The 46,309-nt window shown below is 64.6% G+C and carries 46 protein-coding genes (1 of these 46 only partly in view); 13 read left to right on the top strand and 33 right to left on the bottom strand.

Features of this window, described 5'->3' with window-relative positions; all coding sequences use genetic code 11:
* Positions 1-432, bottom strand: partial view of an NAD(P)-dependent oxidoreductase gene (locus tag ACFYTS_RS03355; protein ID WP_387300984.1) — the 5' portion only. The gene continues 207 nt to the left of window position 1, outside the view; the window shows 432 of its 639 coding nt (coding positions 1-432); it begins with the start codon at positions 430-432; its stop codon lies off the left edge, out of view.
* Positions 433-462: 30 nt separating this feature from the next.
* Positions 463-1,392 carry an EamA family transporter gene (locus ACFYTS_RS03360; protein ID WP_357275107.1) on the bottom strand — a complete coding sequence of 310 codons (930 nt, stop codon included), beginning with the start codon at positions 1,390-1,392 and terminating at the stop codon, positions 463-465.
* Between the two features lie 110 nt (positions 1,393-1,502).
* Between ACFYTS_RS03360 and ACFYTS_RS03365 the strand changes: the two genes are divergently transcribed.
* Both ACFYTS_RS03365 and ACFYTS_RS03370 read left to right on the top strand, forming a co-directional pair.
* Positions 1,503-2,003: a MarR family winged helix-turn-helix transcriptional regulator gene (locus tag ACFYTS_RS03365; protein WP_387300986.1), complete on the top strand. Its 501-nt coding sequence runs from the start codon at positions 1,503-1,505 to the stop codon at positions 2,001-2,003.
* A 532-nt stretch (positions 2,004-2,535) separates the two neighbouring features.
* A complete protein-coding gene (locus ACFYTS_RS03370; RefSeq protein ID WP_387300988.1) occupies positions 2,536-3,267 on the top strand; it encodes a helix-turn-helix domain-containing protein in 732 nt (243 codons plus the stop codon).
* A gap of 601 nt (positions 3,268-3,868) precedes the next feature.
* Here ACFYTS_RS03370 and ACFYTS_RS03375 read toward each other — a convergent pair.
* From ACFYTS_RS03375 to ACFYTS_RS03495, 25 genes are all read right to left on the bottom strand, one after another.
* Positions 3,869-4,219 carry a hypothetical protein gene (locus tag ACFYTS_RS03375; protein ID WP_387300990.1) on the bottom strand — a complete coding sequence of 117 codons (351 nt, stop codon included), beginning with the start codon at positions 4,217-4,219 and terminating at the stop codon, positions 3,869-3,871.
* 2 nt (positions 4,220-4,221) lie between these two features.
* Entirely contained in the window at positions 4,222-6,897 is a 2,676-nt protein-coding gene (locus ACFYTS_RS03380; RefSeq protein ID WP_387300992.1) for an EndoU domain-containing protein, read from the bottom strand.
* Positions 6,898-7,189: 292 nt separating this feature from the next.
* Positions 7,190-7,954 (bottom strand): N-acetylmuramoyl-L-alanine amidase, encoded by a 765-nt coding sequence (locus tag ACFYTS_RS03385; protein ID WP_387300994.1) that lies wholly within the window; start codon positions 7,952-7,954, stop codon positions 7,190-7,192.
* Positions 7,955-7,968: 14 nt separating this feature from the next.
* A complete protein-coding gene (locus ACFYTS_RS03390) occupies positions 7,969-8,418 on the bottom strand; it encodes a hypothetical protein (protein WP_387300996.1) in 450 nt (149 codons plus the stop codon).
* Positions 8,415-9,707 (bottom strand): hypothetical protein, encoded by a 1,293-nt coding sequence (locus ACFYTS_RS03395; protein ID WP_387300998.1) that lies wholly within the window; start codon positions 9,705-9,707, stop codon positions 8,415-8,417. Before ACFYTS_RS03395 ends, ACFYTS_RS03390 begins: the two co-directional genes overlap by 4 nt.
* A 59-nt stretch (positions 9,708-9,766) precedes the next feature.
* Positions 9,767-10,069, bottom strand: coding sequence for a hypothetical protein (locus tag ACFYTS_RS03400; RefSeq protein WP_387301000.1), 303 nt, complete (start codon positions 10,067-10,069; stop codon positions 9,767-9,769).
* The gene (locus ACFYTS_RS03405; protein ID WP_387301002.1) at positions 10,066-11,112 is read right to left on the bottom strand and encodes a hypothetical protein; all 1,047 of its coding nucleotides are present in this window, start codon (positions 11,110-11,112) and stop codon (positions 10,066-10,068) included. Before ACFYTS_RS03405 ends, ACFYTS_RS03400 begins: the two co-directional genes overlap by 4 nt.
* A gap of 14 nt (positions 11,113-11,126) precedes the next feature.
* Entirely contained in the window at positions 11,127-12,203 is a 1,077-nt protein-coding gene (locus ACFYTS_RS03410; RefSeq protein ID WP_379343249.1) for a hypothetical protein, read from the bottom strand.
* 10 nt (positions 12,204-12,213) lie between these two features.
* Positions 12,214-13,242: a hypothetical protein gene (locus ACFYTS_RS03415; protein ID WP_387301004.1), complete on the bottom strand. Its 1,029-nt coding sequence runs from the start codon at positions 13,240-13,242 to the stop codon at positions 12,214-12,216.
* 23 nt (positions 13,243-13,265) lie between these two features.
* Complete coding sequence (locus ACFYTS_RS03420) at positions 13,266-14,882, bottom strand: phage tail protein (protein WP_387301006.1); 1,617 nt, start codon at positions 14,880-14,882, stop codon at positions 13,266-13,268.
* Positions 14,882-15,775, bottom strand: coding sequence for a phage tail protein (locus ACFYTS_RS03425; protein WP_387301007.1), 894 nt, complete (start codon positions 15,773-15,775; stop codon positions 14,882-14,884). Before ACFYTS_RS03425 ends, ACFYTS_RS03420 begins: the two co-directional genes overlap by 1 nt.
* A complete protein-coding gene (locus tag ACFYTS_RS03430) occupies positions 15,772-18,177 on the bottom strand; it encodes a hypothetical protein (RefSeq protein ID WP_387301009.1) in 2,406 nt (801 codons plus the stop codon). The genes ACFYTS_RS03425 and ACFYTS_RS03430 overlap by 4 nt, the downstream gene beginning before the upstream one ends.
* A 103-nt stretch (positions 18,178-18,280) precedes the next feature.
* Positions 18,281-18,697: a DUF5361 domain-containing protein gene (locus ACFYTS_RS03435; RefSeq protein ID WP_387301010.1), complete on the bottom strand. Its 417-nt coding sequence runs from the start codon at positions 18,695-18,697 to the stop codon at positions 18,281-18,283.
* The gene (locus ACFYTS_RS03440; RefSeq protein WP_387301012.1) at positions 18,658-18,948 is read right to left on the bottom strand and encodes a hypothetical protein; all 291 of its coding nucleotides are present in this window, start codon (positions 18,946-18,948) and stop codon (positions 18,658-18,660) included. The genes ACFYTS_RS03435 and ACFYTS_RS03440 overlap by 40 nt, the downstream gene beginning before the upstream one ends.
* A 219-nt stretch (positions 18,949-19,167) precedes the next feature.
* Positions 19,168-19,686 (bottom strand): hypothetical protein, encoded by a 519-nt coding sequence (locus ACFYTS_RS03445; RefSeq protein WP_387301014.1) that lies wholly within the window; start codon positions 19,684-19,686, stop codon positions 19,168-19,170.
* A 143-nt stretch (positions 19,687-19,829) separates the two neighbouring features.
* Entirely contained in the window at positions 19,830-20,267 is a 438-nt protein-coding gene (locus ACFYTS_RS03450) for a hypothetical protein (protein WP_387301016.1), read from the bottom strand.
* Between the two features lie 49 nt (positions 20,268-20,316).
* Positions 20,317-21,207, bottom strand: coding sequence for a DUF6881 domain-containing protein (locus tag ACFYTS_RS03455; protein WP_387301018.1), 891 nt, complete (start codon positions 21,205-21,207; stop codon positions 20,317-20,319).
* A complete protein-coding gene (locus ACFYTS_RS03460) occupies positions 21,164-24,082 on the bottom strand; it encodes a hypothetical protein (RefSeq protein ID WP_387301020.1) in 2,919 nt (972 codons plus the stop codon). The genes ACFYTS_RS03455 and ACFYTS_RS03460 overlap by 44 nt, the downstream gene beginning before the upstream one ends.
* 2 nt (positions 24,083-24,084) lie before the next feature.
* A complete protein-coding gene (locus ACFYTS_RS03465) occupies positions 24,085-24,699 on the bottom strand; it encodes a hypothetical protein (RefSeq protein WP_387301022.1) in 615 nt (204 codons plus the stop codon).
* 211 nt (positions 24,700-24,910) lie between these two features.
* The gene (locus tag ACFYTS_RS03470; RefSeq protein WP_379343225.1) at positions 24,911-25,207 is read right to left on the bottom strand and encodes a hypothetical protein; all 297 of its coding nucleotides are present in this window, start codon (positions 25,205-25,207) and stop codon (positions 24,911-24,913) included.
* A gap of 1 nt (position 25,208) precedes the next feature.
* On the bottom strand, positions 25,209-25,418 hold the full coding sequence (locus tag ACFYTS_RS03475) for a hypothetical protein (RefSeq protein ID WP_387301024.1): 210 nt from the start codon (positions 25,416-25,418) through the stop codon (positions 25,209-25,211).
* Positions 25,419-25,546: 128 nt separating this feature from the next.
* Entirely contained in the window at positions 25,547-26,320 is a 774-nt protein-coding gene (locus ACFYTS_RS03480) for a PE-PPE domain-containing protein (protein ID WP_387301026.1), read from the bottom strand.
* A 434-nt stretch (positions 26,321-26,754) separates the two neighbouring features.
* The gene (locus tag ACFYTS_RS03485; protein ID WP_387301028.1) at positions 26,755-26,952 is read right to left on the bottom strand and encodes a hypothetical protein; all 198 of its coding nucleotides are present in this window, start codon (positions 26,950-26,952) and stop codon (positions 26,755-26,757) included.
* Between the two features lie 104 nt (positions 26,953-27,056).
* A complete protein-coding gene (locus ACFYTS_RS03490; protein ID WP_387301030.1) occupies positions 27,057-27,737 on the bottom strand; it encodes a hypothetical protein in 681 nt (226 codons plus the stop codon).
* Between the two features lie 2 nt (positions 27,738-27,739).
* A complete protein-coding gene (locus ACFYTS_RS03495; protein WP_387301031.1) occupies positions 27,740-27,976 on the bottom strand; it encodes a hypothetical protein in 237 nt (78 codons plus the stop codon).
* A gap of 140 nt (positions 27,977-28,116) precedes the next feature.
* Between ACFYTS_RS03495 and ACFYTS_RS03500 the strand changes: the two genes are divergently transcribed.
* Positions 28,117-28,371 carry a helix-turn-helix domain-containing protein gene (locus tag ACFYTS_RS03500; RefSeq protein WP_387301033.1) on the top strand — a complete coding sequence of 85 codons (255 nt, stop codon included), beginning with the start codon at positions 28,117-28,119 and terminating at the stop codon, positions 28,369-28,371.
* Positions 28,372-29,005: 634 nt separating this feature from the next.
* Here ACFYTS_RS03500 and ACFYTS_RS03505 read toward each other — a convergent pair.
* On the bottom strand, positions 29,006-30,406 hold the full coding sequence (locus ACFYTS_RS03505; RefSeq protein WP_387301035.1) for a SpoIID/LytB domain-containing protein: 1,401 nt from the start codon (positions 30,404-30,406) through the stop codon (positions 29,006-29,008).
* A gap of 319 nt (positions 30,407-30,725) precedes the next feature.
* Between ACFYTS_RS03505 and ACFYTS_RS03510 the strand changes: the two genes are divergently transcribed.
* On the top strand, positions 30,726-32,831 hold the full coding sequence (locus tag ACFYTS_RS03510) for an N-acetylmuramoyl-L-alanine amidase (RefSeq protein ID WP_387301037.1): 2,106 nt from the start codon (positions 30,726-30,728) through the stop codon (positions 32,829-32,831).
* Between the two features lies 1 nt (position 32,832).
* On the opposite strand, the gene ACFYTS_RS03515 is transcribed toward ACFYTS_RS03510, so the two are convergent.
* On the bottom strand, positions 32,833-33,633 hold the full coding sequence (locus ACFYTS_RS03515; protein ID WP_357275917.1) for an HAD family hydrolase: 801 nt from the start codon (positions 33,631-33,633) through the stop codon (positions 32,833-32,835).
* A gap of 226 nt (positions 33,634-33,859) precedes the next feature.
* Between ACFYTS_RS03515 and ACFYTS_RS03520 the strand changes: the two genes are divergently transcribed.
* The 5 genes from ACFYTS_RS03520 to ACFYTS_RS03540 all read left to right on the top strand — a co-directional run bounded on the left by ACFYTS_RS03520 (position 33,860) and on the right by ACFYTS_RS03540 (position 40,038).
* Positions 33,860-34,837, top strand: coding sequence for an ABC transporter permease (locus ACFYTS_RS03520; RefSeq protein ID WP_357275098.1), 978 nt, complete (start codon positions 33,860-33,862; stop codon positions 34,835-34,837).
* Positions 34,837-35,784: an ABC transporter permease gene (locus tag ACFYTS_RS03525; protein ID WP_357275096.1), complete on the top strand. Its 948-nt coding sequence runs from the start codon at positions 34,837-34,839 to the stop codon at positions 35,782-35,784. The genes ACFYTS_RS03520 and ACFYTS_RS03525 overlap by 1 nt, the downstream gene beginning before the upstream one ends.
* Positions 35,781-37,658, top strand: coding sequence for an ABC transporter ATP-binding protein (locus ACFYTS_RS03530; RefSeq protein WP_357275094.1), 1,878 nt, complete (start codon positions 35,781-35,783; stop codon positions 37,656-37,658). The genes ACFYTS_RS03525 and ACFYTS_RS03530 overlap by 4 nt, the downstream gene beginning before the upstream one ends.
* 44 nt (positions 37,659-37,702) lie before the next feature.
* Positions 37,703-39,391 carry an ABC transporter family substrate-binding protein gene (locus ACFYTS_RS03535; protein ID WP_357275091.1) on the top strand — a complete coding sequence of 563 codons (1,689 nt, stop codon included), beginning with the start codon at positions 37,703-37,705 and terminating at the stop codon, positions 39,389-39,391.
* Positions 39,392-39,687: 296 nt separating this feature from the next.
* Positions 39,688-40,038, top strand: a complete 351-nt coding sequence (locus tag ACFYTS_RS03540; protein WP_387301040.1) for a hypothetical protein — start codon at positions 39,688-39,690, stop codon at positions 40,036-40,038.
* On the opposite strand, the gene ACFYTS_RS03545 is transcribed toward ACFYTS_RS03540, so the two are convergent.
* Positions 40,035-40,787: a lysophospholipid acyltransferase family protein gene (locus ACFYTS_RS03545; RefSeq protein ID WP_357275087.1), complete on the bottom strand. Its 753-nt coding sequence runs from the start codon at positions 40,785-40,787 to the stop codon at positions 40,035-40,037. The genes ACFYTS_RS03540 and ACFYTS_RS03545 overlap by 4 nt on opposite strands.
* A 221-nt stretch (positions 40,788-41,008) precedes the next feature.
* Here ACFYTS_RS03545 and ACFYTS_RS03550 point away from each other — a divergent pair, with 221 nt between their 5' ends.
* Positions 41,009-42,553 (top strand): Rieske 2Fe-2S domain-containing protein, encoded by a 1,545-nt coding sequence (locus tag ACFYTS_RS03550; protein ID WP_387301087.1) that lies wholly within the window; start codon positions 41,009-41,011, stop codon positions 42,551-42,553.
* 75 nt (positions 42,554-42,628) lie between these two features.
* Here the strand turns inward: ACFYTS_RS03550 and ACFYTS_RS03555 are convergent, their stop codons facing one another.
* Positions 42,629-43,579: a DMT family transporter gene (locus ACFYTS_RS03555; RefSeq protein WP_357275912.1), complete on the bottom strand. Its 951-nt coding sequence runs from the start codon at positions 43,577-43,579 to the stop codon at positions 42,629-42,631.
* Positions 43,580-43,600: 21 nt separating this feature from the next.
* The gene (locus ACFYTS_RS03560) at positions 43,601-43,816 is read right to left on the bottom strand and encodes a hypothetical protein (RefSeq protein ID WP_387301042.1); all 216 of its coding nucleotides are present in this window, start codon (positions 43,814-43,816) and stop codon (positions 43,601-43,603) included.
* Between the two features lie 595 nt (positions 43,817-44,411).
* Between ACFYTS_RS03560 and ACFYTS_RS03565 the strand changes: the two genes are divergently transcribed.
* Genes ACFYTS_RS03565 through ACFYTS_RS03575 form a run of 3 tightly spaced genes read left to right on the top strand, consistent with a single transcriptional unit; the run spans position 44,412 to position 45,725 of the window.
* A complete protein-coding gene (locus ACFYTS_RS03565) occupies positions 44,412-45,296 on the top strand; it encodes a helix-turn-helix domain-containing protein (protein ID WP_387301044.1) in 885 nt (294 codons plus the stop codon).
* 2 nt (positions 45,297-45,298) lie between these two features.
* The gene (locus tag ACFYTS_RS03570; RefSeq protein ID WP_387301046.1) at positions 45,299-45,502 is read left to right on the top strand and encodes a DUF397 domain-containing protein; all 204 of its coding nucleotides are present in this window, start codon (positions 45,299-45,301) and stop codon (positions 45,500-45,502) included.
* Between the two features lie 16 nt (positions 45,503-45,518).
* Positions 45,519-45,725 carry a DUF397 domain-containing protein gene (locus tag ACFYTS_RS03575; protein ID WP_387301048.1) on the top strand — a complete coding sequence of 69 codons (207 nt, stop codon included), beginning with the start codon at positions 45,519-45,521 and terminating at the stop codon, positions 45,723-45,725.
* 110 nt (positions 45,726-45,835) lie between these two features.
* Here ACFYTS_RS03575 and ACFYTS_RS03580 read toward each other — a convergent pair whose 3' ends face one another.
* Positions 45,836-46,093 carry a hypothetical protein gene (locus ACFYTS_RS03580; protein ID WP_379103148.1) on the bottom strand — a complete coding sequence of 86 codons (258 nt, stop codon included), beginning with the start codon at positions 46,091-46,093 and terminating at the stop codon, positions 45,836-45,838.
* Positions 46,094-46,309 lie beyond the last annotated feature (216 nt).

Consider the following 46,309-nt stretch of genomic DNA (forward strand, 5'->3'; position numbering starts at 1 on the left):
GGTGGTCCGGAACACCTCGAGCTGACGGCGGCCGCCCTCGGCGATCGGGCCCAGTTCGGCCGGGAACTCCGGCTGCTCGGCCAGCGTCCTGCCGGTTCCGGCGACGGTCAGGGTGCCCGCGCCGCCGACCACCAGCAGCCGGATTCCGCTGTCCGCCAGCCCTTCCAGCAGGGCCGAAGCGACCTCGGCCAGCTCGTGCTCGCTGCCCGGGACCGGGCGGGTCGCGCTGACCACGACACCGCTACCGGCGCTGGCCTTCTCGACGGCGGCGGCATCGGCGGCATCACCCGCCCACACCTCGACCTGCTCGGGCAGATGCCGCAGCCGCTCGGCGTCGCGAGCGACCGCGCGCACCCGGTGACCCCGGCTCAGCGCCTCGGCCACGACCCGGCTCCCGGTGTCTCCGCTGGCTCCGAACACTGTGATCTGCATGATGTTTCGCTCCTTCGCAAGGTTTCCGGATCAGGCCGCGGTGCGGGCCGGTGCGGGCGTGTCGGTGACGGGTTCGGGCGCCTTGGGCGCGGTGCCGGTCTGGCCGAGCAGGGTGCCGCCCAGCGCGATCGCCATGCCCAGGATCTGCAGCGGGGCCAGCGCCTGGCCGAGCGCGGCCCAGCCGATGACGGCCGCCGACAGCGGGCTGAGCAGGCCGAGGAACGAGACCGAGGTGGCGGGGGCCTTGGCGATGCCGCGGAACCAGATGGCGTAGGCGGCGGCGGTGCCGATCAGGCCCAGGTAGAGGTAGCCGCCGATATTGCGGGCGTCCAGCGCGGGCGGTGCGCCCTCGATGATGGCGGCCAGCGGCAGCAGCATCAGGCCGCCGGCGGTGAGCTGCCAGCCGGTCATGGCCAAGGGGCTCACGCCTTCCGGGCGTCCCCAGCGCTTGGTCATCACGGTGCCGCCCGCCATGGACGCCGCGCCCAGCAGACCGGCGATGACGCCGACGGTGTCGAGAACCGCTGTGGCCCTCAGTACTACGAGCGCGACGCCGAAGAGTCCGATCACGCCCGCCAGCACCTTGCGGACGGTGAGCCGCTCGTTGAGCGCCACGGTCGCGATGCCCAGCGCGAAAAGCGGTGCGGCCGCGCCGAGTACGGCGGCGACGCCACCCGGGAGGCGGTAGGCGGCCAGGAACAGCAGCGGCATGAAGATGCCGATGTTCAGCGCGCCCAGCACGGCCGCGCGGCCGATCCACTGCCCGTGCGGCAGCTTGCGGGTGATGGCCAGCAGCAGCAGTCCGGCGGGCAGCGCGCGCATGAGCGCGGTGAACATGGGCCGGTCCGGCGGCAGGAACGTGGTGGTGATCGCGTACGTCGATCCGAAGACCAGCGGGGCGAGGGCGGTTACGGCGAGGGTTCCCGCGAGTCCTGCGGCTCCAGCGCGTGTGGTGGTCATCGATAGCTCCTCATTGATAATCTCAACGTTGAGATAACACCATCCCAGATACCTCAGCGTCAAGTATCTCAACGTTGAGATTATTTCGGGGACCGAAAGGAGCAGGTCACATGCCCGACGCAGTCGACCAGATCACCGCGGCCTGGCGTCAGCAGCGCCCCGACGTCGACAGCTCCCCCATGGAGATCTTCGGCCGCATCTCCCGCCTGGCCCACATCATCGAGCGCGAACTCACCGAATTCTTCCGCGCTCAGGGTCTGGAGTTCTGGGAGTTCGACGTCCTCGCCACCCTCCGCCGCTCCGGCAGCGAATCCGGCCTCACCGCGGGCGCCCTCAACAAGGCCGCCATGCGCACCTCCGGCGCCATCACCAACCGCATCGACCGCCTGGTCGCCAAGGACTTGGTCGAACGCGTCCCCGACCCCGCCGACCGCCGCGCCATCCGAGTCCGCCTCACCGACACCGGCCGCACCCTCGTCGACAATGTCCTCCCCTTGCACATGGAAAACGAACAACGCCTCCTGGCCGACCTGACCCCCGCCGACCGAGAAGCCCTCATCCCCCTCCTCCGCAAGTTCTCCGAATCCCTCGGCGACCTCTCCCTGGACTGAAACACGAAAAGGGCGGCACCCTCATTTCGAGGGTGCCGCCCTTTGATGAGCCGAATTACTCGGCCACAGTTCACGTTTCATTCCTGCACATCCAGCAGCCATCATTCGGCAAGCAGTCCCCGGCGGGCAACAGATCGTGGACATCACACCCGAGCGCCGCGGCGACGAGGATCAACTCATCCACCCGGAACGACCCGGCCCGACCCCTCCGGCGCGCGAGCGAAGCCCCCGTCATCCCGACTCGTTCCCCCAGGTCAACATCACTCACCCCCGCCTCCTTCATGGCCCGCCCGAGCCGCGCCCCGACACACCTGTCCATCCAGCCCACAAGACCGCCTTCCGCCCCTTGCCCACTACCGCCACCGGCCCCGCCATCGCAGCCACCGGCAGCATTTGAGCTATCGTTCGAACATGTGTTCTATTATCCGGGAAACCAAGATCGGAGTTCAACGACCCCCGCCCGCACAATCCGTGGGACACCCCGGCCGTACATAGCTCAATACACAAATGTTCGGGAGATAGGTGAAACCAGTTGGCCGACAACCTTTTCGGTGACTACATCCGCCAACGCCGCCAGGCCGCCTGGCTCACCCGAACAGACCTCGCCAAGAAGGCGAACCTGTCTGTCTCCCTCATCGAAAAGATCGAACTGGGCACCCGCCAACCGACCCTCCACGCCCTGCAAATCCTCTTCGACACCCTCGACGTGGCCCCCATGTACCGCCGCCACATCCTCGACCTGAGCCTTCCGGGCCTCCTGGGTCCGCGCCCGCCCACCACGACCCAGGAACCCAAAGCCGACGACCTGGCAGCCCTATCCGGCATCGAAACCCCGGCCTGCTTCTATACGCTGCCAACCCTCACGATCGTCGCGGCAAACTCCGCCCACCAACAACTCTTCCCGGGCCTGGTCCCCGGCATGAGTTTCCCCGAGTGGCTGTTCCTGCATCCGGCCGCCCGAGACGTGATCGTGGACTGGCGTCAGGAAGCCCGCAGATGCCTCCACGGCATCCGCCAACTGTCGCCGAATGCCGCGACGGACGCCCGCGTATCCGCGATGGTGACGACATGCGGCCAGGCCCCGGAGTGGGATGAACTGTGGCACACCACGAGTACGGGCAAATTCGATCCCCACATCGTGGTCCGAGACCGGGGAAGCCGGCAGATCCGCGAACTCCGCATGCATGCATATTCACCCGAATACCCCCACCGCACATGGTGGCTCTGCCACTTGGTGCCCACTCCCCCACCACCTGCTTCGTGACCCGCGCTACCGATGTTTCCAATACAAGCGCTTCGACCACCACAGTCGACGCAGCCTCCACAACTGCTGCCACGCCGGCCTTCGACTCAGCCAGCGCTGCCAACCGTCCGGCGCTGGAACCGGATCCACGGATTCCTCGCCCCTCCACCAGACATCATGGCCGAAATAGATATCCGTGGCCCGGTACGCCTCGGACTGGTGGAAGAGAAGGCCATCGCCGGCAAAGCGCCGACCGATGAATCTCTCATTGATTCTGGCCACCGCCTCATCTGCATCGATTCCGGGCTCATGGGCCGTCGTCGGCGCGGACGGGTGGCCGGTCGATCTGGATACCCACGAAGCCGCGGCGGTTGAGCTCCAGAACCGCGAACTCGAAGGCAACCGAGGTGTCGCCAGCCCCCGAGAGAGACGTCCCGAGCCAGCGGTGTAGCCCCTTCCATAATCTCACCCGAGCAACGATCGACCGTCAAATAGGTTGACCGTTCCACAAGGTCCTGGTTATAGATACGGATCGAAATGAAATTCTTCGCTCTTGGATCATTGTTATTTGAATTACATTTCCACCAGGCAGCTTTTCTCGAGCGACCCAACTGGACCAGAATCATCCCCGACTTCGAAGAAAGACTTCGAACTCATCCAACGCGTGCAAAAAATCGGCTTCAGGAATCCTCACCGTTTCAAATTGTTCATAGAAGGACTTTATCTCAACCATTTTGCCGTCGACAAGATCCACCGCGGTTGCATTGATCGAAAACCCAGTTGGACCTTCTGGATAACGCAACTTGATTGCGTCCCACTCAAGTCGAACCCGCTTTAGAGTTCCAAGCCTGCGTACATCGTCCACGAAATCAGAGACCGCACGACAAACCTCATCTGTCATTCGCGGATTTTCTGCGATGATGAACTCGTCCTCATCGTAGAAGAATCTCCAACTATCTTTGATATCAATCACTACTACCCTCCGGGGAAGAAAGTCGACAATACCGACTTACTCAACATTCCTACAACCCTTACCCCTTTGAATGTGGCTTTTACCTTACCCCTATTCGGAGTAGCACCCGCGAGGAGGGCGGCCAACTCAACGATATCTCTGACCGTCCAGTCAGCGGGAAAGAAGGTGTGCCCGATACTTCCTTTCGTGAACCAGTATCCCTTCGAATCACTCATTGTTACGGTGGCGCTGATTGTGCCGTCGGCATTCAGTTCCTCGGAGCCTGGGATGATCTTTCGGTCAGGCATGTTCCTGTCGAGAGCATGCCATCCTTGAGATTCAACCCCCTTGACCTCGCCGAACAAGACGTGATTCAGGGTTTCGGCCGGAAGAGAATACCGTTCAGCTACCTCCTCCGATACCCGCTGGCGCAGCGTCGAGGGAACCGTGGAGAGGGGTCTGTCGCCGCTCAGAAGCTCGTCCGCAATGGTTCTGGGATGGTCATTGGCGGGACCACTCGGGGGTCGACCGCCACCGCCACTCTGGGGTCCTGAAGGGCGGCCCTGGCCATGTCCACGGACCGGACCCTGACTGTCAGGACCGCCGCTGCGGCCAGCTGTATCGCCTGCAGCGGCATTTCGTGGGCTTCGGTTTTGCGGTAACGCGCCGCCGTCATGGGGAACTCGGTTGACAACCTCTGAACCAACCCGGCTTCCGGCTCTTGCTGGCATTCCTTCGGCGGCCATAATGGCGGTCACTTCAGCTTCGAAGATGACCCTCTTCGCCTGCTCGGCTGTCCGGATTTCCGCCATCCGCAGTTGTAGCTGTTGGAGGTCGAGGCTTTGCTGGGCCGTGCTCTGTGTGAGATCGAATTTCTCCAAGCTCGGCTGGCGGTCCAGGACCACTTTGATCGGGATTGCCGGGGTTGCTGCGACGGGATTGGCCGTTCCTGCCCCGAGCGTCGCCGGTGGTTTCGGCAGCGGTTTCACCGGCGCGGGAAGGGACACTTCGGGAGCGCCTGGGCTTCCCTTAGTGCTGATCTTGCCTAGCCTGGCGAGGATTACCCAGACCAGGACCGAGTTGGGGTCGCGGAAGTCGGGGAGCAGCCCGGTGGCCATGCCCAGGTAGTTGAGGCCGCCGACGGTGTTGCCTTTGTCGAATTCCTTCTGGGCGGCTTTGACGTTGTCGCCCATCGCTTGCCCGATGGTGTCGATAGTCGGGAGGTTGGGGTGGTAGCCGAGTGCTTCTCCGACTGAGTTGAGCGGTTCGCCGAGGTCGGTTATTGCGAACAAGCCTGTAATCACGTGTCCGAATGAGCTGGCGGTGCCGTTGATGTTGAGCTTGTCGAACCAGGCTTTCCATGTCTTGCTGGGGTCCTCCAGAGACTCCCCGTTGGCGGCGGGCAGGTAGGCGCGTCCCATCGGGGTGAGCGAGCCGCCGCTGGCGGCCGATGTCAGGCCGGCGACGCCGCGAGTGACCTTCTGTTGGACAGCGCCGAGCGCCGCGGCGAGTCCGTCGGTGATCCAGCCCCCGGCGGCCAGGCGGGCGTCGTTGGCCTTCGACCAGAAGCCGCCGTCGGAGCCTGTTCTCGGCGCTGGCAGGTGGTTGACCACGTCGCCGTTGGCGTTGTATTCGGTGATCGCCCCGTTGTCGAATTTGGCTCGATAGCCACCGCCCGGCAGCGGTTCGGCCACTCCCCGTTCGCCTGTGCTGGGATTCTCGAACGGGCCGTCGGGTTGCCCATGGGCGTTGACCGTCATGGTCGTGCCGGTGGTGTTCGTGATGCGTAATCCGGTGTCGCTCATCGCGATACCAGCGATGCCCGTGGTCGGGTTGGCGATATCGATCCGGGTAGCTTGCTGGTTATCACCGAGTTTGGCGGTCCAGCTGGTGCCGCCGAGGAACGGATGCGGCTGGTTGACCGTGATTCTGGTGTCGACGACCTGAACCGGTTCGGCACGGCCGGGGAGCACCAGGACTGTAGTGGTGGCAGTGATTTCGCCGGGATACGTGGTGCCATTGACGTCGATGGCACCCGGATAGGTAGAGGGACTCCCTGGTATGACGGTGAGACCGGACGGCAGGGTCTTGGTTTCACCGGGAGCGGGCCAGTTGATGACGTCCAGCGCACCCAGCGGTGGTGGTGGCGGTGGTGTGTCCACTGCGTAGCCTTGTTCCGCGGTGCGGACGGTCCCGTCAGGGTTGATCAGTGTGGGGAAGAAGGGGGCGATGCTGGGATCGAACTTCTTAGGGGTGGCCGGGTCCGCCGGCGTGGGCTGACCGCTGGCATTCGGGGTCTGGCCACCTGTTGCCGGTTGTGGGGATGGTCGTGGCTGCTCGATCGTCGGCTGACCCGGATTTGGTTGTGCACCTGCGCCGTTGGGTTGATCATCGAATCTGTCCATCTGGTGCGGGTTTGGTCGTACCGGCATGATCGGCGCGGTCACCTCACGTAGAGGTGTCGACGGGACTGCCGCGGCGGCCGGATCCCCGGCTGTCGGCTGGGCGAGTTCCTTGGCGCGCATGATGCGGTCGAACTTGCGGACGGCGTCTTCGGGGGAGGTGACGGTGATGTTGTGGATCCGAGGGCCGGGCCCGGACGGGTCCGGGCGATAGTTCGCGGTCATCCGGTCCCACGCCGCAGCTCGTTCGGCCACCCAGGGCGGCGGTTCGGTCGACCCGAACAGGGAAATCGACATGAGATCTCCGGCCTTTCGTGTGGGCATGACAAAGGCCCAATCCCGGTCTCGGGATTGGGCCTTTGTACGGAGACTGAAGCGGCTACGACCTGCTTGTGCTGCGGGCGGATCGCTTCAGATCACGACCCAGGTTTTGCCGTTTGACCAGCGCGGCGGTCTGTGCCTGGCTCAAGTTGTTGAAGTTGAATACCCGGCCACCACGATCGCTGGCGGCGGATCCGCTTCTGCTCGGGTTGCCCGGTGTCCAGGCGGACAGCAGCGGTGTCGATGAGTGCGACATGTCTGTTGCCTCCTAGTGTTCGAGTCGCTGGAGGCGGGTGTAGATGTCAGCCAGGGCGTCGACCACCGTGCGGTTGCCCAGTTGCGGCCAGCCGTCGTACTGGCCGGCGTCGCGCTGGGACTGGCCGCACAGTTGTTCGCGGATGTCTTTGACGTCGCTGCTGATCGGGCCGCAGAAAGCGGTGATGAAGTCCTGGATCTGGTTGACTTCGGCTGCGCTCATGGGAGCATCCTCTCCGTCGATGAAAGCCTGGACATCGCGGCGGAATTCGTCCATGTCGATGCCGGCGGGGTCGATCTTTCCCTCGGTGCTGTATTCGCGGTGGGCTACGCAGTCGTCGGCGGTGCGGCCAATGCGGCGCAGGATGGCGGCGCAGCCGCGTTTGTAGGCGTCGAGTTGTGCTGGGGTCCAATCTGTTCCGTCACCGCGCGATACGGCCTCGATGCCGATGACGTGGTAGTTGGCGTTGTTGGTGGGCCAGCCGGGCCAGGAGCCGCGGCCGGCGTGCCAGCAGACGCCGGCGGCGATGACGCGGAAGGTGCCGTCGCGTTCGAGGACCAGCTGGGCCAGGGGGCCTTCCAGGTCGGGGCGGCCGTATTGGACGATGCGCCAGTCGTCGGTGCCGCCGCCGGCGGTGTGGTGGCAGAGCACGCCACGCAGGTCGGCGAAGTCGCCGTGGCCGCGGTCGCGCCAGCCGTCGTGTTCGATTACTCGTAACCCGGCTTCGCGCAGGACATCTGCGAGCCAGACCGGGTCGCCGGTCCATGACATGGTCATTCCGCCTTTCCGGATCAGACCAGGTCGAAGGAGACGTAGGTGTTCACGCCTCCCTGGACGGTGGCGTTGGCAGCCCAGATGCTCGACGTCGAGTTGGTGATCTGAACCCAGATACGATCACCCGCCGCCAGGCTGACCTGGGTGTCGGGCAGCGTCAGCGATGAGCTGTTGTTGGCGAAATCGGCCGACTTGACCTCGGCGCTGTTCCGCATGAGCATCACATGCAGGGCGCCCTGAGTGGAGGCCCAGTTCGCGGCCAGTTGGATGCGGCAGCGCACGTTCGCCGTGGCCGAACCGTTGGCGATCAGTTCGTCATTGGTGATATCCGAACTGCCGTAACCGCTTCGGGCCGTCCAGCCGGTCAGCTTCAGGTTGGTGGCTCCCGCGATCACCTGCTGATCGGCGTTTTTGTCCATGCCCATGGGCATGGTCGGTGCGGGCGCGATGATTGTGAAGGGCATCACGCTGTCACGCCTTTCAAGCTGACCTGCAAGCCCTTACCGGCCGGACTGTCCACGGTGGTGATGTTCACCGTCAGCCGATCACCGGTGGTCAAGGCCCACGGCCCGCCGGTGGTGATGGTGGTGTCGACGGCATGATTGGCGGCGGCGATCGTGGTGGAGGTGCCCGCGATGGCGGTGCCGTTCTTGCGGAGCTCGACGACCAGGTTTCCGGTGCCCGCGGTTTCACCGCGGAACGTGATCGAACTGATCGAGATGTTCCTTTCGATCCGCACGCCTTCGGGCATCACGGTCCCGGCTCCGGCCGCACGAGTTCCGGTGTGCGACTTGAACGCGATGTCGTATGCCTGGCCCGCCGAGGTCGGCGGGCGCGAGTCGGACAGACGCGCATCGGTCGTCGCCACCGCACTCAGCGCTGTGCGCGCGGCAGCGGCGTCAACGGCGGTGAGCACCGATCGGCCGACCGCCGTCGCATCGGACAGCTGAGCTGCCGGATGCGTATGCGCGGTCGGTGTACGCGCATTGGTGAGCCGCGGATCATCGCCTGCGACAGAGGTATTGGCCGTGGCGCCGATCGTGGGCGGGAAGGTCGACGGCTTGCCGGTGATACCGGCCCAATCGGTGGTTCCCGCAGGACCTCGGATCACAACGCCCTGGCCATTGGGCATCCACCCGCTCGCAGCCGCGTGGTACACGTACAGCAGCCCGTCCGCCTTCACCACGTACTGGGCGCCTTCCTGCGGCGCGGCGGGTAGCTGCGCATAGGTGGCAACCGATCCATCGATGTGGATGCCGGTTCCACGTTCACCTCGAACGACGGCGTTCCCCGGGCTGGCCGGAACCGGCGAAACAAGCGTCAGGTCGACGAGCCCCTGCGACCCCGTATCGGGGTTGGCCGCGTCGGGACCGGGGATGTACTCGGATACCGTGAAGTTGAACGGCTCCAGGGCGATCGGCTCGCCGTCATAGTTCACGTCGAACGACACTCGCCAGGTCCAATCACGCGGATTGGTGTCACCGCTCGGTGCGACGAGCCGGATTCCGCGCTGGCCTCGCCAGGTCAGATACCCGAATTCGTCCAGCTCGCAGACGTAATGGTTGGGAAGCTGCACATAGGTGGCGGGCGCGGGCTGCGCGCCCGCCACGAGGATCTTCGGCGCGTCGGCGGTGAAGGTGATGGTGCCGGCGAGCGGCGGGAACTCGGGCAGGTCACCGATGTCGGGACCGTCCGCGATATTCGCCAGGAGACGCCCGACGACCTTGCCGTATTTCAGTGGGGGCAGATCAGCCATGGATCAATGCCTTTCGAGCAGCGGGCAGCCTCGATGGGCATGCCGAGAGCGGATTGTGTCTATTCAGCGGGCTTCTTGCAGACCCAGAGCAGCGCGCCGTCCTGGATGTAGGCGACCGCGCCCGCGAGATCCGCGACACCGCGCACGGTGTTGTTCAGGTCCGCGCCCGGCGGCAGTGGAAGCGAATCGAAGCGCAGTAGGTGCGTCTCGTCGGCTGGCGCGGTCGGCTCGCCCGGGTGGCTCCAGAAGGTGACCAACTTTCCGAATTCCGTCTTCGTCCACAGCAGTTCGCTGCCTGCGGGAACGAGGGCCTCGCTCCATTCCGGGCCGACGTCGACCTGAAGCCGGAAGATGCTGGTCATCGCACCGGCTCCGCGTACACGATGAGCTGGGCGCCGGTGGTGTCGACGGTGAAGGAGTTGCCGCCCTTGACGCGCTGGGCGACGACATAGAGCGTGATGGACTGGTTCGGCTGGACCACGCCGAAGTCGCTGGTCGGCGTCGGCGGGAAGTCGAATCGCGGGCCGATCAGGACCCAGTCCCAATTCTGGATGTCGTAACCGAATCCGTAGCCGACGAGCTGGCCGTCGGGGCTGCCGATGCACACCTTCACATCGCAGCGGGTGCCGTAGCCATTGCCGTTCGCGGGATTGACACGGACCTGTCCCCGCACCTGAGGCCGCCATCGGGTGGCTTGGCCCGGAATCGTGATGGCGGCCAGCACTTTCGGCTCGTTGAGGTTGGTGCCACCGCTGAACTGGTTCTTCGCGATGGCCCAGGGCCCGCCGAGCCGAGGGCTGGGGACGGGCACGAACTTTCCCAGCGTCGCATCCCAGGACAGGATGTAATCCTGAGCGAGCGAATGATCGTCGTCGACGAGCACATCCGCCGCGTTCTGGATGTGCCCCGGTCCACCCGCATCTCCGGTATCTCCGGGCACACCACGAGGGAAGGTGATTTCGAGGTTCTGGCCAGGCGTCGTACCCGTGATCCGTGCGGCCGCGGACGACCCCGGCGCTGCGGCGACCGCGGTACCGGTCAGGACGTTGGCGGGACCCGCCTTCCCCGCTCGGCCGAAGGCCTGCCCGAGCGCCACGAATTCGAGTCCGGTCCAGTAGTAGACCGCGTTCTCGGAAACCACCCGCCAGGCCGAACGGGCATCAGCGGTGGTGAGATTCAAGGCACGCAGGGCGGCGACATCGGCGATATCGCCGCGCCACTGCCACGGCCACGCGGGATCACCGTCGCGACCCGCGGGTCCGACAGGACCCTCACGTAGCTCGATGAGCGCCTCCCGATCGACCAGCTCGAGCGGATTGACCGTGTACGGCAATCCGACCGAATCGGAGACGCCACGCATGGTGATCATGATGTTGTCGTCATAGACGACGCTGTTCTCGGTCATGTTCTGCTCCGGGATCACGACGCCGTCACCGGCTTGGCCCAGCACACGACCTGGGCGCTGTCCTGCTTGTAGGAATAGAGGGAATCGCCGTGGTTGCGGCGCAGCACCACGTACAGGGTTACCGCCTGGCCGGCAGGGACGACACCGATGGTGCTGTCGGGGGTCATCGCCCGCGCACCGTAATAGGGCTGGAAGTAGCAGTAGCCGTCGGCGCCGAAGGGAAAACCCGCCCCGAGAGCGACGATCTGGCCGACGGCGGAGCCCAGACGCACTTCGGCGTCGATACGGGTGTTGAAGCTGCCGATACCCTCGTCCGTGAAAACGAGCACACCGCCCGCGATGACGGGCCGCCAGTCCACGTCCTGGGCCGGAATGTTCAGCTGCGCGACCGTATTGGGTGTGGTTCCGACCTTGGACTGCGACGGGGCGAACCCCGGGCCGCCATCCCACGCCTGCGCGCCCATGATGGACCACGGTCCCCGCGAACCAGGAAAGGGCCGGCCCTGCCAGCGGTTGCTCGCCGCATTCCACAGCGGCACCGAACCATTCACGTGCGGGCCGTCCGCATAGTCGGGGGCGTTGCGGATGGGCCCCGGACCGCCGCGGTCTCCCTTGCGACCCTGGACGCCCTGGGGCACAGTCAGGTTCAGGATGCGGTTGGGAGCCGTGCCGGAAACAGCGACCTCCAGATCGGATCCGGCAGGCCCCGTCGCAACGGTGCCGATGGTGATGCCACACGGCTGTCCTTCCGGACCAGCGGCACCGAACGCATCGATGAACGACTCGAAACTTGTTCCGTTCCAATACATCAGGGTGTCATTTGCGAGCACCCGCCATGTCTTGCCGGCATGCGCGAGTCCCAGTTTCGAGGACAGTGCGGTGAGCGCGGACTGGTCGGCGATATCGCCTTCCCACCGGAAAGCCGCGCCAGGTTCGCCCTGCGGCCCCGCCGGTCCAGTCGTGCCTGTCATCAGTTCGAGGGCTCCGTCGCGTGGAGTGCCGTGCAGCGACTGCACGACACCCGCGGTTCCGATCCCCTCGTCGATGCCCCTGATCAGCGTCGATTCGAAATATTCGCCTACTGTGGACATGTCACCTCGTTCAGATGGGCTGGGCATGGACGACCAGGGACGCCTGGTTGCGCGAGAAGCCGATCTTGCCGCTGCCGTCGCCGACCCGGGCCACGCTGACGACCAGGTTCGCCGGTTGACCGGCGGGCAGCGTGGCGAAGGTCGAGCCGGGTGAGAGCGTCTTGACCGCTTGATCGTCTCGATAACTGGTGAACAGCGGAAGGTACAGATAGCCGCCGGTGCAGGAGCGGGTTGCCGCCAGGACCGCGCCGTCCCCGTTGCTCAGCCGTACGGTGGCCTCGACCGAGGCGCTGGCGCCGTACACGTACAGGTGCCCCTGCACTACCGGCCGCCACGCGAATGGCTGTGCGGGAATCGTGAAGTTGCCGACCGTGATCGACGCGGCATCGATCTCCTGGTCCGCGGCGAAGTCCTCCTGGAACCACGACCACGGCCCTGTCCCCATCGGCGGGGGCATCGGCCGGAACTTCTGGGAAGCCCGATGGTAGGCGAACACCGAACCGGGGCCGGGGCTGGTCGCTTTGTCGTAGTCGGGCGAATCGGCGATGGCTCCAGATGTTCCGGCCGGTCCCTTCGGGCCTTGCACACCGGCCGGTGCTGTCACGTTCACCTGCTGTTCCGCGCCCTTGCCGGTGAAGTCGACCGCCGGAACGGTCAAATTCCAGTTATGGATGGTCTCGGTCACGGTGATCGAGTTAGCCGGTGCGAGCGGGCCCCGCGGCCCGACAGCGTGCGGGGAATGCCGCCAACCGGCGCCATCCCAGACATCCATGCCGTCGTCGTCCATCCGATGCCACCAACAGCCGCGGTCATCCGCGCCGAGGCCGGTCGGGCGCGCGGCCGCATCGGGAATCGCACCCATCTTGCGGAAAGTGGTGCGAGGACGCCCGCGCCGGCCCCGCGGTCCAGCGGGACCGGCGGGCAGCGGCAAATCGGCTACGTCGTCGGCGACCGCGATATTCGCGGTCAGGATCGGCAACCCGTTGATGTCGAGCCCGCGATCCACGGTGAGTTGGGCGGGAAAGGTACTGTCCGCCATGGATTTTCTCCTCTACGGGTGATTCAGAAGATGAGCAGGTCTAGGTCGGCGCCGACATCGGTGGACAGGTCCTTGATGGCCGCGGCGAAGCGACCGAGGCGCTGCCAGGCCTTGACGACCGAATCCTCTTCATCGGAGCCGTCGCCCACGGTGATGTGCCAGATGCCCGGGGTCTCGCGGTTGTCGGTGAAGGTCAGCTCGGTGACGTAATCGGTGAAGACGTACTCGCCCACCGCGAAACCGATCTGATCGCCGAGACCGAAGTCCCTGCCCAGCAGATAGGGGGCGTTGTCCTCGATGGTCACCTTGTGGCTGGTGTAGCCCCGGGTCAGGTGCAGGCCCTGCCGGGCAGCGACCAGGCCGTCGAGGTTGAAGGCCTTGTCGCTGCCGGTGATGTACAGCTCGCGGAAGGCGTACGGTCCGGCGCGGCGCGCTCGCTCCATGTCGCGGTAGACCATCCAGGCGAGGAAGACGTCGTTGAGCTGGCCGCGATACAGCCAGCCCAGTCCGATCAGGGACAGCAGTCCCTTGATGACGACTTCGATGCCCGCATTCACCCAGCCGGGGGAACGGCCACCGATGATCACATCGGTGGCGGTCGGCTTGTGGAGGGCGATTTCGGATGCGCCGATGCCGGAATACTCGCCTTCGAAGTACCACACCCAGGGGAAGTTCTTCGTGGTGCCGAACTTGCCCGGCTCCCCGTAGACGGCCTCGTACTCGGTGGTCGAATCGGACTTCGGGTAGCGTTTCGGAGTGGTGCCGTCATCGGCGAATTCCTCTATCCACGACTTGATTCCGTCCAGCAGTGTGCCGGTGTTGCCGGTGACACCGGACTTGTCGACAGTCTCCAGCACCACCGTGGGCTTTTCCAGGAAGAAGTACTCCGGAGCAGGCTGCTCGTCTTCGTCGGGCAAGAAGAACCGGGCGGTGAGCATCACCCCGGAGTCCTCGAGCATGGGCTGGAACAGCTTGTCCGCCATGTCGAATCGAGCGGAGGCGGCGCTCCATCGGCTGGTGTCGTGCAGCGGATCGACCGGTACGACGGCCACCGGGAAGAGGGTGTTGCCCGCGTTCCATTTCGGGGAGTTCACGCCGTCTTCCGGAGCCCAGCCCGGCGCCTGCAACCGCATCAGGTTCATCGACAGATACGTGGTCACCAGCGTACGGACCGGCCCGAACAGGATGTGGTGACGGGGGAACTGCGCCAGCACCGGCGCGAACGGCGACGCCCAGCAGCAGATCGTGGCGATATGGTTCCAGCAGTGGATGGCCTCGATATCGACGGTCTCGACGCCGTTGTCATCGCGGACGATCGACGCCTTGGTGATGTAGCCGTCCCAGCGGAATCCCTTGGTGTTCACCGTGATCGGGATCGTGGCGTCCTCGCCGTCGGGATTGTTGAAGAGGTGATCGAAATGCACCATGTCGCGCGGGCAGATCATCTTCAGACCGCCGGCCGAGTTGCGCGGATAGGTGAACTCGAGGGAGAGGTAACTGTGCTCCTCCCCCACTTCTTCCATGAACTTGTTCCAATAGCGCACCAGCACATCGGGATTGCGCGCCTGTTCCTGGTCGGCCAGGAACTGTTCGTCCATCCGCCGTACTTCGTCGTGCGGATCCCAGGTCCCCGCGCTCATCAGAACGGCCTCGAGGAACGCGGCGTGGCCGTGGCGACGATGCTGGACGCGGTGGTGCCGCCCTCGACCTTCACGGTGATGTCGGTGGCGCTCCACGGAGCCATCGACTGCAACCAGCGGCGACCCGCCAACTGCGCCCACACGTTCGTCGGTCTCGAGCTTCCCATCGTGTACAGGCTGGCCGTGCGGTGACGCGGGTGGGTGTCGATCCGCAAGGTCTGTCCCGCTGTCAGGGTCGGCGTCTGCACCATGCGCAGCACGTCTCCACCGACCGGGTCCAGAATCGACCAGCGGCCCGGACCATTCATCGTGTATCGCGGCCAGACCGGCTGATCAGCGGCATTGCGCAGCCGTACGGTGCCCTCGCCGAGACCGGATGTGTTGGTCCACGCCGCACTCTCGTCGAAATGCCGTTGCAGCGGATCCATGGCGGTAGCCGACATCTTGTAGGCGGCCAGAGCATTTCGCGCCGGATCGACGTCGCCGACCGGTTCAGGTGCAGAGTCGAGCTGGGCCTGCTGGAACCGCCAGCCCTGGTGCCGCGTGTAATACCCGACCGTGACCGGCTTGTCTGTGGACCAGCCGCGCATCCACGCATCGTGCACGGCATGAAAATCCCGGATCGGATCCACTCCCGCGTCTTTCGACACACCGGAGATGACGACCAGGAAATCCCATTCCTTCTTCGACCGCACCGAGCGGACGAAGGTGGCGCCGTCCTGGCGCGCGCCCTCCGAAACCAGCAGTTGCACAGGCGCGAACATGAATCCGGTCTGCTGTGACAGCCGCACGCCCTCGCGTCCGGAGTTCACGCCGGACAGATGCCACACCCGGCCGTTGACATCCCACACGACCACCTTCGTGCCGTGGGCTTCCAAAAGTTGGTGGGTCATCGCCCGAAACCTCCTCCGCGTTGCTGGGCCACAGCCCGGCGTCGGCGGACCCGTTCGACCGCGATGGTCGCGCTCTTGGGGTCCGTGCCGTTGAAGTTGTAGATATCGCCACGGACGGTGTGCCCGCCCGGGCCTTCAGCCAGATCGGTGAGACCGAAACCGGTTCCGACCAATTCCTTGACCGCATTGCCCGCCCACTCGATGGGGCGGGTGAATTCCTCGGCGATCGAACCGCCGATCATCGAACCCAGGATCGAGCCGACGGCGGGACCGAGCGCGGCGGCCGGTCCGAGGAAGGGCGCGATCATGGTGCCGATCGCGGTGCCGACCGCGCTGCCCGCGGTCGAAGCCGCGCCCGAGATCGCTCCGGTGAGCCCGCCGAGTAGACCGTGCTGTTGCACGCCGGTGATCGCGGATGAGAAGGCCCTGACACCGATTTGCTGCGGATCGGTCAACTGAGTAGCGGACGGGGAACCGCTTGTTCCAGTAGGACTCCACTCGATACCGGTCAGGTTCTTGATCCAGTAACCGAGCGTGTTGGTCCAATTCTTGTCGGGATCGGCGGCACTGTATGCCTGACCGATCGGCGTCAGCAGCGACTGCGCCAGATCGGCGAATGTTCTCGGAGCCTGCGGGCCCAATACCGGCGCCAGCAGCGTGCCCAGATCGCCGCCCACCTTGTCGGCAGCCAAGGTGACGAGATCCGTGAAGTTGCCGCCGTGCGGGTTGTACTGGTGGATTTCCTCTTTGGGATCCTGCAAACCAGATTGACCCGTACGGCCGGTCAGCGCATCGATCCAGTTCAGGCCGGTAGGGTTCGGCACCATACGACGTGGCGCACCGTCCTCATCGGGGATGAAGTTGCCCGGCGAGAAACCCTCTGGCACCGCGTCGTTGGGCACCCCTCGCTTCGGCGTAAACAGCGCCCAACCCGCCGATGTGCCGAGTTCCGGGTTGGCGGCCACGTACTCCCACCGGCTGCCATCCGGATTCGTCTGCCCGATGATGTTGCCGCTGCCGCCGGTGGTGGCAGCCGGACCGGCTGCCTCCACAACGGTGCCACCGCCGCTGGTCGGTTCCGGAGCGGAACCACCGTCGCCGTAATCCGATCCCGCTCCACCGGGTGCGGCCCCGGCGGCGCCTCCGGTACCGGTCACGGAACTGGCCTGTCCGCCACCGAGCCCGGCCTGCACGGTGAGTGAGGTACTCAGCTGACTGCCGAACTGGGATCCGATCAATCGGCCCAGTTGTTCGCCGATGACGGGCGCGAGTTCACCGGCGGGTCCGAGGGCGGGTGCGATGGCCGAACCCAGCACCTCGCCCAGCCGACTGCCTGCCGCGGTGGCGGCACCGCTGATCCCAGAAGTGAGAGCAGCTGCGAGAGAACCCAATTCGCTGGTTCCGCCATCAGCCGAGTTCGGTCGGCCGGCGCCGAGAATCCCCAACGTCGCGGAGGGGGTGGCTTGCATGGATGCCGTCATCGGCACCGCGGCTCCGGAGTCGGTCAGGCCTTGATCACTCTGCACCGATGTGGAGGCGGCCGAACCCGGTCGGGCAGCGAGCAAGCCACCCGGTCCGAACAGAGGGGCCAGGGCCGATCCCAGCGCGGCACCGGCCCAGGATGCCGCGTCCACCGCGGCATTCCCCATCCCGCCCAGCGTGTCCGCGATTACGCCCTGGCCGAGCAGATCACGCCACTGGTTCGGATTACTCGGCGCGGCCGTACGGCTCGCATCGGTGCCCGCGAGACTTGGCAGCATTCCAGCCAGGAAATCGGCCGAGGGCACCCAGCCGGAATTGATCGCGTCGAGTAGCGATAGCGCCTGCGCGGCCGCGTCGGCATTGACCACGTACTCGCCCCGGGAGGCGGCGAGATGGACCAAATCGGAGGACGGGCCGCCGGAGCCCGCGACCAGGCCGCCATCGGCAACCGTATCGCCCGGCTTGAAGACCAGGCCGCCGCGCGCACGGCGAACCGGATTCTGCCTATCGAAGACCGAATCATCTCGGTCTTCTCCGTCTTCCGATCTCCCCGTGGATCGCGCTCCCCCCTTTGCGGGGTTGACCAACGTGGTCTTGGCACTGAATTTGACGATCCGGGTCTCGGTCTCGTCGCCCTTCGTATGGTCCCGAAACAGGTTCAGCGCCTGCGTCGCGACCCGGTCCGCGAAGAAGTTCGGGACGTGGCCGAGCACCTCTTCGAACGCGTGGGCCAGGGCGGCGAACGGGCCGGAACGGCCGACGAGGGAGTTCGGTGCGCTGGAACCGTTGTCGGAGACCAGAATCGGATCCTGGTCCGGAAGCGTGACGAGAGAGGTCCCGGGAGTGTGACCCCCTTCCCAGAGGGCGCCGCTGGGGAGCGTGATCCGCTTCCCGGGAGCCGGCTGCCCGCTGGTCGTCATCGCGAGAATGTCCGGCAATGTCATCGCCGGTGGGCGTTGCTTTTCCACAATTCACATCCACTTTCTGGGCCGAGTGCGCCCGAGCTCGCCCACCGGCGAGGAACTACTCACTCCAGCCGAGGAATTCGTTGATCCGGTCGACGCCCATCGCTGTTCCCACGCGTTCACGGTCGGACTCGAGTCCCGGCCGTGAGATCCGCTCGGGACGGTTGCGCCCGTTCCTGGCGTCGTCACTCTTGGACCACACCAGCCAGCGCAGGCAGTCGGTCATCTCCGCGAGCAGATGTTGCTCGAGCCGCCAGCGATGGTCTTCGGGGTGCATGGTGCGCATCAGTGCCGAGTCGGGTGGCAGAAATTTGACTATGGCCCACAGGTCGCGCCAGCTCAGCGCTTCATCGCTGAGTTGACGCAACCGCAGGCCGAGGGCAATCAGGTCGTATTCGATCGCCTCGGAATGCTCTTCGAGAAGGGCATCGAGGCTCAGGATTCCCCCAGGCTGATTCCCGAATGCGCGCGCCATGCCTCCAACATCTCGTGGTAGGCATCCGGATCCATATCATCCAAGGCCGCAAGCGCTTCGGGCGAGACCGCCAGCTCCATCAGGGTGTACATGGCGTCCACATCGCCCAGGCGGCGGATCCGGCGGACCAGACCCGGCTTGAGGTAGGTCAGGGAAGGCAGCTCGATGTCGATACCGTCGACCTGATAGTGGAAGTCGTCCTTCACCTTCGTCGGAGTGGTGATCGCGATGGGGGCTTTCGGGGAAGTCATTGGTACACAGACCCTTTCGTTGCATTGTTGTGGTTTGCGAGAATTGCGGGGCACTGCTGGAAGGCCCAACGGCGGCGGCGGGCCTGCGCGTAGGTTTGGAATGACCGCCGCCGTTGGGGGCTTTGCAGGACGGCCTGGGCCGTCGTCAGACAGGGTTCAACCCCGAGTTACACGGGGTTGTCACCCCGTCGTGGTGTTCGACGGTGAATACCGTCGGAATCAGGCGGCCTTGATGCCGTCGTCCAGGTAGCGGTACGCCTTCACACCGGCGTCGTCCTTGAAGGCCTCGACGCTGATGGTGAAGCCGGCCAGTGCATTCGACACGAACTTCTTCTCGGTGACCGAGGTGATCTTGGCGTTCGGCAGCACGATGCGCAGCTTCTTGTCCTCGGTGACCATGTCGAAGATCCACGAGCGACGCGGCAGCGGCGAACCGGTCTCCTTGACCTGGTACAGCGCACCGGAGTTGGAGGTGGCAGCGGTCGGAACGACATTGCCCGCGCCGAAGACCTCGCTCAGCACGTCCTTGTCCCACACCGCATACAGGGTCAGACCAAACCGCACCGAGTGCTCGGTCTGCAGCTGCGCGATGATATCGGCGTTCCAGTCCTTGACGGACTCGATCTTGCGCTCACCCATCGATTCGATACCGTCCTCGGACACATAGCCGAGCGCCTTGAACGCGGGATCGATGGTGCCGGCCGCACCGGTCGGCAGCGCGGTAGCCAGCGGCGCCACCAGAACACCGCCGGTAACAGCGATGTTCGGAGTGCCGGCGCCAATGTACTTGCTAGAGGGCAGAGCCATTTTCGTTATCTCCCTTGGGATTTGCGCAGGCCCTAGGGATTGGTTATTCAGTTTCGACTGCCACAAGCTCGCAGTCAGGCGAGAACTTTGCCCCGCACAATCAGGTCGGTGACAATCGTGTACCGCGGAGCGGCAGTCACCGGATCAGTATCGTTCTCTTCGCCGGCGTCCTCGACGTAATCGCACCAGACGGTACCGATATATCCGGGAGCGGCGGCATTGATGGTACTCCGAACCTTCGCAGCCAATTCTGCCGCACCGCCAGCATCGTCGGTGCATTCGAACACGACGCGAGGACGGTCCAGGATCAGGCGGACGCCCCTGCGCCCTTCCCGATCTTCCACATCCAAACGCGCCTTGCGATCGTCACGAGCAACCCGCACTGTCCGCATCGGTCGGGGATCAGGAATCTTGGTCACGACGATCGCCGATTCCGACATAGATGCTAGTTTGGCGGACAAAAAATCCACCAGGGCCTTTTCGATATCCGAAAATACAACTTTTTCAAACATTTATCACCTCCATTGGAGAAGATCGCCAATACGGTAGGGAGCTCCTATTTCACCAACCACCGGCAGCCAACCATTCGGTTTGAAACTCCTCCGCGCTGATCTCATCAGCAATAAAGGACGACGTGCTCGCGACATCTTTTGGCAGTGGCATCGCACCGACGTGAAGTCGAGTGCGTTCTGTCCGGCCGGACACCGCAGCAAGACCGGAGGAGCCATCCCGAAATAGTTCTACCCTACGCCACTCCTGCCCAGAATCAAGGACTTCGCTGAATACGAATACCGGGCCACCACTGTCCGACCTATCAATAACCTTCATGTAGCGAGCTCCTGGTATGGCAGAAACGAAACCGCGTGCCCGGACCGCGGCCGTGTCACGGTCTATGCCATCTGAATCATTGTGAGCATCGACAGCAGGCTGATTGCTTTCAGTAACAACCCCCGGTTTTTGGAGGTTATTGATATCACCCGAGAGATCACCCAGTTCCTCTTCCATCCAGCTGGGCAATACATCCAATGGATAGACTGCTAAGTCATCCTGCAATGCGGAGGCGAGATCTCCGTCCATACTCGGCTTACCATAGTCGAAGGAGGTACTAATGCCTCCGCTTGAATGAATCGAGATCTGCATTGTGAACCATGTTCCAACGCCACTCACATACATGAGCTCCCGCAACTCCGCAACGGCGTCGGGTAGGCTGAATTGAATCGGATTAGCGGTCGTAGAATCCGGGGAGTCGATAACAACCTCGACCTCCACCCTTCGGCCAATCAAACTGAATAGGACGTCGATATCAGTCCAATCATCTGGAGCCCAATTAACAATCTCGCGAGCAATCTCATTTACAAGGAGTTGCTGCCGAATAAATCTTCGAGCACCTCGACGGTCATCTCCAGATTCATTTGTTATCAATTTCTGGCCTCTCCATCCAATAGCGATCACCCCGCGGTTTATATCCAGCATGGTAGCGGGAGGGCATACGAGCGCCGTCTTCGGGTGCCGATCCCGATTTCGCGGGCATTTCGGCGTACTCCATCGACATTGACCATTCTAATCGTCCCGGAGAGTTGGGTCTAGTTAGATCTTTGATCAGTGTCACAGCCCGCCGTTCGAACTTGTAGATTGCGCCACCACCTCGGTTAACGCTCGATATTTGCGGTGTGTAGAAGATAAGTTCCGCAGGGGAACCCATCTCGGCCGGGAATATATGCCCTGCATCGGTCCCCTGAGCTGTTCCACGCCGTTGGTTGAAGTCACTCTGCTTACTTGTACTTCGAGTCCTATTCAGCGCCGATGTAACACCAATATCCGGATGGTAACCTTCGACTATTCGACCGCTCTTATCACTGCGAAGCCAAAAGTTCTTATTCACGCGATAGACCACATTGGGAATTGGCTTATCCAATATGGGATTGTACACGGGGTGCTTTCGGCCAGAAACCCTCAGGCTGGCCCAGGTTTCAATATACTTCGGAGAGCCATCGGCTTTCGTGACGATAGTCGTCTTGAGGTTCCCATGGTCGTAAAATATGTAGGTAGAGTTCGGCTCGAGATCGAATTTGACGAAATGTCCACTCGGATCTACTGGTTGGATAAATTTCACCCTGTCGAGATCACCGAGCACATTCGGTACCGAATTTACCCCATTGGGCCGGGTGTAATTAGGCAACTGCAGACGGGTAGCACCATTGCTCGTCTGCGGAATCGTTTTCGGCGGCGCGGCACCTCCGCTCCCGCCTCCACCAACGATGGAGTGAGTATTCCACCGTCCGGCAGCCGCAGGCATCGCGCCAGCATTCGCGGTTACTGCCGCCACAGAGCGACGGTTCGTTTGCAGAATGACATCAGCTGCCGAATTCAAGATTCTTGCGGCGTCACCGGTTAGATTCAGACCAAAAGTTCGAACGCCTCGAAGCATAGAATCCCCAAGCATCGAACCCATATTGATCGCATTCGATAGACTCCATCGATCCATCGATCCGTATGGAGGTTCAAAGGTCGGAGAATTCCGAACCCAGCGCGGAGGTTTGGATACAGGAGATTCAGGCTTGGGCAACGCAACTCTGCCCCCTGGACCGACGAACATGAGAGCAACGGTCGTCGCTGTGGCAGTGGTGGAACCCCAGGGGTTACCAGACCATTCCTCGGTTGAGATGCCAGTGACATTGTGAATCAGTTCGCTTGTACGATCCGGCGGTTTGTAGGTCGCAGCAAGGCCAGCACCTGTCACCCGCATCGAGCCGATTGCGACCATCGAGTCTGCGAGACTTCCGCCAGCAAACTTTAGCAGCCCATAAATGGGCATTACCGAGCCTTTTGCAATGTCTATGAGGTCGGCTTCGCGGTTCGGGGCCTGGTAGGTGGTCATTAATCCCGTATCGGTGACCTGTATAGACGACATCGTTGCCATTGAGTCGACAACTCTTTTAAATGGATAGGAGATCAGGGTCCACCCTGCTTTCGCCAGACCGCCGAAGACGCCTACGGGACCGAGAACCGCCTTCTCCCACCACACCATGTCATCATTCGGTTCGGTGCGACCAATTTCCTTGCCGTGGGTGTTGTACTTGATTTCGGTGAAATCAGCCAGCAGACGGGTTGTGAAACCATCAACACTGGTCGTGTCGCGGTACCATTCTTCAGACTTACCGGTCCTTGGCTTGAACTCATCGGTCACAACCCCCAAATAGTTGGCCTGGTAATGATGTGTCCCTGCATCGACAACTTCGATTCGCTGCATTCCAAGGCGCCCATGACTGTCGGGGAAGACAGTCCACTGTCTATTCTTGTCATCGACATATACTCCATTGCCTGACTGGTCAATTTGAATGGCTAGTCGAGAGTTGAATCCGGCGTTGCCATCGGGGTTTACCAGGGTAATGAGGCGATTGCCGAGGAGATCAGAGTGGATATTGTTGTAAAGGCCGACTGCATTGCGAACTCCATGGTCAGTACCGACCAGATTTCCGTCAGAGTCGTACGAGTTCCCGTAGGTCTCCGTCCACCCTCGGTTCGCACCGGATTCTCGATCAGGCGGGCCGGATGTTGAGGATCCAGGTTCGAACGATTGAATACGTGCGGGCGCTTCTGCGGTTCTCTTGTCGACGTAGGATCCGGCCCCGGTAGACTCGTTGTTCCAGCGTTGGAAACCACCCAGGCCGTTTGCAACGACTCGTGAGTGGGTAATGGTGCCGTTAGCGTTATAGATCACCTGGTCGACTGTTTGAGTTCCGTTGCCGAATGGGATCGTGTTCACCCGGCGAATTCCCTTGGAGTTACCCGGGGTTGGAGGTAGGAACTCTTCCCAGGTGTCGCCCTCTTTGTGACCAGTGACGTCAGGCAAACCGAAGACATGTTCGTCGGCGCCCGCTGGTACGTCAGCGACCGTCTCTGGCTGTTGTTGCTGATTGGGATCCAGTTGCGGCGCCTCAGACTGGACCGATTGGACCGCAGGCTTTTGCGAGTTCGGTTGCTGTTGCTGAGCCGGCTGGGGCTGCGAACTCGGTGCAGGCTGTTGCGCTGGCTCGGGCTTTGTGGGAGCGACCTTCGCGGGATCGATACCGGGCACCCACCCTCCGGTCTCCGGATCCTTGTACATAGGGTTGTGGAAGGTGGGTCCCAGATCACCGCCTGGCGCGTATGGGTCCTCGTACTTTCCGCTGACGGGTTGGAGGCCCGGAATCGACCGCGTGCCAGCCGATTCGATCAGATCTTGGGTGCGGAGTATTCGTGCGAACTGTTGCACTGCATCGGCGCTCGATCCGACGGAGAAGTTATGTACCTTGCCCTGCCCTTTTTCGGTTGAAAGGATCGGCATGATCACTCCTCGCGGGTGTGCCGGGCTTGTTCGATGCGCTGGCGGAGCTGGTCGACGAGGGCGGCGTAGGCATCGGTTTTGGTGGAGGCTTCCGCTGCCAGGCCGCGGGGGTGGGTGGCTACCCAGAAGCCCTCGTCGGTCTTGGTGACCTGGATGTCTTCGAGGTTGTAGAAGTCCTCGGGGTCGGGGGCTGGCCAGTTGCCGGCGGTGTCCTTGGTGATGTGGATGCCGGTGTCGAAGACGCCGGGCTGGCCGCCGGGGGTGGGGGTCCAGCGGATTTCCTCGAGTTCGGGATGGACGCGGACGCCGCGCTTTACGAGGTATTCGGCGACACGCACGGCCTGTTTGATGCTCGTCACGGTGGGTTCGGCGAGTTTGCGGCCGACTTCGGTGCGCCATTCGGGGAGATGGATGACGGCGAGTTCTTCGGCGAGAGCCTTGACCTCGGGGGACAGTTCGTCGGTCTGGCTGGTCTCGGAGAGCTTGCCCGAGAGGGACTGCTGGATGAGGGCGAGGAATTCGGGGGTGACCAGCTGGCCGGTATCGGTTTTCACGTACTCGGAAGGGGGCTGGTGGTTGCCGAAGTGGATGGATTCGACGATTTCCTTGTCGGGCATCGGGTATCAGGACCTTCCGGAGACATGGAGAGGCGCCGGGCCCTGGGAGGCCACGGGATCGGTGAGGTGGGAGGGTCCCGCCCCCACTCACAGGGGACATGCGGGGGCGGGACCCATTGCGCCCCTTGCGCTGCGACCGGCGTCTGCGACCACCGTTGATCTGCGGGAGGCGGGCGCGCTGGAGGGGCGGGCATCCGGCGGCAGGTTGCCGTCAGAGTTCTTCTTCGAGGTTGGGCGGGATCTTGTAGTTCGCCTGCGGCGGATCCTGACCCGGGACATGGAGGCGGAGGAACGCGAGCAACTCATCGATGTGCCGTTGCAGGGCGCGGATCAGACGGATCGCGTCACGGAAGCGGCGATGGTCGCTGATCGCCTGATCCTCTAGGGCCGCAACACGTTCGCGGAGCTTCGCTACCTCGCGCGCCTGCCAGGCGGTGACGGCGGCGATGATCGTCGCGATGGCGGCGCCGACCGCCTGGACGAGATCTGGACTGACGGATTGCTGCATCTCAGCCTGCACCGTCCCCTCGCACCACCGGAGTCACGGCCGGTCTGATCGCCGCACCTGCGATCACGGGCGTGAACAGTCCGTAGATGGTCAGGACAGCCTCGATCCAGTCGGTGCTGATCTGGCGGCCGAGCAGGTAGGCCACAACGCCGGTGACCGCCACCAGGACCGATCGGATCAGGGCTGGTTCGGGAGCCTTGGTGATTCGCATGATTCTTCCTTCTGACGAGCTGGCCAGGTCGATAACGAGAGCTGGTTACAGGCCGAACAGCGGCAGGATCAGCGGAATCAGGTCGGCGATCAGCTTGATGAGGTCTTCGGCGATGGTGATCACTGGGTTCACCCCCTCTCGGGATGTCGGTTGAGGATGGACGCCAGGCGATCGCAGTAGCCGCCGGCGACGTAAGCGGTGGTGTGTTCACCACCGAGTAGGTAGCCCTCCATCGAGGCCGCGGCCTTCGACCAAAGGTCCAGGATTCGGAGGGGATTGGTCCAGGAGCCGAATCGCACTGCTTGCCAGCGGTTTCTGCGGATGCGGTCGGCCAGGTCCAATGTCCAGCCGCCCATATCGGCGACTCCGAACGCGGATACCGAGTCGGCGAGGGTGCGAAGCGGCGAGTCGGCCGGGCACGACGTGATGCAGTCCGAGGGATTCGCGACCTCCCAGATCGGGAACTCGTCCGGCCAACGGTCGTGGCGGCCGTTGATCCCGAATCCGACAGGGTTCGGGTCGATCGAATCACCGTCCATGCGAAGTGGATTGGCGATGTTGGCAGCCCACGCGACCTCACAATCCGGATACTCGCCGCGCCCCTTCGCCTCGAGGAACCAGGTGACGACCTCCGCGCCGAGGCTGTAGCCCAGGAGGCCAACTTGATTGGGGGTGGCATGGATTGCCTTCACAAGAGCGGCGACGCCCTGGTCGATGGATTGTTGTTCGCTGCAACCGAGGAGGCTCCGTTGCGGGTTGACGGGACCGATGGCTGCGGGGTACTCGATATCGGGGCCGATCTCGTACTTGGCGGGATCGAGTTGCCTGGTCACGTTCGCGAGCATGTTCGCCGGGGAACCGTAGGGTTCGCCCGTGCCACGGCAGGTCAGGACGGTGATCACGCGGAGTCGCCTTTCGGTCCGGTGGGTGGATAGCGGACGGCCCCACCCGCGGGAAGCGATTGCGGGTGGGGCCGTCCGTGTGACACCCCTGTGCTGCTGCGTCGTCTGCGACCGCGGACCACCTGAGGGAGACGGGCGCACGAGGGGTGGACATGCGGCATGCTCTGAACCCGCGTTATACCTGCGAAGGGTTTTCGGGGGCTTGCCGCATGAGGTTCGAGAAGGGCGTGGTGTCGGCGAAGTTGGTGCCGGGCAGCGGATCTCGGGTCAACACCGGATACGAGAGTGGAACCTGGTGTTGTAGTGAAGATTCCCGGAAGATTCGGGAGGAAGGCGCAACTGTGGCGCTGCACATAGCTTCACTTAAGCAACGAGGAAAGTCAACAGTCCAGTCTGAATATCTTGAAAGTTGCTGGTAGAAGCCATCTTCGAAGTCACCGCAACCGACCGGAATCGGGCGTGATGTGGCCGGCGGCGACCAACACTTGGAAGGCCGCCGCCTTATGCGGGCACTCACGCGCGGGACATTCGCGGTGCAAGCGCATGACCTCGTGCGCGCGATCCGTGGACAGCGGATCGGCGGGAGCTGTGTGCGCCGCGAGCTCAATCAGCTCGAGAAGGGTGTAGTTCATGACGGGCCTCCAAGGGACGGCGGAAACGCCGAAGGCCGCCGAACCGCAGCTGAGCGGTGGTTCGGCGGCCTGGGCGACAGGGGTGATTCGGGCGGGACAAGCGATCACGCGGTGGACTTCCGGCGACGCATCGGGTATTTCAGATGGGCGTCGAGTACGTCGCCGACCAGGAACAGTTCCGGCCAGTCGGGCGCCCAGGGTCCCGGTACGGGCGCGACCTTGCCCGCGTCACGCAGGGTTTGGATGCGACGAACGGTGACAGTCCGGAAAGGATCACCCAATTCCTTTGCCAGGATGGCGATTCCGGAAACATTGAGGCGCGCCCGGCGAGCGGCCTCGACCGATGCGGCATCGACCACGAATCGCTGCGCCGGCGGGCAGACCACCCGTTCGGCGGCTTCGACAGCGGCGCGGATGTCCGCGGGAGCGGACTCCACCCCCTCGGTCATCGCCAACGCGATCAGGTTCGTACGCAGCCACGCGGCGAGTCCGGCCGTCGAGGTCGGGCCGGTGTAGTCGAGAGCGCGCTGTTCGCACACCAGCCGCACCCAGCCGACCAGGCTGGCGTGCAGGTGGTCACGAACCCTGGCCGCGCCGACGCTGAAAGGCAGTGGCTGATCACTGGTCCGTCCACTCAGCCGGGTATTCGCCGCACCGAGTCGAGCCCGGCCGTTGACGGAATCCTCGAGATCCTCGACCAGAGCCGGGATACCGGCGAGCAACTCGGCGAGCTCACGAAGGGCATCGACTTCGAGGTACAGGTGGCCCGATCCGTCGCTTGTCATCACTACGCCACCTCCGAATCCACACGGGCCGGAATCGGGAGTAGTTCGCCGGGCTCACGTCCCAGCGCGCACGCGACGAGCACTAGATCGGCGACGCTGAACGGCGCGATCGCGCCCAATTCGGCAGCAAGCGACGTCGCATTGAGTCCGGTTCGAGCAACGATCTGCCCCAGCCCTACGCCCGCCTCACTCATCGCCAGTGCCACCCTTTCGGCGATATGTCGATCTAGGAAGTCCATACGGCCCACCATATGGTCCGTACGGACCTTCAACAAGTCCAAACGGACTAGTTATTCGATCGTTACGCGGGGTTGGGTTTGGGCATGCGCCAGCCTGGGTGTGTTTGCAAGAATTCCGTTTGGACCTCATGATGGTCCATATGGAACTGCGGGATCTCCACGACGGCATCAACCGCGCGGTGGGTGAAGAGCTCCGCGCTGCCCGCGCCCGGCGCGACTACACGCGAGCCCAGCTCGCGGCCGCGTCAGGCGTCGCGGTCAGTACGATCCAGCGCTTCGAGAACGGGGAGCGCTCCCCCGACATGCATCAGCTGTTCGCGCTATGCAATGCACTCGGCGTTTCGCCGCTCGAGGTCATGGAGCGTGCCGTTCAGTTCGTCAAGGGAAGCGGGTAACAGCTCCCCCAACTCCCAGCCGATGACCTCCGATGCCAGGAAGAGATCGGCCACCGTGGCCTCACCCCGCACGATTCGTTGCGCCACTTCGACGCCCAATCGGCTTGCCACCAGAGTCAAGCTTTCCGTATCGAAAACCTGCACGAACCACTCAACTATTGCTTCTGCGAGCACAGCGCAATTGCCCCTTCTTCGAGCCCGCGCACTGCGGACCGCCAATCCGTCGACCCCTAGCGGGTCATGAAAGACCGCCGACGAGTCGATGGTGGCAACATGGCGTTACGCCGAGCCTGGTCGACCCCCTCGACAGTAACTACCGCACCGCCCGGCCCCCATGCCGTGCGGCCTGCACAGGCCTAACGCATTCATCCACCTGTCTGTGATGCCCTGGGGCACAACACCTTCGAATCAAGGTCAACGTGCGGAGTATACACATTCGGCCAGACAACCATCGATTCAAGTCTCACCCAATGCATCTGGCTATTCGGCCACCCACAGAACTACCGATAGGTAAGGGTTGGCTACATGACTCGCCTACGAGTTGTGTCTGAAATCAGTTGGCATTAAGCACATTTGACCTCCACCGCCACGCATATGCGTTTACTCGGCCAATAGCAATGACCATTCGTGCCAATTACTCGGGAGACCGGAGAGTCGTTGCCGGGGTCGCGGGCCGAGGTGTGGTGTATGCCGGGAGATCGGGGCTGGGTGGGGTCGCGGTGGTCGCGGCCCGAGGAGCCGGGGTGGCAGTTGGGACGGCCAGCGGCTGTGGGGGTGTTCGGTCGGGTAGCCCGCTGGTGTCGGAGTGCATCGAGTTCGGGTCGGCGCTACCAGGGCTGGGGAGGTTGCGTCGGGTTCGGTTGCCCGGGCTGGGGTGCGGAGGCGCACCCGGGGTGACATTGCTTGGGGTTTCGGGGTTTTCGGTGCTGGGGAGGGCCTGTGGGGCGTAGGACGGATCCGTGTAGGTCGGCGTGACGGCGCCGGGGGTGGTCGCGTCCAGGGGGGCGCCGGTTTCCGGGTCGAGTTCCATTGGGGTGGAACCGGTTTGGGGTGTCTGGGGAGACAGGAGGCTCGGGAGGAGGCCCTGGGATTGAACACCGGGGAAGTCGGTGAGGGCGGGGCCGATCTCCATGGCGGAGGCGGGGGTCAGGGGGCCGCCGTCGGGGGCGGCGGAGTATTCGGCGCGGAGAATGTGGTTGTCGCGGACCAGGACTCGGCCGGAGGTGGAGTCGACGGCCTCGGTGGTGCGGGGGTCCTCTTTGTCGGTGCCGAGGTACATCTGGCAGTCGGTGGTGTCGCAGGTTTGGGCGTAGGTGTAGCGGTCTTCGGCCAGGGCGTAGGAGCGGGCGGCGATGGCTTGGGCCTTGAGGGCTTCGGCGCCGCCTTGGTCGGCCCAGCCGGGGATCATTTCGGCGGGGACCACGCCCTTGAGGTAGTCGTCGAGGTCTACCTCGTTGACGGTGCGGAAGGAGTCGCCGTCCAGGGCTACGCCGAGGACGCCGCGGAAGGCGTTGCCGCCGCAGATTTCCAGTTGTTCCCCGGCGGGGCGGGCGGTGCCTTCGGTGACGGGGTAGGCCCACGGGTCGTCGGTCGAGCCCTCCCACAGGGTGTTGCCGTCGCAGTCCTGGGTGATGGTGACGTCCGCGCCGGAGGCGGTGGGGGTGAGGTGGGCGGCCTGGCCGGGGATGACACGGCGGCCGGCGACGTAGAAGACGGAGTCGGAGACGACGTCGAGGGTTTTGTCGTCCTGCTCCATGAGGCGTACTCGGACGGAGGTCGCGCCGATGTCGGCGAAGTCGGCTCCGGAGTAGTAGTTCGAGAGGATGCGGTCGGCGGTCCAGCCTTCCGCGGCCTTCTCGAATGCGCCGTGCTGGCTGAGACCGCGGCCGTGACCGGCGCCCACCGTCAAATGGAGGGCGTTCTCGGGCCAGGCCCACACGAGGAGGGCGGTGCCGCCGGTGGTGGCGGCGACAGCGAGAGACAGGGTGAGCAGACCGCGCCGTCTACGGCGCTCGGCTAGGTACCCGTTCGGCATGTCATACCCGTTCTTTCGAGGGCTGAAGCTACATTCGAGTTACCCAAAGCTAAGCCTCAACCATACGTTCAGGGAATGTGACAGTAGGGACTAGTGTGCTCGTTGATGCGCCAAGTAGCAAGCTTGTGCTCGGGGGCGCGGTTAGACCGATTTACCTGAATGGGAGATGCTTGTGCCGTATCGCAGACCGAAACATGCCTACACGCTCCCGGTCATCACCGCCCTCGCGCTGACCGTGCCCCTCGGTGTCCTCGCACTGAGTGACGCCCGGGATGTCCGGAACGCGGACGAAAGCAATTTGGCAGCTATACCAGCACAAATGGCCGAAGTCGCCCTGTCCTCGGTGCCCGACATCGTGCTGCCGCTGCGCGAGCTGACCGGGCTGGACCTGCCCGACCTCCGACTATCCGATCTGCGGATGTTGCCGCTGCCCAGCTCGATTCAGATCCCCCAGAACCTGATCCCGGGCGTGCCCCTGCCGACCGAGATCCCGCTGCCCAGGCTCAATAATCCCCAGCCGCAGCCGGTCGCACCCGCCCCGGCGCCGCGCGCCATCCGGCCCCCCGTGCCGGGCTCCCTCCCCAACGCCACACCGGTGGTCCCCGGTTCCGCGAAACCGGCCACCCCTGCGGGCGCGCCCGGATTCATCGCCGAACCAGGGCCGGAGATCCCGGTGGCGCCGAACACCCAAACCTCCTCCGCCCCAGTGGCTCCCGCTCCGGGCGGCGTAGCACCGGCTGATGCCCCCGCCCCGGCCCCGATCCCGGCCGCGGACAGCCCGGCGGCCCCGGGTCCACACCCGGTCCCCGGTCTCACCGGCGATCTGCGCGCCCCCGCCCTCTCCCCCGGCGCGGTCCCCACCGACCTGGTCGACAAGGTCGGCGCGCAGGTCAAGGAACTCACCCGCGACACCCCGTTCAGCATGGTCGCGCTCACCGCGACCGACGTTCTGAACGCCACCACCAAGATTCGCGCCCAGCGCCCCGACGGCACCTGGGGACCGTGGTACGACGCCGAGTCCGAATCCGGTAGCGACAAGTCCCAGCCGGGTAAGCGCAAGGGCACCGAGCCCATCTACGTGGGCAACACCAAGACCGTGCAGATGCTGGTGACGCCGAAGGCGAAAGCCGTCGCCACGCCCGCCGAACCGACTCCGCTGGACGACAGCAAAGCGGATCCCGCGCAGATCAACCTGGAGAAACTGGCCGCGGTGCTGATCGATCCGGGCCGCGGCAGCATCGACGAGAACCTCACCTCGGTGGCCGCGCCGCTGCCCGGCGGCGGCCCGAAAGTGATCTCCCGGGCGCAGTGGGGCGCGGACGAGTCGCTGCGCTGCGAGGAACCCACCTACGACGACGGCGTCTCCGCGATCACCGTGCACCACACCGCCGGCCGCAACGACTACACCAAGGCCGAGTCCGCGGGCATCGTGCGCGCCATCTACTCGTATCACGCGAAAACGCTGGGCTGGTGCGACATCGGCTACAACGCCCTCGTCGACAAGTACGGGCAGATCTTCGAAGGACGCTACGGCGGTCTGGACCGCCCGGTCGAGGGCGCGCACGCGGGCGGCTTCAATATCGATACCGCGGGCGTCGCGCTGATGGGCGACTACGAGGAGGACGATCCGACCGACGTGTCGATCCAGGCGCTCGGCAAGTTCATCGGCTGGCGGTCCAAACTGGCGGGCTTCGACCCGCAGGGCTCGACCACCATGTACTCCGAGGGCAGTGACTACACGAAATACGCGCTCGGACAGGCGGTCAAGCTGCCGAATATCTTCGCCCACCGCGACGTCGGCAACACCACCTGCCCCGGCGATGCCGCCTACGCCCTGATGGACAAGATCCGGCAGATCGCCGCCGATGCCGCCGGCGGCGCCAGCGCCGACGAACCGACCAGCCCGAACCGGAACCGGCCCGGTCAGGACGCGGGCGCGAACCCGCAGGTCCAGGCCGCCCCGGCGCCGCCCGCGCCCGATTCCAGCGAAGCGGACCTGGCCGCCCTCGCCGACCTCACGCAGCGGATCCTCGGCATGCTCGACCGCAGTGCCGTCGCCCGCTACTGGAACGAGCAGGGCGGCGCGGCAGGTCCACTGGGACAACCGAAAGCGGAGCCGGTCGCGCTGGCCGACGGCGGGCAGTACGGGCAATTCACGAATGGATTCGTGTACGCCAATTCCGCCGGACGAATCGTTTCGGTGGTCGGGAAGATCCTGGAACGATTCCTGCAAATGGGCGCGGGCACAGGCATTCTCGGCCTGCCGACGTCGAATGAATATCCGGTCTCGAACGGCGTCCGCACCGATTTCCAGAACGGCGCACTGATTTTCGACCGGATGACCGGAATCGTCACCACCGTGCTGAAAAATTACGGCGCGGTCCAGGACCCCATCAAACCCATTCCCGCGGTGGCGCCCAACTAGGTCAGGACCACCAGCGTTCCAGGGTGCGGGCCACGCCGTCGTCGACATTCGAGGGAGCCACCTCGTCGGCGGCGGCGATGGCCTCCGGGTGGGCGTTCGCCATGGCGACGCCGTGACCCGCCATGAGCAGCATCGGCACATCGTTCGGCATGTCACCGAAGGCGATCAGCGAGGAGTGCTGGACACCCAGGCGCTGCGCCACCGCGGCCAGACCCGTCGCCTTGGTGACGCCCGGCGCGGACAATTCGATCAAGCCGTTGTCGGTCGAATAGGTGAGATCCGCGCGGCCCTCCAGGTGCGGTTCCAGGGTGCTGCGCATGACCGCGCTGGAGGTTCCGGGCAGCCGGATCAGCATCTTGATGGCGGAGGAGGCGATGACCTCGGCGCGAGAGACCTGGGTGTCGTCCGGGTTCAGCCAGGCGTGCTCGTACTCGGGGGAGCTCACGAACTGCGGAGTCGCGGCGTCGTGCGCGGTGGCGCCGACGCGTTCCGCGGCCAGGCCACAGCCGGGGAGCAGACTCTCGGCCAGATCGGCGAGCCAGGTGAGGGTTTCGATATCGAGGGTCCGGCTGTCCAGCACCCGATCCGAGGCGCTGTCGTAGATGACCGCACCGTTGCCGCACACACACAGCGGCGCGTACCCCAACCCTTCGACCACCGGATCGATCCAGCGCGGCGGCCGTCCGGTCGCCAGCACGAACGGCACCCCGTCCGCGATCAGGGCGTCGACAGCGGCCTTGGTCCGGGCGCTCACCTGCTCACGGTGGTCGATGAGCGTGCCATCCACGTCGGAGGCGACCATCTTGGGTTTGGGCAGGTGAAAGAGCGTCACCTACTCCATCCTGCCTCGAGCCGCGACCCGTGCGCCCGTGGATTACGGACGCTGCCGTACAAACGAGACCTTTCCGGCACTACACCCGCCCGCGCCGGGTAACACACGGATTGCCGGGGCGTCCCCGGTCCGTACCCCGCGTTTCCCCACTCCACTCCCTATGATCTGGTGCAGAACTCGACCCCGAAAGGGAATGATGGCCGGTTTTCTGCTGCGACGTGCGCTGAACTATGTCGTGCTGTTGGTACTGGCGTCGTTCCTGGCCTTCGGGCTCGCGTCCCTCACGTTTCGCCCGCTCGACAGTCTCGAGCATCGCAACCCGCGGCCGCCGCAGTCGGTGATCGACGCCAAGCGCGAAGAGCTGAAGCTGGACATGCCGATCCCGCAGCGCTACGCGGAGTGGGTCGGCGGGATCGTCACGCACGGAGACTTCGGCAAGACGCTGGCGGGGCAGCCGGTGAACCAGGAACTGCCGCGCCGCATCGGGGTCAGCCTCCGGCTGGTCCTCGTCGGCTCGATCATCGGCACGATTCTCGGTGTGCTGATCGGCGCGGCCGGGGCGATCCGGCAGTACAAGTTCAGCGACTACCTGACCACGGTGATTTCGCTGTTGATCATCAGCACGCCGGTGTTCCTGCTCGCGACATTGCTGAAATACGGTGCGTACGGCATCAATACGGCCACGGGGCAGCAGATCTTCTACTACACCGGCGAGACCTCGGCGAACGCGGTGCACGGCACCTGGAATCAGTTCGTGGACCGCCTACAGCACATGATCGTTCCCACGGCGGCCCTGATCCTCACCGCCGCCGCCGGATACAGCCGCTATCAGCGCGCCGCCATGCTCGACGTCCTCCAGAACGACTTCATCCGAACGGCACGCGCGAAGGGTCTCACCCGGTCCCGGGCGCTGTACAAACACGGCCTGCGCACCGCGCTCATCCCGATGGCGACGCTGTTCGCGTACAGCTTCGGCGGGCTCATCACCGGCGCGGCGTTCGTCGAGAAGATCTTCGGCTGGCATGGCGTCGGTGAATGGCTGGTCGACTCGATCAACGCCCAGGACCTGTACCCCGTGGTGACGGTCACCGGATTCGTCGCGTTGGTGATCCTGTTGTCGGGATTGTTGTCCGACATCGTCACAGCCATTCTCGACCCCAGGGTGCGTGCGTGATGTCCGAAACCGAACTCATCGTCCAAGGCGCTCCCGAGCCGATGGCCGCGGGTCGGCGCAAGCTGGTCGTACGGCGCTTCCTGCGCAACAAGCCGGCCGTCATCGGACTGGCGATCCTGATCCTCATGGTGGTGCTCGCCTTCGCCTTGCCACCGTTCCTGAAATACGACTACCAGCAGCTCGATTACACGGCGCTGCTCAAGCCGCCCAGCTCACGGCATCCCTTCGGCACCAACCAGATCGGTCAGGACGTCCTCGCGCAGACCTTGCGCGGCCTGCAGAAGTCCTTGCTCATCGGCTTCGCGGTGGCTTTCATGGCCGCTCTGATCGCGGCGTTCACCGGATCGGTGGCCGGATTGCTCGGCGGCTGGACCGATCTGGCGATCATGTGGCTGGTGGACCTGCTGCTGGTCATCCCCAGTTTCATCATCGTCGCGTTGTTCGCGCCGCGGGCGAAAGGCAGCGGCAGCATCGTGTTGCTCATCCTGTTGCTCGGCGGCTTCGGCTGGATGATCAGCGCCCGCATCGTGCGCGGACTCACCTTGAGCCTGCGTGAGCGTGAATTCGTCAGGGCCGCACGTTATATGGGCGCGTCGACCTGGACCGTCATCACCACCCACATCATCCCGAATGTCGCGTCGTTCCTGATCATCGACACCGCGCTCGCGGTGGGCGCGGCGATCATGGGCGAAACCGGCCTGAGCTACCTGGGATTCGGTGTCCAGCCGCCGGATGTCTCACTGGGCACGCTGATCGCCTCGGGCACCAAGTCGGCGCTCACCTACCCGTGGCTGTTCCTGTTCGCCGGTGGGTTCCTGATCCTGACCGTGTTGTGCACGAACCTGGTCGGCGACGGATTGCGCGACGCTTTCGACCCCAGCTCTCAGCGTGCGCGCTCACGCCGCAAGGACCGGGCGGCGGCTCCCGCCGGAAAGGCCGCGGCATGACCGACGACACGACCATGTCCGACAATGGAATCCGCCCCACGACAGCGCCGCTGCTCGAGGTGTCCGATCTGCGGGTGAGCTTCCCGAGCGAAGAGGGCCGCGTCGAGGCGGTGCGCGGTGTGAACTACACCGTGCAGGACGGTGAGGTCCTGGCCATCGTCGGTGAATCCGGTTCCGGAAAATCGGTGTCCTCGCTGGCGATCATGGGCCTGCTCCCCGATCAGGCCCGGGTGCAGGGATCCATCCGGCTCCGAGGCCAGGAACTGCTCGGCATGGGTGACCGGCAGCTGTCCACGCTGCGCGGCAGCAAGATCTCCATGGTCTTCCAGGACCCGCTCTCGGCCTTGACACCGGTATACCGCGTCGGCGACCAGATCGCCGAAGCACTACTGGCACACGGCAAGATGAGCAAGCAGGAAGCCGCCGACAAGGCGGTGGAACTACTGGATCTGGTCGGCATCCCGGATGCCGCTCTGCGCGCCAAGGCGTTCCCGCACGAGTTCTCCGGCGGTATGCGCCAGCGCGTGGTGATCGCCATCGCCATCGCCAATGATCCCGAGCTCATCATCTGCGACGAGCCGACCACCGCGCTCGACGTCACCGTGCAGAAGCAAATCCTGAACCTGCTGCGCAAGGCCCGTGACATCACCGGCGCGGGCGTCGTCTTCATCACCCACGACATGGGGATCGCGGCCACGCTGGCCGATCGGGTGGCGGTCATGTACGCGGGCCGGATCATCGAAACCGCGCGCACCGCAGATCTTTTCAACGCACCTCGGATGCCGTACACGGTGGGCCTGCTGGGTTCCATCCCGCGACTGGACGGTCCGGCGCGAATGCCGCTGGTGCCCATCGTCGGTGCGCCGCCGGCCATGCACGCACTGCCTCCGGGCTGCCCGTTCGCACCACGCTGCCCGGTCGCGGTGGAGGACTGCCGTGCGGCAGAACCTCCCCTGCAGGACACCGAGCCCGGGCATCGGGCCGCCTGCATCCGCGTCTCCGAAGTCGGGACCGCGGACCTTTTCGCGGCCTACCGCCGCGAGGTGCCGCCCACCGAAACGCCGAAACCCACCGATGAGCGTGTGATGCTGCGGGTTTCGGACCTGAAGAAGACCTTCCCGCTCACCTCCGGAGTGGTCTTCAAACGACGGACCGGCGAGGTGAAAGCGGTCGACGGCGTCAGCTTCGAGATCAAGTCGGGCCGCACACTGGCGCTGGTCGGGGAATCCGGTTCCGGGAAATCGACGACGCTGACCCAGATCATGGACCTCGTCGTGCCGGAGAGCGGCAGCATCGAGGTATTGGGCAGCGATGTCACCACCCTCACCAAGGCCCGGCGGCGGGAGATCCGGCGCAAGATGCAGATCGTGTTCCAGGATCCCGCCGCCTCACTCGACCCGCGCCTTCCGATCTCCGACGCGCTCGGCGAGCCGCTGCGCATCAACGGCCGCCCGAAGGACGAGATCCAACGCCGGGTCAAGGAATTGCTGCAGCTCGTGGGCCTCCGCCCCGAGCACGCCGACCGCTATCCGGCCGACTTCTCCGGCGGCCAGAAGCAGCGCATCAATATCGCGCGAGCACTCGCCTTGGATCCGGAGATCCTGGTCCTCGACGAGCCGGTGTCCTCGCTGGACGTATCGATCCAGGCCGGAGTGCTGAATCTGCTGCGCGACTTGCAGGCCGAACGCGGGCTGTCGTACCTCTTCGTCTCCCACGACCTGTCGGTGGTACGCAATCTTGCCCACGACATTGCCGTCATGTACCGCGGTCAGATCGTCGAATATGGTGCGGCCGAACAGGTCTTCAACGATCCGCGGCACGAGTACACCCGCGCCCTCATCGACGCCGTTCCCGTCCCGGTCGTTTCGGGATAGGAGCGGAGAGTGTTCCAGCAGAACTCCAACGGAAGGAGCAACCGGTGAGGATTCGCTCGATCGGAACGAAGCTCGCGGTCCCACTGGTCGCCGTGACAATGGTGGCGACCGGATGCGGCGGCGACGACGGCACCGCGCCGCAGGGCAAAGCCGAGCTCGGCACCACCAGTGATATCAATCCGCACGACGTCGCCGATCTGAAGGACGGCGGCAATCTGCGGCTGGCCATGTCGGCGTTCCCGGCGAACTGGAACACGCTGAACATCGACGGCAATGACGCCGAGATCATGGGCGTCGAACGGTCGATGATGCCGCGCGCCTTCAGATCCGACGCGTCGGGCAATCTCTCGATCGACACGAACTACTTCACCGACGTCCAGCTGACGAATACGAATCCGCAGCAGGTCACCTACACGATCAACCCCAAGGCCGTCTGGTCCGATGGATCGCCGATCACCTGGGAGGACATCGCCGCCCAGGGCAATGCGCTCAGCGGGCGCAACAAGGACTTCCTGCTCGCCAACAACCAGGGTTGGGACCGGGTCGAGAAGATCGAGCGCGGGACCGACGACCGGCAGGCCGTCCTCACCTTCAACAAGCACTTCTCGGAGTGGAAGGGCCAGTTCGCCGGCAACTCCTTCCTCTACCCGAAGTCCGTGACCAGCACGCCGGAGTCCTTCAACAAGGGATACGTGGACGCCATCGGGCTGACCTCGGGACCGTTCATGGTTCAGTCCACCGATCGCGGGCAAGGCCGGATCGTGTTGGGGCACAATCCGAAGTGGTGGGGTGACACCCCCAAGCTCGACACCATCACGTTCAGCGTGCTCAATGACCAGGCGACCATGCCGGCCCTGCAGAACAACGAGATCGATGTGGTCGGCATCGGCTCACGCGACGATCGCAAGACCGCCGAGAACACTCCGGGCGTGGTCATTCGCCACGCGCCCGGTAACTCGTGGTCGCACATCACCTTCAACGGCGCGCCCGGATCCATCTTCGCCGACCCCAAGCTGCGCGTGGCCATCGGCAAGGCCATCGACCGGCAGGGTATCGCCACCGCTATCCAGACCGGCCTGGTCGTCGATCCCAAGCCGCTCAACAACCACATCTACATGGCGGGACAGAAGGGCTATCAGGACAACGCTCCGGCCTTCGACCCGAACGAGGCCGCCAAGGAACTCGACGACCTCGGCTGGAAGGTGCCCGCCGGCGGCGGCATCCGCGAGAAGGACGGGAAGAAGCTCGAGTTCCGCGATGTGATGTACAACGCCGACACCTGGGTGCAGATGGCGCAGGTCATGCAGCAGAATCTGGCGTCGATCGGCGTGAAGCTCAATATCGTGACGAAGCCCGGCCAGGACTACTTCACCAAGGTGATCCAGCCCGGCGACTTCGACATGGCGCACTGGAGTTGGGTCGGCGACCTGTTCCCGCTCGGCAGTATCGATCAGATCTGGGGCTACCACCCCGAAACCAATGACCTGCAGGGCAACTACGGCCGCATCGGTTCTCCCGAACTCAACGATCTGATCGAGAAGACCGTCTCCGAGCTCGACGCCGACAAGGCCATCGAACTGGCCAACCAGGTCGACAAGCAGATCTTCGCCGAAGGCCACTCCCTGCCGCTCATGCAGTCGGCCGGCAATGTGGCCGTTCGCGGCAACCTCGCCAACTACGGCGCGGCCGGTCTGGCCAGCCTCGACTACACCAAAATCGGCTTCCTGAAGTGAATTCCCGGGTGGGCCACCCCCTGGCCTATCCGGCGCTCGTGACGATCGGGACCCTGGCGATCACCCTCGCCTGGGTCCCGTTCGCTGATCCGGAGCAGGTTGGGATGTTGATCGCCGTGGCGGCGGTCATTGTGGGGTACACCGGGTTTCGGTTCGCGGTGGCGGTCGGATATTTGCCCGTGGGGCTTCGGGGTGGGGCGAGGGAAGCGGCGGTGCGGCGGGTTCGGCAGCAGCATCGGTTGGTCAGTCGGTCGTGGCTGGAAATCACCGTTGATGGCCGGAATCGGTGGCTGCCCGTGTATTTCGAACCGGGGCTGGTGACGCTCGTACCGCGGGCGGCCGCGATCGACGGGCGAAAGATGTCCGTCGACGGGCGCCGGATGTATCCGTCCGGGCGGGTGCGGGATTCGGAGCCGGTGGGGCGGCTCATCGACAATCCGGAGCGGGCGGATCCCGAGGCGATCGGGCGGACCGGGGTTGGGCGGCGGGTGCTGTTGGATGCGCAGTCCGCGGTGGCGGGGCCGTTCGCCGGGTTGCTGTGGGTGTATGTGGCGGGCGGCGGGGTGGGGGCTTTCGTGGCCGCCACCATCGTGGGGGCGGCCACGGCCACGTGGCTGTCTGCCGTCAGCGGGTCGGATCCGAGTTAGTCGGCGGACCGCTGGGTACGGCGGGCGGCCTTCTCCTCGGCTTCGCGGCGGTCCATCTCGTTGGCCTCCTCGAGGGTGGGGGCGCTGCCGCCCAGGCGGGACGGGACCCAGTAGGCGCCGGGCTCGTGGGTGTAGTCCTTCTGCAGGTCCAGCAGCATGTCATGCATGGTGCCCTTGAGCTGCTCGGTCAGTGCCCAGGCGGGCTCGAAGGGCTGGATCGGCTTGCCGACCGCGATGGAGACCGGGGTGTTGGTGCGGCCCAGACGCTTCGGGTGGCCCTTCGTCCAGACGCGCTGCGCGCCCCAGACGACGATCGGGATGATCGGGACACCCGCCTCGATGGCCATGCGGGCCGCGCCGGACTTGAAGTCCTTCAGCTCGAAGCTGCGGCTGATGGTGGCCTCGGGGTAGACGCCGACCAGTTCGCCGGCCTTCAGTCGGGCCACGGCCTCGTGATAGGAATCCGCGCCCGCCGACCGGTCCACCGGAATGTGCTTCAGCGCACGCATGACCGGGCCGGTGATGGCGTTGTCGAAGACTTCCTTCTTCGCCATGAAACGGATGTAGCGCTTCGTGGTGCGGGCGGGCAGGCCCGCGTAGGTGAAGTCCATGTACCCGGTGTGGTTGATCGCGATCACCGCACCACCGGTCGACGGAATATTGTCGTCGCCCTTGATGGCGAACTTCAGGCCCTGCAGCGCGAAAACGGTGCGGGCCAGCCCGATGATCGGGTAGTAGACGGGTTCCACAGTTCCGCTAGCGTAGTCGCTGCTCGCGCGGCATCCAGTGATCCGGGTAACAGCGCCCCGTTTTGGTGTGACGCGGTGACACTGAAACAGGTCCGGTGCGGGTAGTCAGACCAAGTAGATATACATCTCGAAGTCGGGCACCGAGGGGTTACTGCATCGGTGACGTCTCCGGCCAGCCAGTAGTGTGAGTGGCTGGTAACGGTCAGGGAGGAATGAAGCTCGTGCAGATCACCAGCGTCGGACACGCCGGATTCCACATCCGAACCGCGGCCGGAACGATCCTCTGCGATCCATGGGTCAATCCGGCCTATTTCGGGTCATGGTTCCCGTTCCCCGACAACACCCAGTTGGACTGGGACGAGCTCGGCAACTGCGACTTCCTCTACGTGTCGCACCTGCACCGCGATCACTGGGACGCCAAACTGCTCGCGGACAAGATCAACAAGGACACCACCGTCCTGCTCCCCGACTACCCGGTGCCGGACCTGAAGCGGGAGCTCGAGGCGCTCGGGTTCACCAAGTTCGTGGAGACCGAGGATTCCGTCAAGACCACTGTCACCGGACCCGGCGGCGACCTCGACATCATGATCATCGCGCTGCGCGCGCCCGCCGACGGGCCGATCGGCGACTCCGCGCTCGTCGTCGCCGACGGGGAAACCGTCTGCTTCAACATGAACGACGCGCGACCCGTCGACATGGACGTGCTGCACGACAACTTCGGGCACGTCGACGTCCACCTGCTGCAGTACTCCGGCGCCATCTGGTACCCGATGGTCTACGACATTCCGACCAAGACCAAGGCCAACTTCGGCAAGCAGAAGCGGCAGCGCGGCATGGACCGCGCCCGCTCCTACATCGAGCAGGTCGGCGCCACCTGGGTCGTGCCGTCCGCCGGTCCGCCGGTGTTCCTCGACGACGAGCTGCGCTACCTCAACGACGACCGCGGCGACGAAGGCAATATCTTCCCCGACCAGATCACCTTCCTGGATCAGATGAAGATCCACGGCAACGAGGGCGGGCTGCTGCTGATCCCCGGCTCGACCGCGGATCTGCGTGGCAAGGAACTGCTTTCGCTCACCCACCCGGTCGACCCCGACACCATCTACGGCGACAAAGCCGCCTACATCGAGGACATGGCCCAGCGCATGGCTCCCGTGCTGGCCGCCGAGAAGGCGACCTGGGCGCCCGCCGAGGGCGAACCGCTGCTGCCCGCGCTGAAGGCCAAGTTCGAGCCGATCATGAAGCAGAGCGACCTGATCTGCGACGGCATCGGCTACCCCGTCGGCCTGGTCATGGGCGACGAGACCGTGGTACTGGACTTCCCCAAGCGCGAAGTGCGCGAACCCATCGAGGGAGAAGGCAAGTACCGCTACGGATTCCGCATCGCGCCGCAGCTGGTCCGCACCGTGCTGCGCGACGACGAACCCGACTGGGTCAACACCATCTTCCTGTCCACGCGCTTCACCACCTGGCGCATCGGCGGATACAACGAATTCCTGTACACCTTCTTCAAATGCCTCACCGACGAGCGCATCGCCTACGCCGACGGCTGGTTCTCCGAGGCGCACGACGACACCGCCTCCACCGAACTCGACGGCTGGGAAGTGCAGCGCCGCTGCCCGCACCTCAAGGCCGACCTATCCAAATTCGGTGTGGTGGAAGGCAATACGCTGACCTGCAACCTGCACGGGTGGCAGTGGGATCTGGAATCGGGGCGTTGCAAGACCTCCAAGGGCCACGAACTGCGGTCGAAGAAGCTGGTCTGACACGGTGATCGCGGCCGGTACCGGGGTACCGGCCGCGAACCGGAAGCCCCTGTCACACAGCGGATCCGGCGCCTCTCACGCGGGCTCCGCCGGCAATCCCGCACGGGATCTCGCGGCCACCGCCACCGCCACGAAGGTCAAGGCGCAACCCGTGACCGCCAGCGCGGACACACCGGCCCCGGTCGGCGCCACCACATCCAGCACCACCGACGCCAGCAGCTGACCCGCCACCGAGGCCAGGCCCAGCAGCAGCACGCCGATCCAGCGCACCACGGCCACCGCCAGCGCCACGAACGAAATCCCGATCAGGCCGCCGAGATACAGCCAGGGCTCGGTCGGCGGACTGTGGAGACCGCCGCGCCGGACCAGCACCACCGCTTCGACGACCAGCAGCGCCGCGGTACCGGTCGCGAAGTTCGCCAGCGTCGCCGACAAGGGCCCGCCGACCGCGCCCACCCGGCCGTTCACCGCCTGCTGCCACGCCACCAGCACGCCCGCGATCAGGGGCAGGACCACCAGCAGCACCGAAGCAGCGGAGCGTGAGCCGGTATCGGTGCCGCTCCGGCCGACCACCGCGAGCAGGACCGCGACCAGACCGAGTACCGCGGCACCGACCCGCAGAGCCGTCACGGGCGTAGGTCCACTCGGACCCCAGCCCAGCCGATCCACCACCAGACTGCTCGCCAGCTGCCCGGCCACGGTGGCCACCGTGAACGCCGTAACCCCGATGGTCGCGACCGTAAGACCCTGACACGCAACGAAATACGCGCCGGACAAGCCGCCCAGCAATTGCCACCAGCGCAACTCGCCGCTGTCCAGCGCCGCCCGCACCTGCCCGACACCCGCACGCAACCGCCCGCTGGCCGCGAACACCACCCCCAGGATCAGCAGCCCACTACCGAAACTGATCGCCGCCGCCGCGATCCCGTCCCCCAGCCGCTCCCCCAGCTCACCGTTGATCCGCGCCTGAACGGCCACGGCCGCACCGATGGAACCCCCGAACCCCAACCCGACCCACCGCCGCATCTCCACCGCCCGATTCTCCCCTCACCGGCGGTGTCCGCGACCGACCGGCCGGATCGTGAGCGCGGCGGCCCGGCTCTCGGCCCGATTCTCGGCCTCGATGCGCGCCCGGATCGCCGCGACCGAATACCGATCCCGCCCGTGCCGAGCCGCCGACACCGGTTCGTCCTGAGTCATCCACACAGCTGCCAGCACGCACAGAATCACCGTCGCCGCCGCGAAGAGCAGTTCAACCAGCATCGGAGTGCCTTTCGCTCGGTTCCACCGTCCGGACACGCAGATACGCGGCCGCGCTAGCCTTCCGCGCACACGCCGAATCGCACTCGGCATGAATGGCGAGAATCCCCTCCGCCCGCTCCCGGGAAACAGGGACGATCCGCCCATTCGCGCAGTGATCCTCGGCCCGCGTTCCCGACCCGGCCGCACTCATTCCCGATCCCCTTCGAAACACATTGCCGCACTGGCGAATCCCTCCAGCACGGCCCGCGCCCGCCGCCGCACCCGGCATACATCCCGATCGCAATACCGGTGCACCTGCCACACCAGCCGAGCATCGACCCTCGTCAACAGCCCCGGATCCGATTCGCAAGCAAGCAGATTCATCGCAAACCTCTCAATCGGTGCGAATAGACGCGCCCGGTGAGGATGTCGGAGTGGAGTGCACCCTCAACCGGACGCAATCCCAGGGCATCAGCGATCAATCACTGCCACAATGCTTGTGGTGAACATTCACCGGAGACCCAGCAGCGTTCTTGCCATGAATCGTGATTGTTCTTGCTGTGAATACTCAACGGATTCACCATGAATACGTACTCGACCCAAACCGGGAGGTACCGTGAGCGCGACATCCGATCCAGCCCTTCCACGGCGTCAACTCGGCCGCTACATGCGAGAGCTGAGAACCGAGGCGAATCTGACGATCGCCGACGCCTCCCGGATCATCCAGTGGAGTCCGTCGATGTTGCAGCGGATGGAGACCGGGCGGCTCGAGAACCCTCGTGAAGTCGACATCCGGGCTCTGTGCAAGGTCTACGACGCGAACCTCGAAACTACCGATTCCATGGTTGATCTCGGCCAGCAGGCGAATGAAAAGTCCTGGTGGCATGACTTCGGAAATGTCATGCGGCGCGGCTTCCACGTCTATGTCGGCCTTGAGGCCGTCGCTCGATCACTCCAGATCTACCAGCCGGAACTGATTCCCGGCCTGCTCCAAACCGGCGACTACGCATGGGAGCTCATCGCCGCGGGCCGATTCGGGTCGACCGAAACGGACCAAGGGGTTCGGCTGCGGCTCCGCCGACAGAAGGCGATCCTGCGCACACACAGACCGATGCGGGTGGACGCGGTGATCGGCGAGGCCGCGCTGCGGCGGGTCATGGGCAGTCACCGCATCATGGCCATCCAGCTGCGGCGTATCGACGAGCTGATGAACAGGGACAACATCAACATCGGAATACTGCCGTTCTCAGCGGGCTACCCAACCCGAGAACCGCTGGGCCAGTTCGTAATCGTGAACTTCGGCGACGACGGCCGAGCGGGAGACGGCGAGCCACCGATCGTCTACCAGGAGGGGCTCACCGGTGAGCTGTACCAGGAACGAGATACGGCGGTTCGGCTGTACAAGGAAGCATTCGACGCACTCCAGAACTCGATGTTGAATATCAGCCAGAGCCGAAACCTGATCCGAGAACTAATGAGAGAGCACGAGCGCGCACAATGAACGTGGTTCTACCCCAGGGGCTGAAGTGGTTCAAGAGCAGCAGGAGCGGCTCCGAGGGCGAATGCGTCGAGGCAGCCTTCCTCGACGACGGCCAGGTGGCCATCCGCGACAGCAAGGATCGGCGCGGGCCCACGCTCGTGTTCACGCCGACCCAGTGGGATGTCTTCACCGTCAGCGTGCGGCGCGGCGCGTTCGACCGCGCCTAGCAACGGAGTATTCGTCATGAGCGTGAAGCTGTCCGACCCACGGTGGTTCAAGAGCAGTTACAGCCAGGCAGGCGGGGAATGCGTCGAGGTCGCCTTCGTCGAAGGCGGCCGCGTCGCTGTCCGGGACAGCAAGGACCGCAGCGGACCAGCCTTCATTTTCGCCCCCAGCGAATGGGAAGCGTTCACCGATGGCGTCCGCAATGGTGAATTCGACTGTCCCTAGCGGCAATCCGCAACCATGTGCTTAACCGCGCCGGATGAGGTGCCGGGAGGCGGCCACCGGCAGTGCCGACGGGCCCGCGAAACGCCTGTCCCACCGACGTTCCCACGGGACTAGCTCACGTCGTTCGTCTCCCGGTGGAAGCAGTCTGGGATCATGATCGCGCACACGATGGTGCCGGCGATATTGAGGGCCGCGTCCACCCCTACCGAACCGGTCGTGATCGGGAAGGCCGAGCCTGTGGACGAGCCGGACCCCGCAACCGGGGCCGCGGCCGGAGCGTCGACGAGCGGGAGCGGCGCGGCCCCCGCCTGACCGGCTCCGACAGTCAGTGCCGTGGCAATGCCAACCGCCGCAATGAGAGTGCGCATGCGTGAAACCCTTCGATCGAGCGTGCGGCCGGACCTCTCGACCACCACCCAAACAGTTAATCGCTTCCATTTCAGAATGGCTCCGGAATCGGCACTCTCGCGGGCCCCCGAATTTCAGGGGCTAGGCCGTGTTTTGAAAGTCGGGTCACCGTAGCCATTGGTTGATGGCGGCGATGTGGATCGTGGCCAGGTAGCGGACGGCGAGTTTGTCGAATC

It is taken from the genome of Nocardia sp. NPDC004151 (genome assembly GCF_042874235.1).
In the GTDB taxonomy this organism is placed as follows: Bacteria; Actinomycetota; Actinomycetes; order Mycobacteriales; family Mycobacteriaceae; genus Nocardia.

Excerpts from the sequence above, each read along its gene's own strand:
- ACFYTS_RS03510 (WP_387301037.1), top strand. The coding sequence starts at position 30,726 with ATGGCCGAAGTCGCCCTGTCCTCGGTGCCCGACATCGTGCTGCCGCTG.
- ACFYTS_RS03470 (WP_379343225.1), bottom strand. The coding sequence starts at position 25,207 with ATGCAGCAATCCGTCAGTCCAGATCTCGTCCAGGCGGTCGGCGCCGCC.
- ACFYTS_RS03520 (WP_357275098.1), top strand. The coding sequence starts at position 33,860 with ATGGCCGGTTTTCTGCTGCGACGTGCGCTGAACTATGTCGTGCTGTTG.
- ACFYTS_RS03395 (WP_387300998.1), bottom strand. The coding sequence starts at position 9,707 with ATGGCTGATCTGCCCCCACTGAAATACGGCAAGGTCGTCGGGCGTCTC.
- ACFYTS_RS03500 (WP_387301033.1), top strand. The coding sequence starts at position 28,117 with ATGGAACTGCGGGATCTCCACGACGGCATCAACCGCGCGGTGGGTGAA.
- ACFYTS_RS03430 (WP_387301009.1), bottom strand. The coding sequence starts at position 18,177 with ATGACGACCAGCGGGCAGCCGGCTCCCGGGAAGCGGATCACGCTCCCC.
- ACFYTS_RS03410 (WP_379343249.1), bottom strand. The coding sequence starts at position 12,203 with ATGTCCACAGTAGGCGAATATTTCGAATCGACGCTGATCAGGGGCATC.
- ACFYTS_RS03525 (WP_357275096.1), top strand. The coding sequence starts at position 34,837 with ATGTCCGAAACCGAACTCATCGTCCAAGGCGCTCCCGAGCCGATGGCC.
- ACFYTS_RS03435 (WP_387301010.1), bottom strand. The coding sequence starts at position 18,697 with ATGGCGCGCGCATTCGGGAATCAGCCTGGGGGAATCCTGAGCCTCGAT.
- ACFYTS_RS03415 (WP_387301004.1), bottom strand. The coding sequence starts at position 13,242 with ATGGCGGACAGTACCTTTCCCGCCCAACTCACCGTGGATCGCGGGCTC.
- ACFYTS_RS03385 (WP_387300994.1), bottom strand. The coding sequence starts at position 7,954 with ATGACCATGTCATGGACCGGCGACCCGGTCTGGCTCGCAGATGTCCTG.
- ACFYTS_RS03365 (WP_387300986.1), top strand. The coding sequence starts at position 1,503 with ATGCCCGACGCAGTCGACCAGATCACCGCGGCCTGGCGTCAGCAGCGC.
- ACFYTS_RS03485 (WP_387301028.1), bottom strand. The coding sequence starts at position 26,952 with ATGAACTACACCCTTCTCGAGCTGATTGAGCTCGCGGCGCACACAGCT.
- ACFYTS_RS03380 (WP_387300992.1), bottom strand. The coding sequence starts at position 6,897 with ATGTCGATTTCCCTGTTCGGGTCGACCGAACCGCCGCCCTGGGTGGCC.
- ACFYTS_RS03495 (WP_387301031.1), bottom strand. The coding sequence starts at position 27,976 with ATGGACTTCCTAGATCGACATATCGCCGAAAGGGTGGCACTGGCGATG.
- ACFYTS_RS03560 (WP_387301042.1), bottom strand. The coding sequence starts at position 43,816 with ATGCTGGTTGAACTGCTCTTCGCGGCGGCGACGGTGATTCTGTGCGTG.
- ACFYTS_RS03580 (WP_379103148.1), bottom strand. The coding sequence starts at position 46,093 with ATGCGCACTCTCATTGCGGCGGTTGGCATTGCCACGGCACTGACTGTC.
- ACFYTS_RS03530 (WP_357275094.1), top strand. The coding sequence starts at position 35,781 with ATGACCGACGACACGACCATGTCCGACAATGGAATCCGCCCCACGACA.
- ACFYTS_RS03460 (WP_387301020.1), bottom strand. The coding sequence starts at position 24,082 with ATGCCGATCCTTTCAACCGAAAAAGGGCAGGGCAAGGTACATAACTTC.
- ACFYTS_RS03405 (WP_387301002.1), bottom strand. The coding sequence starts at position 11,112 with ATGACCGAGAACAGCGTCGTCTATGACGACAACATCATGATCACCATG.
- ACFYTS_RS03555 (WP_357275912.1), bottom strand. The coding sequence starts at position 43,579 with ATGCGGCGGTGGGTCGGGTTGGGGTTCGGGGGTTCCATCGGTGCGGCC.
- ACFYTS_RS03515 (WP_357275917.1), bottom strand. The coding sequence starts at position 33,633 with ATGGTCGCCTCCGACGTGGATGGCACGCTCATCGACCACCGTGAGCAG.
- ACFYTS_RS03505 (WP_387301035.1), bottom strand. The coding sequence starts at position 30,406 with ATGCCGAACGGGTACCTAGCCGAGCGCCGTAGACGGCGCGGTCTGCTC.
- ACFYTS_RS03575 (WP_387301048.1), top strand. The coding sequence starts at position 45,519 with ATGAGCGTGAAGCTGTCCGACCCACGGTGGTTCAAGAGCAGTTACAGC.
- ACFYTS_RS03440 (WP_387301012.1), bottom strand. The coding sequence starts at position 18,948 with ATGACTTCCCCGAAAGCCCCCATCGCGATCACCACTCCGACGAAGGTG.
- ACFYTS_RS03465 (WP_387301022.1), bottom strand. The coding sequence starts at position 24,699 with ATGCCCGACAAGGAAATCGTCGAATCCATCCACTTCGGCAACCACCAG.
- ACFYTS_RS03475 (WP_387301024.1), bottom strand. The coding sequence starts at position 25,418 with ATGCGAATCACCAAGGCTCCCGAACCAGCCCTGATCCGATCGGTCCTG.
- ACFYTS_RS03450 (WP_387301016.1), bottom strand. The coding sequence starts at position 20,267 with ATGTTTGAAAAAGTTGTATTTTCGGATATCGAAAAGGCCCTGGTGGAT.
- ACFYTS_RS03490 (WP_387301030.1), bottom strand. The coding sequence starts at position 27,737 with ATGACAAGCGACGGATCGGGCCACCTGTACCTCGAAGTCGATGCCCTT.
- ACFYTS_RS03425 (WP_387301007.1), bottom strand. The coding sequence starts at position 15,775 with ATGACCCACCAACTTTTGGAAGCCCACGGCACGAAGGTGGTCGTGTGG.
- ACFYTS_RS03360 (WP_357275107.1), bottom strand. The coding sequence starts at position 1,392 with ATGACCACCACACGCGCTGGAGCCGCAGGACTCGCGGGAACCCTCGCC.
- ACFYTS_RS03420 (WP_387301006.1), bottom strand. The coding sequence starts at position 14,882 with ATGAGCGCGGGGACCTGGGATCCGCACGACGAAGTACGGCGGATGGAC.
- ACFYTS_RS03400 (WP_387301000.1), bottom strand. The coding sequence starts at position 10,069 with ATGACCAGCATCTTCCGGCTTCAGGTCGACGTCGGCCCGGAATGGAGC.